The 56231-nt window shown below is 73.6% G+C and carries 50 protein-coding genes and 4 pseudogenes; 47 read left to right on the plus strand and 7 right to left on the minus strand.

The features are described 5' to 3' along the window. Window positions 1-7: 7 nt before the first annotated feature. The 4 genes from RB146_01790 to RB146_01805 all read left to right on the plus strand — a co-directional run bounded on the left by RB146_01790 (window position 8) and on the right by RB146_01805 (window position 1873). The gene (locus RB146_01790; GenBank protein ID MDQ7827713.1) at window positions 8-115 is read left to right on the plus strand and encodes a LuxR C-terminal-related transcriptional regulator; all 108 of its coding nucleotides are present in this window, start codon (window positions 8-10) and stop codon (window positions 113-115) included. Between the two features lie 173 nt (window positions 116-288). After that, on the plus strand, window positions 289-564 hold the full coding sequence (locus RB146_01795; GenBank protein ID MDQ7827714.1) for a hypothetical protein: 276 nt from the start codon (window positions 289-291) through the stop codon (window positions 562-564). Window positions 565-639: 75 nt separating this feature from the next. Further along, window positions 640-1536, plus strand: a complete 897-nt coding sequence (locus tag RB146_01800; GenBank protein ID MDQ7827715.1) for a nucleotidyltransferase domain-containing protein — start codon at window positions 640-642, stop codon at window positions 1534-1536. Between the two features lie 67 nt (window positions 1537-1603). Continuing rightward, on the plus strand, window positions 1604-1873 hold the full coding sequence (locus tag RB146_01805; GenBank protein ID MDQ7827716.1) for a NifU N-terminal domain-containing protein: 270 nt from the start codon (window positions 1604-1606) through the stop codon (window positions 1871-1873). Between the two features lie 44 nt (window positions 1874-1917). Here RB146_01805 and RB146_01810 read toward each other — a convergent pair whose 3' ends face one another. The 3 genes from RB146_01810 to RB146_01820 form a co-directional block, all read right to left on the minus strand. Continuing rightward, window positions 1918-3375 carry a hypothetical protein gene (locus RB146_01810; GenBank protein MDQ7827717.1) on the minus strand — a complete coding sequence of 486 codons (1458 nt, stop codon included), beginning with the start codon at window positions 3373-3375 and terminating at the stop codon, window positions 1918-1920. Window positions 3376-4044: 669 nt separating this feature from the next. Continuing rightward, window positions 4045-4917: a cupin domain-containing protein gene (locus RB146_01815; protein ID MDQ7827718.1), complete on the minus strand. Its 873-nt coding sequence runs from the start codon at window positions 4915-4917 to the stop codon at window positions 4045-4047. After that, window positions 4917-5711, minus strand: a complete 795-nt coding sequence (locus RB146_01820) for a cyclase family protein (protein ID MDQ7827719.1) — start codon at window positions 5709-5711, stop codon at window positions 4917-4919. The genes RB146_01815 and RB146_01820 overlap by 1 nt, the downstream gene beginning before the upstream one ends. A gap of 93 nt (window positions 5712-5804) precedes the next feature. Here RB146_01820 and RB146_01825 point away from each other — a divergent pair, with 93 nt between their 5' ends. From RB146_01825 to RB146_01915, 19 genes are all read left to right on the plus strand, one after another. Continuing rightward, complete coding sequence (locus RB146_01825; GenBank protein MDQ7827720.1) at window positions 5805-6167, plus strand: cupin domain-containing protein; 363 nt, start codon at window positions 5805-5807, stop codon at window positions 6165-6167. A 159-nt stretch (window positions 6168-6326) separates the two neighbouring features. After that, the gene (locus RB146_01830) at window positions 6327-6947 is read left to right on the plus strand and encodes a cupin domain-containing protein (protein MDQ7827721.1); all 621 of its coding nucleotides are present in this window, start codon (window positions 6327-6329) and stop codon (window positions 6945-6947) included. Next, the gene (locus RB146_01835; protein ID MDQ7827722.1) at window positions 6928-9396 is read left to right on the plus strand and encodes a xanthine dehydrogenase family protein molybdopterin-binding subunit; all 2469 of its coding nucleotides are present in this window, start codon (window positions 6928-6930) and stop codon (window positions 9394-9396) included. The genes RB146_01830 and RB146_01835 overlap by 20 nt, the downstream gene beginning before the upstream one ends. Beyond that, window positions 9396-10721: a M20/M25/M40 family metallo-hydrolase gene (locus RB146_01840; protein MDQ7827723.1), complete on the plus strand. Its 1326-nt coding sequence runs from the start codon at window positions 9396-9398 to the stop codon at window positions 10719-10721. The genes RB146_01835 and RB146_01840 overlap by 1 nt, the downstream gene beginning before the upstream one ends. 12 nt (window positions 10722-10733) lie before the next feature. Beyond that, window positions 10734-11990: an amidohydrolase family protein gene (locus tag RB146_01845; GenBank protein ID MDQ7827724.1), complete on the plus strand. Its 1257-nt coding sequence runs from the start codon at window positions 10734-10736 to the stop codon at window positions 11988-11990. After that, complete coding sequence (locus tag RB146_01850; GenBank protein MDQ7827725.1) at window positions 11987-12991, plus strand: ABC transporter substrate-binding protein; 1005 nt, start codon at window positions 11987-11989, stop codon at window positions 12989-12991. Before RB146_01845 ends, RB146_01850 begins: the two co-directional genes overlap by 4 nt. Before the next feature lie 11 nt (window positions 12992-13002). Further along, a complete protein-coding gene (locus RB146_01855) occupies window positions 13003-13800 on the plus strand; it encodes an ABC transporter permease subunit (GenBank protein MDQ7827726.1) in 798 nt (265 codons plus the stop codon). A gap of 8 nt (window positions 13801-13808) precedes the next feature. After that, window positions 13809-14594: an ATP-binding cassette domain-containing protein gene (locus RB146_01860; GenBank protein ID MDQ7827727.1), complete on the plus strand. Its 786-nt coding sequence runs from the start codon at window positions 13809-13811 to the stop codon at window positions 14592-14594. Then, window positions 14591-15637: an ABC transporter substrate-binding protein gene (locus RB146_01865; GenBank protein ID MDQ7827728.1), complete on the plus strand. Its 1047-nt coding sequence runs from the start codon at window positions 14591-14593 to the stop codon at window positions 15635-15637. Before RB146_01860 ends, RB146_01865 begins: the two co-directional genes overlap by 4 nt. A 13-nt stretch (window positions 15638-15650) precedes the next feature. Next, the gene (locus RB146_01870; GenBank protein ID MDQ7827729.1) at window positions 15651-16235 is read left to right on the plus strand and encodes a (2Fe-2S)-binding protein; all 585 of its coding nucleotides are present in this window, start codon (window positions 15651-15653) and stop codon (window positions 16233-16235) included. Continuing rightward, window positions 16232-17230 (plus strand): ABC transporter substrate-binding protein, encoded by a 999-nt coding sequence (locus RB146_01875; GenBank protein ID MDQ7827730.1) that lies wholly within the window; start codon window positions 16232-16234, stop codon window positions 17228-17230. The genes RB146_01870 and RB146_01875 overlap by 4 nt, the downstream gene beginning before the upstream one ends. Window positions 17231-17265: 35 nt before the next feature. After that, on the plus strand, window positions 17266-18018 hold the full coding sequence (locus RB146_01880) for an ABC transporter permease (protein MDQ7827731.1): 753 nt from the start codon (window positions 17266-17268) through the stop codon (window positions 18016-18018). Beyond that, window positions 18015-18794: an ABC transporter ATP-binding protein gene (locus RB146_01885; GenBank protein MDQ7827732.1), complete on the plus strand. Its 780-nt coding sequence runs from the start codon at window positions 18015-18017 to the stop codon at window positions 18792-18794. The genes RB146_01880 and RB146_01885 overlap by 4 nt, the downstream gene beginning before the upstream one ends. Beyond that, complete coding sequence (locus RB146_01890; GenBank protein ID MDQ7827733.1) at window positions 18791-19573, plus strand: ABC transporter permease subunit; 783 nt, start codon at window positions 18791-18793, stop codon at window positions 19571-19573. The genes RB146_01885 and RB146_01890 overlap by 4 nt, the downstream gene beginning before the upstream one ends. A gap of 25 nt (window positions 19574-19598) precedes the next feature. Beyond that, the gene (locus RB146_01895; GenBank protein ID MDQ7827734.1) at window positions 19599-20636 is read left to right on the plus strand and encodes an amidohydrolase family protein; all 1038 of its coding nucleotides are present in this window, start codon (window positions 19599-19601) and stop codon (window positions 20634-20636) included. Window positions 20637-20639: 3 nt separating this feature from the next. Then, window positions 20640-21731, plus strand: a complete 1092-nt coding sequence (locus RB146_01900; protein ID MDQ7827735.1) for a BMP family ABC transporter substrate-binding protein — start codon at window positions 20640-20642, stop codon at window positions 21729-21731. A 99-nt stretch (window positions 21732-21830) separates the two neighbouring features. Beyond that, a complete protein-coding gene (locus RB146_01905) occupies window positions 21831-22856 on the plus strand; it encodes an ABC transporter permease (GenBank protein ID MDQ7827736.1) in 1026 nt (341 codons plus the stop codon). A gap of 10 nt (window positions 22857-22866) precedes the next feature. After that, window positions 22867-23790, plus strand: coding sequence for an ABC transporter permease (locus tag RB146_01910; protein ID MDQ7827737.1), 924 nt, complete (start codon window positions 22867-22869; stop codon window positions 23788-23790). Between the two features lie 20 nt (window positions 23791-23810). Further along, window positions 23811-24518 (plus strand): isochorismatase family cysteine hydrolase, encoded by a 708-nt coding sequence (locus RB146_01915; GenBank protein ID MDQ7827738.1) that lies wholly within the window; start codon window positions 23811-23813, stop codon window positions 24516-24518. A gap of 50 nt (window positions 24519-24568) precedes the next feature. Here the strand turns inward: RB146_01915 and RB146_01920 are convergent, their stop codons facing one another. The 3 genes from RB146_01920 to pdhA are packed head-to-tail and all read right to left on the minus strand — an operon-like array spanning window position 24569 to window position 27820. Continuing rightward, the gene (locus tag RB146_01920; protein MDQ7827739.1) at window positions 24569-25789 is read right to left on the minus strand and encodes a dihydrolipoamide acetyltransferase family protein; all 1221 of its coding nucleotides are present in this window, start codon (window positions 25787-25789) and stop codon (window positions 24569-24571) included. Window positions 25790-25792: 3 nt separating this feature from the next. Next, window positions 25793-26773, minus strand: a complete 981-nt coding sequence (locus tag RB146_01925; GenBank protein ID MDQ7827740.1) for a pyruvate dehydrogenase complex E1 component subunit beta — start codon at window positions 26771-26773, stop codon at window positions 25793-25795. A gap of 12 nt (window positions 26774-26785) precedes the next feature. After that, window positions 26786-27820, minus strand: coding sequence for a pyruvate dehydrogenase (acetyl-transferring) E1 component subunit alpha (gene pdhA / locus RB146_01930; protein ID MDQ7827741.1), 1035 nt, complete (start codon window positions 27818-27820; stop codon window positions 26786-26788). A gap of 37 nt (window positions 27821-27857) precedes the next feature. On the opposite strand from pdhA, the gene add reads away from it, so the two are divergent. From add to lipA, 21 genes and pseudogenes are all read left to right on the plus strand, one after another. After that, entirely contained in the window at window positions 27858-28922 is a 1065-nt protein-coding gene (gene add / locus RB146_01935; protein ID MDQ7827742.1) for an adenosine deaminase, read from the plus strand. A 72-nt stretch (window positions 28923-28994) separates the two neighbouring features. Next, on the plus strand, window positions 28995-29819 hold the full coding sequence (gene sufC, locus RB146_01940) for a Fe-S cluster assembly ATPase SufC (GenBank protein MDQ7827743.1): 825 nt from the start codon (window positions 28995-28997) through the stop codon (window positions 29817-29819). 4 nt (window positions 29820-29823) lie between these two features. Next, window positions 29824-30708 (plus strand): annotated as a pseudogene (gene sufB / locus RB146_01945) (Fe-S cluster assembly protein SufB). Beyond that, window positions 30682-31722: pseudogene (locus tag RB146_01950) on the plus strand (LAGLIDADG family homing endonuclease). The pseudogenes sufB and RB146_01950 overlap by 27 nt, the downstream one beginning before the upstream one ends. After that, a pseudogene (locus RB146_01955) lies at window positions 31723-32244 on the plus strand (SufD family Fe-S cluster assembly protein). A gap of 93 nt (window positions 32245-32337) precedes the next feature. Next, entirely contained in the window at window positions 32338-33750 is a 1413-nt protein-coding gene (gene sufD / locus RB146_01960) for a Fe-S cluster assembly protein SufD (protein ID MDQ7827744.1), read from the plus strand. Window positions 33751-33769: 19 nt separating this feature from the next. After that, window positions 33770-34135 carry a non-heme iron oxygenase ferredoxin subunit gene (locus RB146_01965; protein ID MDQ7827745.1) on the plus strand — a complete coding sequence of 122 codons (366 nt, stop codon included), beginning with the start codon at window positions 33770-33772 and terminating at the stop codon, window positions 34133-34135. A gap of 13 nt (window positions 34136-34148) precedes the next feature. After that, window positions 34149-35393 (plus strand): cysteine desulfurase, encoded by a 1245-nt coding sequence (locus RB146_01970; GenBank protein ID MDQ7827746.1) that lies wholly within the window; start codon window positions 34149-34151, stop codon window positions 35391-35393. Next, window positions 35393-35857, plus strand: a complete 465-nt coding sequence (locus tag RB146_01975; GenBank protein MDQ7827747.1) for an SUF system NifU family Fe-S cluster assembly protein — start codon at window positions 35393-35395, stop codon at window positions 35855-35857. The genes RB146_01970 and RB146_01975 overlap by 1 nt, the downstream gene beginning before the upstream one ends. A gap of 4 nt (window positions 35858-35861) precedes the next feature. Further along, entirely contained in the window at window positions 35862-37772 is a 1911-nt protein-coding gene (locus RB146_01980) for a transketolase (GenBank protein ID MDQ7827748.1), read from the plus strand. An 87-nt stretch (window positions 37773-37859) separates the two neighbouring features. Next, window positions 37860-38447 (plus strand): NADH-quinone oxidoreductase subunit B family protein, encoded by a 588-nt coding sequence (locus RB146_01985; protein ID MDQ7827749.1) that lies wholly within the window; start codon window positions 37860-37862, stop codon window positions 38445-38447. Window positions 38448-38475: 28 nt separating this feature from the next. Then, on the plus strand, window positions 38476-39579 hold the full coding sequence (locus RB146_01990; GenBank protein MDQ7827750.1) for an NADH-quinone oxidoreductase subunit D: 1104 nt from the start codon (window positions 38476-38478) through the stop codon (window positions 39577-39579). Further along, window positions 39579-40067, plus strand: a complete 489-nt coding sequence (locus tag RB146_01995; GenBank protein MDQ7827751.1) for an NADH-quinone oxidoreductase subunit I — start codon at window positions 39579-39581, stop codon at window positions 40065-40067. Before RB146_01990 ends, RB146_01995 begins: the two co-directional genes overlap by 1 nt. A gap of 46 nt (window positions 40068-40113) precedes the next feature. After that, window positions 40114-40755: an NADH-quinone oxidoreductase subunit C gene (locus RB146_02000; GenBank protein MDQ7827752.1), complete on the plus strand. Its 642-nt coding sequence runs from the start codon at window positions 40114-40116 to the stop codon at window positions 40753-40755. Between the two features lie 191 nt (window positions 40756-40946). Further along, window positions 40947-42506 carry a molybdopterin-dependent oxidoreductase gene (locus tag RB146_02005; GenBank protein MDQ7827753.1) on the plus strand — a complete coding sequence of 520 codons (1560 nt, stop codon included), beginning with the start codon at window positions 40947-40949 and terminating at the stop codon, window positions 42504-42506. Window positions 42507-42531: 25 nt separating this feature from the next. Beyond that, window positions 42532-42948, plus strand: coding sequence for a DUF2203 domain-containing protein (locus RB146_02010; protein ID MDQ7827754.1), 417 nt, complete (start codon window positions 42532-42534; stop codon window positions 42946-42948). 75 nt (window positions 42949-43023) lie between these two features. Continuing rightward, entirely contained in the window at window positions 43024-44499 is a 1476-nt protein-coding gene (locus RB146_02015; protein ID MDQ7827755.1) for a dihydrolipoyl dehydrogenase, read from the plus strand. Between the two features lie 78 nt (window positions 44500-44577). Then, a pseudogene (locus RB146_02020) lies at window positions 44578-45594 on the plus strand (thiamine pyrophosphate-dependent dehydrogenase E1 component subunit alpha). A 207-nt stretch (window positions 45595-45801) separates the two neighbouring features. Beyond that, window positions 45802-46785 carry an alpha-ketoacid dehydrogenase subunit beta gene (locus tag RB146_02025; protein MDQ7827756.1) on the plus strand — a complete coding sequence of 328 codons (984 nt, stop codon included), beginning with the start codon at window positions 45802-45804 and terminating at the stop codon, window positions 46783-46785. A gap of 35 nt (window positions 46786-46820) precedes the next feature. Then, window positions 46821-48290 carry a dihydrolipoamide acetyltransferase family protein gene (locus RB146_02030; GenBank protein ID MDQ7827757.1) on the plus strand — a complete coding sequence of 490 codons (1470 nt, stop codon included), beginning with the start codon at window positions 46821-46823 and terminating at the stop codon, window positions 48288-48290. Beyond that, window positions 48291-49268, plus strand: a complete 978-nt coding sequence (gene lipA, locus RB146_02035; protein ID MDQ7827758.1) for a lipoyl synthase — start codon at window positions 48291-48293, stop codon at window positions 49266-49268. It abuts the gene before it with no gap. Between the two features lie 2112 nt (window positions 49269-51380). Here the strand turns inward: lipA and RB146_02040 are convergent. Continuing rightward, entirely contained in the window at window positions 51381-52406 is a 1026-nt protein-coding gene (locus tag RB146_02040) for an NAD(P)/FAD-dependent oxidoreductase (GenBank protein ID MDQ7827759.1), read from the minus strand. Window positions 52407-52819: 413 nt separating this feature from the next. On the opposite strand from RB146_02040, the gene moeB reads away from it, so the two are divergent. From moeB to RB146_02055, 3 genes are read left to right on the plus strand one after another with little or no spacing between them, the layout of a single operon-like run. Next, the gene (gene moeB / locus RB146_02045) at window positions 52820-53992 is read left to right on the plus strand and encodes a molybdopterin-synthase adenylyltransferase MoeB (GenBank protein ID MDQ7827760.1); all 1173 of its coding nucleotides are present in this window, start codon (window positions 52820-52822) and stop codon (window positions 53990-53992) included. Window positions 53993-54009: 17 nt separating this feature from the next. Further along, a complete protein-coding gene (locus RB146_02050; GenBank protein ID MDQ7827761.1) occupies window positions 54010-55191 on the plus strand; it encodes an alcohol dehydrogenase catalytic domain-containing protein in 1182 nt (393 codons plus the stop codon). Beyond that, a complete protein-coding gene (locus RB146_02055) occupies window positions 55182-56180 on the plus strand; it encodes an alcohol dehydrogenase catalytic domain-containing protein (protein MDQ7827762.1) in 999 nt (332 codons plus the stop codon). Before RB146_02050 ends, RB146_02055 begins: the two co-directional genes overlap by 10 nt. The last annotated feature ends 51 nt before the right edge of the window (window positions 56181-56231 follow it).

Below are 56231 nucleotides of genomic sequence, written 5' to 3' on the forward strand. Positions count from 1 at the left end.
CCTGAGCGTGCGCACGGTGGAGAGCCACCGCGCCAGCATCATGGCCAAGCTGGACGCCGACAGCCTGGCCGACCTGATCTTCGCCGCCATCCGCATGGGCCTGATCACGCCCTGAGGTTCCTCCGTAGAACTACGGACGCTCCCCCTCGGGTCTCCGCCCGATGAAAATCGGCGCCGGTCCCGATGCGGCGCGACGATGCGGCCCCCTACCGTACCCCTGGACCCGCAGGGTTCGCACGGCGCTGGCCCACCCGACCTGCGTGCACCCGGCGGGCAGGAGGGACGGAGATGCTGGAGAGCCGGGAGCACCGCCGCGTCCTGCAGCGCCACCGCCGCACCACCGGCGCGCACCTGGAGGCGCACCGGGAGGCGCTGGCGGAGGTCCGGCGCGCCCTGCGCCACTCCCGCACCGTGCGGGCGCCGCGCGGTCACCGCGAGGCCCTGGAGGAGGCGCGCGAGCGCATGGCCCGGGCACGCAGCGAGCACAAGGCCGCCCTGGAGCAGAACCGCTGGCTGCTGGCGCTGCTCGAGCGGCTGGCCCCCGAGCCGGGCGACCGCTCCTGAGGGCTCTCCCCCCGACGGCCCCGCGGGTGGTGCGGTCGCGCCGGCCGCCCGCGGGCGCCGCGGTATCATGAAGGTGTGCAGGCCATCGAGGCGCTGCGCGCCTTCTTCGCTCAGGAGCCCGACGTCGCCGCCGTCTACCTGTACGGGAGCTACGCGGGCGACCGCTCCTACCCCGACACCGACATCGAGATCGCGCTGCTCTTCCCCGAGGAGACGGACGAGGAGGCCATCCGCGACTACATGGACCGGCTGGCCGGCGCCGCCCCGCTCGGTGGGGAGCCCGGGATCCTGCTCCCCTTTGCCCTCAACACCCACATCCCGCCGGTGATCTACGAGATCCTGCACGGCGGCACGCTCCTGGTGGAGAACCAGCCGGAAGCCCGGGCCGCGGCCGTGCGCGCGCTGGAGGCCCGGGTCGAAGGGGAGCGGGCCAGCCTGCTGGAGGACGCCAAGGAAGCGATCCTGCAGGCCCGCTCGCTCGGGCTGGCCGTGGCGGCGCTGGACGGGTTCGTCCTGCCCCAGCCGCCGCGCTACCTCGACCCGATCCGCGTGGGATGGCGCCTGGCCCGCGTGCTCGGCTCGGCGGCCGTGCTCGACCAGGCCCTGCGCGACGTCGACCGCCTCCTGCGGGAGCAGGAGCGGCTGGCCCAGGCCGCGGGCTGGTACAGCAACGCGGTGGGCGCGGCGACCGGCATCGCCAAGGCCATGCTCAACATGTTCGCCATGCCGCGACCGCCCCGGCGGTGGCAGGTCTTCCTGCCGCTGGCCGACGGCGGTCTCATCTCCACCGAGCTCGCCCTGCAGCTGGGGGCCGCCGTGGAGCTGCGCTGGTCCCTGATGACCGGCGGGGCCGTGGCCGCCGAGCGCGTCGTGGGGGGGATCCGCAGCGCGCTGCCGCCCGTCGTCGCCTTCGCCCGGCTGGCCGCCTGGTACGCCGAGGTGCCCGGCGGGCGGGCGCAACCCGTCCATTGAGCTGCGGGCGCCACAGCCCGCGCACTGACCTGCATGGTGCCGCAGGAGCCGTGACCGGAGGGACGCCATGGACCCGGTGACCGTGGACGTGCAGCCGACGCCCAACGTGAACGCGCTGAAGTTCGTGGTGAACCGCCGCCTCACCGAGGGGCGCAGCCGTACCTTCCGCGCGGCCGCGGAGGCGGCGGACGTGCCGGTGGCCCAGCGCCTCCTCGCCATCCCCGGCGTGGTGCAGGTCTTCCTGCTGAACGACTTCATCACGGTGACGCGGGACCCGTCCGCCGACTGGAACGCCATCATCCCGCAGGTGGAGGCGGTGCTGCGCGAGATGCTGTAGGTGCCGCGCGCTCAGCGCACCGCACAGGGAGGCCGCCCCCACGATCACCTGAGCACCGGATGACCGACACCGGGCGGAGGGTGGCCGGTCGTCGCCACGGCGTCGGCTGCCGGGTGCCTCCGGTGGAGCGACCAGCTCGGTCCGGGCCGAGTTCCGTTCGGCTCCTCCGCGCTGCCCTCCGTGCCATCCCGGCGCACGGTCGACCACCTCTGCGCCAGGCCCGCCACTTGGGCCTCGTACCCGTTGTGCGCCCGGCAGCGCAGCTCGAGGTTCGCGACGGTCGACCGCCCCCCTCGAGCCACGGGCTGGAGGTGGTGGAACTCCAGGAAGGCGGTCTCGCTGCACCGACGCCCATCCGGCGCGACGAAGGCGCACCGCCCGCCGTCCCGCACCCAGACCGTTCGCCTCACCGACGCCGGGATGGACCGGACCGGTGCGGCCGGCCGCTTGGCCGGTGCGGTCGGTCGCTTGGCCGGTGCGGTCGGTCGCTTGGCCGGTGCGGTCGGCCGCGCGCCCACAGACCGCGCTCCCGCCTCGCGCGCCGGGCCCGGCTCTCGTGGCCGGGCGGCGGCCCCGGTCCGGCGGCGGGCGACCTGCTGGAGGAGGGCGGTGAGGGCCCGGTCGATGACCTGCGCGAGGTCGCCGTCGGGGATCTGGTGGCGCAGCAGGTCCTGGGCCTGCCGCAGCTTGGCCACCGTGGCGGCGCTGGCGGTGAACTGGACTTTGTAGCGCCCGGGGGCGAGCGGCTGGACGAGCGGCCGGTGGGACGGACGGGGGGAGGTGGTGGATTGCGGGTGCTCACGCTGCGGCTTGAGGATGCCAGTCGTGGCTGCGCCGGAGGCATCCGCGCTGTCAGCGCCGGAGGGTTGGCCCCTCTGTGTGGTCGCCTCGGCGGGCCCCGGCGTCTGAAGGGGCGGCGCCGCTCCCAGGGACGTCCCCGAGGCTATTGACCGTGGCGCCGGCAGTCGCCGCAGGACCGTGGGCACCGGTGGCTGGGGGTGGAGTGTCGCCACCAGCGCTTCCACCTCCCGCTTCGACCGGCCGGCGGCCGCGCGTAGGACCGCCTGGTGGTTGGCCGGGGTGAGGTGAGGAGCGAGGAGGGTGACCGTGGTAAGGGTGAGGGCGCCGCTGGCCAGGAGGTCGAGGAGGAGGGGGAAGCGGTGGGCGGCGCGGGCGGCCTGGATGCGGTGGTAGGCGGCGTGCTCGGAGAGGCGGAGGACCTCGGTGCAGTAGGTGAAGAGGGAGGCGCACCCGCGGGCCAGGTAGAGGCGGCGGGCGTCGAGCTCGGCGAGGTGGGCAACGAGGGCGGTGGTGGCCTCGCGCTCGCGGGCCGCGAGGGCCGAGACCTGCTCCAGCAGATCCGTGTCGGAGAGCCGCGCCACCGCGTCGAGCATGGCCGCAGCAGAGAACCGTACGCCCGTGGAGCGCTGCCCGGCGGCATCGAGCGGCGCGGCGTGTCTGGCGTGTGTGGCGTGCGTGGAAGCGTTCAGGCTCGTGCTCATGGCTCAGAGATAACACGGGTGTGGGGAGCCCTCCGGAAGGCCGCGAGGAGGGCGCAACTCGGTCGGCCCGCTGCCGAAGGCCCGCCGCGTCGCGCAGCCGCCCCTGCGCCGAATGGACGCGCTCCAGGGGCATCCTGGCGGTGCGCGTCGTGCGTCGCTGGATGTGCACAAATTTCCCTGTCAAGTCGACAAATCGAGCGACAGAAAAGTTTCCCCGGCTGCCGACGAAAATAATTTAGCCCCGGCCGCCGATATCTCGCTGCTAGATCTCACTGGACTCGCCGGGCCATCACGCGCCACACATCCCAGGGCCTGTCGCACGCCACACATCCCGGGGCCCGTCGCACGTCACACATCCCAAGGACCATCGCGCGCTGCACGTCCCAAGGCCGTTGCGCGCCGCGCAGGTGACTCGACGCGCACCAGGAGCAACTCGGCCCGGGCCGAGCTCAACCTGAGCGCGAGGAGGCACAACTCGACCCGACCCGAGTTCATCCCGATCCCTCGCCGACGAGATTCGCCGTCTGATGGCGCGGCGGGCTCATGGCACCGGACCGCCTCGCGGCAGATCAGGGCACCCGGCACCCAGAGCCGTCCTGCATTCCGGTAAAAGACCACGAGGACCACGGGGAAGAGCCCGATCGTCTGCGGGTTTGGCTGCCGTCCGGGCTACACCGCGATCCCCATGGCGCGCAGCATGGCCCGGTCGGGCGGCACCGGGCCGCCCACGCTCCGCAGCCCCTGCGCGCCGGCTTCGACGATGTGCCGCACCCCCGGCGGCACCACCAGGGCACAGCCGGGGGCGAGCGGCAGCCGGGTGCCGTCGTCGAGGTCGTACGCCCACCCGGTGCCCTCCAGGACGAAGAGGCTGTCCTCGGAGGCGTCGTGGACGTGCGGGACGTTGCGCTCGCCCGCCGCCAGCTCCACCAGGTTCATCACCGCGCGCTCGGCCCCCATGTGAGGGCTGACGACGAGCCAGGAGCGGCGGGCGATCATTGGCATCGGCACGCCGTCATGCTGCGGGTCCAGCACGCGGACGCCGGGGGCCGCCGGGGAGCGGGCGGGCCGTGCGCCGGTCGGGGAGGCCGCAGCCTCGCCGCGGGACGGGGAGGCCGCAGCCCCGCCGCGGGTGGTGGGGTGGGTGGGGCGCCCCCGCAGGGGCGCATGCTCCCCGGCCGGCAGAGGCAAGTCGCCGAGCAGCGCGGGGTCGGGCGGGCAGGGCCCGCCGACGAAGACGGCCGGGCCCCACAGCCGGTAGCCCTGGCCCGCGGCCAGGTAGATCATGCGGCCGCCACCGAGCGGCGTGCGCACGCCGTGGTCCAGGTCCTCGACCGCACCCTGGCCCGAGGCGACGTAGTAGACCGCCTCCATCGGGTGGCGCAGCGGGGCGGCGGCCGTCCCGGGGGGCAGCTCCAGGTAGATGAGCCCGCGCTCCCGCGCCCCCATGGCGGGGTGGAGGACGGCGCGGGCCCGCCCGCCGTCCGGGGTGATGGGCAGGTCGATGGCGTCCGTCTCCAGGCGGCTGACCCGCACGCCAGCCATCAGCCGGCCTCCCCGCCTCGCCGGGCCGGTGCCGGCTCCCCCGCCTCCTCGTCCAGGAAGGCCACGATGCGGCACACCGAGGCTTCCCCGCCCACGAACTTCCAGGGGAAGGCGCCGACGGTGCAGCGCCGGTTGAGCAGCGTGGCCAGCTCCCCGCCCAGGTTCTCGGCGTGGATGACGCCGTGCCGGAAGGGCTCGTGGTGCATGCAGAAGAGGTCCGCCTCGGGGAAGCGCTCCTCCACCGACACCCCGAAGCGCCGCTCGTACTCCCGCACGAGGGCGGGGAAGCGGTAGCGGATGGAGGTGTTCATCGGGTGGTCGGCCGAGCCGCAGTCCACGCCGATCCACCGGAAGCGCATCTGGACCGCCCACGCTGCGAAGGCCCGGTCGGGACCGGGGTGGCGCGTGAAGTAGCGGGGGAGGTCTTCTTCCGGCATCCCGGCGTAGTAGCGGTGCCACCCGGTGTGCAGGATGAGGATGTCGCCCGGGCGGACCTCCACCTGGCGCATCACCAGCTCGGGCGTGTAGACGCCCCACTCCCCCACCTCGGAGACATCGGCGATGGCCGCCGGCCCGACGAGTTGCTCCAGCGGGATGGAGGCCATGTCGCCGCCGCCGGAGATCCCGTGCATCGGCGCGTCCATGTGCGTGCTGAGGTGGAGGGGCATCTCCACCATCTGGCTGACGATGCCGTGGGTGTGGTGGGTCTGGAGGTACCACAGGCGCAGCCCCGGGTACCCCACCCACCCCGGAGAGTGGATGGAGACGGGATGGCTCAGGTCCACCACGCGCACGAGCTCTCACCTCCCGGGGGCGTCCGGCCTGGGCAGGAGTGTCGCCGCCGGCGCGGAACCTGCCAGGGACGCCGACCGACCGGAGGAAGCGCGATGGCCGTCCTGCGCTGGAGCGACCTGCCCCTGGAGGAGCCCTACCCGGGGATCCGCCGGCGCCGGTTCGACGGCCACGGCTTCTCGGCCGTGCTCTACCACTTCGCGCCCGGCGCGGCGTTCCCGCTCCACAGCCATCCGGAGGAGCAGCTGGTCGTCCTGCTGGAGGGCCGGGTGCGCCTGCACCAGGGCGACGACCGCCTGCTGCTCGCCCCCGGGGACGCGGCCTGGACGCCCCCCGGCGTCCCCCACGCCATCGAGGCGCTGGAGGGCCCCGCCACCCTCCTCAACCTGGTCGTCCCACGGCGCACCCGGCCGATCACCCTGCACGGCGAGGCACCGTCGACGACCCCGGGTGCCTGAAGGCGTCCGGCCCCTCCGGGCGCCCCGCGGCGAGCGGAGGGTCCGTGCCCCTGCCCTTCCATGGGGAAAGAGGATTTCCCTTCATCCTGGTTTAAGTTGAATTCAATGACTCTGAAGAGGCAGCCGCGCCCCCCCGCCGGGGCGGGCGTCCGGCGCCGGGTGCCGGCGCGCCCGGCCCGCCCGCGCGCGCCCGCCCGGGCCGTGCGCGCCCTGGGCGTGGCCCGGACCCTGCGGGACGTCGGGCAGCGTATCCGGGCGGTGCGCCTGGCGCGGCGGATCACCCTGGCGCACGTGGCGCGGGAGACGGGGCTGAGCGCCGGGATGCTGAGCATGGTGGAGCGCGGAGTGGTCAACCCGTCCATCGGCACGCTGGTGGCCATCGCCGACGCGCTGCAGATCCCCATGGCCGCGCTCTTCGACGCCCTGGGCGAGCCCTCGTCGAGCCCGGTGGTGCGCCGCGAGGAGCAGCCGCTCGTGCGCACCCGCCCCGGGGTGGAGCGCCGGGTGCTGGCGCGCGACGACCCCTGGGACGTGGAGCTGGCGGAGAACTGCTACGAGCCCGGCACGGCCAGCGCCGACCACCCCATCAAGCACCGGGGCCGGGAGCTGGGGGTGGTCCTGGAGGGACGCCTCCGGGTCGAGGTGGCTGGCCGCACCTACGAGCTGCGCCCCATGGACGCCATCGCCTTCGACTCCTCGCTGCCGCACCGCTTCGTCAACCCGGGGCCGCGGCGCGCCCGCACCATCTGGGTGAACGTCCATGGCACGCGCACTCGCTAACGCCGAGCGGACCGTGGTCGTCGGGGCCTCGGTGCGCCGGCGGGAGGACCCGCGCCTCCTCACCGGCGCGGGCCGCTACGTGGCCGACCTGACGCTGCCCGGCTGCCTCCACGCCGTGGTCGTGCGCAGCCCCCACGCCCACGCCCGCCTCCGCGCCATCGACACCGCGGCGGCGCGCCGCCACCCCGGCGTCCACCTGGTAGCCACCGCCGCCGACCTGGGCCCGGTCCCGCGCATCCCCATCCGCCTGGGCGACCGCCCGGAGCTGCGCCGCTTCCTCCAGCCGCCGCTGGCGCAGGACCGCGTGCGCTACGTCGGCGAGCCGGTGGCCCTCGTGGTGGCCGACGACCGCTACGCGGCGGAGGACGCCGCGGAACTGGTCGCGGTGGACTACGAGCCCCTGCCGCCCGTCCCCGACGTCGAGGCGGCCCTGCGGCCTGAGGCCCCTCTCCTCCACCCCGAGGCCGGCACGAACCTGGCGGAGCGGCTCCTCTTTCGCCGCGGCGACCCCGAGGGCGTGGCGGCGACGGCCCCGGTGCGGCTGCGCCGCCGCCTGAGCGTGCAGCGCCACACCGGGGTGCCGCTGGAGACGCGGGGCCTGCTCGCCGCCCCCGACCCCGCCGGCCGCCTCACCGTCTGGGGCCCGACCAAGGTGCCGCACTTCAACCGATCCGTGCTGGCCACGCTGCTGGGGGTGCCGGAGTCGCGCATCCACTTCGTGGAGCCCGACGTGGGCGGCGGCTTCGGGGTGCGCGGCGAGTTCTACCCGGAGGACCTGCTCGTCCCCTGGGCGGCGCTGCGCCTGCGCCGGCCGGTGAAGTGGGTGGAGGACCGCCGCGAGCACCTGGTGGCCACGAACCACTCCCGCCAGCAGGTGCACGAGATCGAGCTGGCCAGCGACCGGGAGGGGCGCATCCTGGCCCTGCTCGACCGCGCCGTGGTGGACATGGGCGCCTACCTGCGCACCCACGGCGTCACCGTCCCGGAGCTGACGCAGGCGCTGCTGCCGGGTCCCTACGCCCTCCCCCACTACCGCTCCGAGGTCCTGTGCGTCCTCACCACCAAAACGCCCACCGGCACCTACCGGGCCCCCGGCCGGTTCGAGGCCAACGTCGTGCGCGAGCGCCTGGTCGACCTGCTGGCCGAGGCGGTGGGGCTCGACCCCGCCGAGGTGCGCCGCCGCAACTTCGTCCCCCCCACCGCGATGCCCTACGACCTGGGGACGCGCACGCTGGGCACGCCCACGATCTACGACACGGGGGACTACGCCTCCGCGCTCGACCAGGCGCTGGAGGCGGGGGCGTACGCGGCGTGGCGGCGCCGCCAGGCGGAGGCCCGGCGGGAGGGGCGCGCCGTGGGCATCGGGCTGGCCTCCATCGTGGAGAAGACCGGGCTGGGCCCGTGGGAGATGGCCCGTGTGGAGGTGGACGTCTCGGGCCAGGTGGTCGTCTACACCGGCATCACCGCGCTCGGCCAGGGGATCGAGACCGCCTACGCGCAGATCGCCGCGGAGGCGCTGGGCTGCCCCCCGGAGGCCGTCACCGTGGTGCACGGCGACACGGACCGCGTCCCCTACGGGCGCGGCGCCTTCGCCAGCCGCGGCACGGCGGTGGGCGGGGTGGCGGTGCACCTGGCCGCGCGGCGCGTGCGTGACCGCCTGGTGGCGCTGGCGGCCGACCGCCTGGAGGCCGCTCCGGCGGACCTGGTGGTGGCGGACGGCGCGGTCTGGGTGCGCGGGGTGCCGGGGCGGCGGGTCACCTTCGGCGAGCTGGTGGCGGCGGCCCACCCCGAGGCGACGGTGCCGCGCGGCGAGGCCCCGGGGGTGGAGGCCACCGCCTTCTTCCAGGCGCCGATGATGACCTATCCCTACGGCACGCACCTGGCGGTCGTAGAGGTGGACCGCGAAACCGGCGTGGTCCGCCTGCTCGACTACGCGCTCACCTATGACGTGGGCCGGGCGGTGAACCCGCGCCTGGTCGAAGGGCAGCTGGTCGGGGGGCTGGCGCAGGGCATCGGCGGGGCGCTGCTGGAGGAGCTCGCCTACGACACCCAGGCCCAGCCCCTCGCCGTCACCTTCATGGACTACCTCCTGCCGGCGGCCACGGAGATGCCGGCCCGCCTGAGCGTGCGCATCCTCGAGGAGACGCCCACGCCGCTCAACCCGCTCGGGGTGAAGGGGGCGGGGGAGGGCGGGACGGCCGGAGCCGGGGCGGCCATCGCCAACGCCGTGGCCGACGCCCTGCGCCCCTTCGGGGCCGAGGTCTGCGACCTGCCGCTCACCCCCGCCCGCATCCTGGCCGCGCTGCGGGCCGCCGGGGATGCGGCCGCCGGGGATGCGGCCACCCGGGATGCGGCCGCCGGGGATGCGGCCACCCGGGATGCGGCCGCCGGGGATGCGGCCGTCGGGGATGCGGCGGCCGTGGGGCACGGGGAGGGGAGGCCGCGGTGATGCCGACGCGTCCGGACCCCGAGGAGGTCCTGCGCCGCATCGACCGCGAGGAGCTCGTCGCCCTGGCCCTCGACCTGGCCAACATCGACAGTCCCACCGGCCAGGAAGGGCCGGTGGGCGAGTACCTCGTGGAGACGCTGAGCCGCTGGGGCTTCGCGCCGCGGCGCCTGGGGCTGCTGCCCGACCGCTTCAACGTCGTGGCCCGCCTCCCCGGGACCGGCGGCGGCCGCAGCCTGATCCTGAACAGCCACATGGACACGACCATCGCCCGCGAGGAAGTCTGGACGACGCCCCGCGCCGCCGATCCGATCTTCCACACCGGCCGGCGCGAGGGGGAGTACCTGGTGGGCAACGGCATCGTGAACAACAAGGGGCCGATGGCCTGCTGGCTCATCGCCGCCAAGGCGTTGCTGCACAGCGGGGTGCGCCTGCCCGGCGACCTGGTCTTGACGATGGTGGCGGGGGAGATCGGCCAGGAGCCGGTGGACGAGTTCGAGGCGCCGCGCTACCTGGCCAAGGAGACCGGCGCCCGCTTCGTCGTCGAGCACGGCACGGTGGCCGACTACGCGCTGGTGGCCGAGGGGACCGACTTCGCCCTGGGGTGGGTGGAGGCGGGCAAGGCCTTCTTCAAGGTGACGGTCCTGGGCGGGGACTTCCCCCTCTACACGCCCTACATCCCGCGCCCCACCCCGCTGGAGGAGAGCCCCAGCGCCATCGTCCGCGCCGCCCGGGTGATCGAGGCCCTGGAGGCGTGGGCGGAGCGGTACGAGCAGGTGCACCGCTACGAGTGCCCGGGCGGCACCGTCATCCCCAAGGTGAACATCGGGGCGATCCGCGGCGGGGTTCCCTGGAAGATCACCAAGACGGTGGGGGTGTGCGCCCTGTACGTCGACGTGCGCATCACCCCGGTGCAGCACCCCCTGGACGTCCAGGCGGAATTGCAGGCCGTGCTGGCGGCCACGGGGATCCCCGCCACAGTGGAGCTGTATGTCTACCGCCCGGGGTACGAGGGGCGGGGGGTGGAGCCGCTGGTCGAGGCTATCAGCCGGGCGCACGCGCGCGTGCGCGGCGGGTCCCCCAGCCGGGCGGCCGCGCCCTACACGAGCATGTGGCGCGACATCAACGTCTTCAACGCGCTGGGCATCCCGGCGGTGATCTACGGGCCGGGCCCCAGCGTGGGCGGCGGCCAGCTGGCCATGGCCATCGACGACATGGTGGACGCCGCCCGCGCCTACGCGCTCGTCGCGCTCGACATCTGCAGCCAGGTGCGCCCGCCGGCGGCGCGCTCCGCGGCGGGCGTACCGGCGGGCGCGCCCGGGGGGTGAGGGAGGGGCGCGATGACACTGACGATTCGGCAAGCGCGCCTGCGCGGCCGCGAGGGGCTGTGGGACCTCCTCCTGGAGGACGGGCGCATCGCCGCGGTGGAGCCCGCCCTGCCGCCGCGCGGCGAGACCATCGATGCGGCGGGCGGGCTCGTGACGCCCACCTTCGTGAACCCGCACGTCCACCTGGACAAGACGATGCTCGGGGACGTGATGCGCCCCAACGTCTCCCAGACGCTGCAGGAGGCCATCCGCATCACCTGGGACCACAAGCGCGCCTACACCCCCGAGGAGATCGTCGCCCGGGCCGGCCCGGTGCTGGAGGCGGGGGTGACCTACGGCACCACCGTCTTCCGGGCCTTCGCCGACGTGGACAGCATAGGCGGCCTCGTCCCCGTCCAGGGGCTGCTGGCGCTGCGCGACCGCTACGCGGCGGTGGCCCGCGTCCAGGTGGTGGCCTTCCCCCAGGAGGGGATCGTGCGCGACCCCGGCACCGCGGGGCTGCTGCGGCAGGCCATGGCGCTGGGGGCGGACGTGGTCGGCGGGCTGCCCTGGTACGAGCGGACCGACGCGCACATGCGCGAGCACATCGACATCGTCTTCGACATCGCCCGGGAGTACGACGCCGACATCCACATGCTGGTGGACGACACCGACGACCCCAACAGCCGCTCGCTGGAGTACCTGGCGGTGAAGACGCTGGAGACCGGCTACCGGGGGCGGGTGACGGCCAGCCACTGCGGAGCGCTGGCGGCCTACAACGACGTCTACGCCGCCAAGGTCATCGCCATGGTGGCCGAGGCGGAGATCACCATCTGCAGCAACCCGCACATCAGCCTGGTCCTGGCCGGCCGCCACGACCGCGAGCCGGTGCGCCGCGGCATCACCCGCGTCCGGGAGCTCCTGCGCGCCGGGGTGAACGTGGTCTCCGGGCAGGACGACGTGAACGACCCCTACTACCCCTTCGGGCGCAACAGCCAGGCGGAGGTGGCGCTCTTCATGGCGCACACCGCACACCTCACCTACCCGACGGAGCTGGAGGCCGTCTTCGACATGGTGACGACCAATGCGGCGCGGGCCCTGCGCCTCGCCGGCTATGGGGTGGCGCCGGGGGATGCCGCCGACCTGAACGTCTGGCGCGCCCCCACCGTGCGCGAGGTGCTGCGCCGGCAGGAACCGCCGGCCTGGGTCCTGCGGGGGGGCCGGGTGGTGGCGGCCTGGAGCTGGAGCTGTGAGCGGCGCTGGGCGATGGGAGGAGGGGAGCGACGGTGACGCGACGGCGGTGCATCACGCTGGCACTCGGGGTGGCGCTGGCGCTGGGCGCCGCGCCGGTGGCGGGACTGGTGCCGGGCGCCGCGCCGGCGGCGGGGGCGCCGGCGGAGGTGGTCCGCCTGCGCATCGCCCGCCTGGCCTTCCCCTCGCTCGTCTCGGTGATGGTGGACGTCGTCAAGGCGGCGGGGCTGGACCGGCGCAACGGGCTCGAGCTGGAACCGGTCTCCTTCAGCGCCGTCTCGGGCTTCTACGCCGCCCAGGCCACGGGCGAGGTGGAGGCCGGGGTGGGCGGGCCGCACGTCTACCAGCGGCTGCGCCTGGAGGGGGCGCCGATCCGCATCGTCGCCTCCTATGTGGGGCTCTCGGCGATGGTGGTCATCTCCCGCAACCCCCAGGTGCGCACCATCACCGACCTGCGCGGCCGCACCCTGGCCGCCGACATGGGCTCCTCCGAGTTCGCCATCCTCTCCATCTACGCCCGGGCGAAGGGGCTGGACCTGCGCCGCGAGGTGACCATCGTCCAGGCCGGGCCGCCGCTGGCCCGGGCGCAGCTGGCCGCCGGGCGGGTGGACGCGGCCATGACCTGGGAGCCGACGGCCACGCTCACCATGCGCGACAGCACCGACTACCGCATCATCTTCAACGGCCGCACCGGGTGGCGCGAGATCACGGGGAAGGACGGGTGGGAGCTGGTGGTGGAGATGCGCGAGGACGCGCTGCGCCGCACCCCCGAGGCGCTCCCCCGGCTGCTCAAGACCTTCCAGGACGGCCAGGCCTACCTGCGCACGAACCTGGACGACGCCGACCGGGCGGTGGCGGCCTCCCTGGGCCTGCCGCCGGGCGTGCTCAAGGAGGCGGTGCTCTTCCGGCGCATCGTCTACGACGTCCGTCCCGCCTGGCACCCGCAGGTGAGCGCCGCCCTGTGGGAGATGTTCCGGGCGGGCGTGGAGGTGGGCTTCCTCCCCCGCCTGCCCGACCCGGGGATCATCCACCGGCCGTAGCGGAGGGGCGCATGGCCCGGCAGGTGACGGCGACCGAAGCGGTGGAGGTTCCCGAAGCGGTGGGGCTGGAGGCGGCCCCGCGCCTGCTGCGCTTTCCGCGGGAGACGCTGGTGGCCCTCCTCCTCTTCGCCCTGGCCTGGCAGGTGGCCTCGATGGTCCTGCCCCCCTACGTCGCCCCCTCCTGGGGACGCATCGGGCGGGCCCTGCTGGGGTTGCGCTACGACTTCGTCCTGGTCACCGCCGGCCGGGTGCTGCTGGCCCTCGTCCTCTCCTTCGCCGGCGGCGTGCTCGTGGCCGTGGTGATGTACCGGTGGCAGGCCCTGGACCGCTACCTGCTGCCGCTGGTGCGCCTGGTCATGGCCGTGCCGGTGGTGTGCTGGATCCTCTTCTCGGTGCTGTGGTTCCGCGGGGTGGAGCTGCGCATCGCCTTCGTGCTGGTCGTCGTCTGCGGCCCCATCTTCCTCATCGACGCCCTGGACGCCATGCACGGGGTGGCGCGGGAGCTGCGGGACATGCTGCGCGCCTTCCGGCCCACCACCCTGCAGTACTTCACCAAGCTCATCCTGCCGGCGACGGTCCCGGCCATCCTCACCTCCTGGAAGATCAACCTCAGCCTGGCCATCCGGGTGGTGACGATGGCCGAGCTGGTGGGCGCCACCACCGGCATCGGGTACGGGCTGGTCATCGCCCAGGAGCTCTTCTCCGTGGCCGACGTCTTCGCCTGGACCGTGGTCCTGGTGCTCATGCTCATGGCCACCCAGGTGGTGGTGGGCGCCGTGGAGCGGCGGGCGCTGGTGTGGCGCGACTGAGGCGGGCCATGGAGATCGCGGTGCGCCAGCTCGGCAAGGTCTACCGGCAGAAGGGCACGGGGGAGCGCGTCGTGGCCATCGAGGACCTCACCTTCACCGTGCGGGGCGGCGAGCTCGTCGCCATCGTCGGACAGACCGGCTGCGGCAAGTCCACCTTCCTGCACATCCTCATCGGCCTGGAGGCCCCCACGCGCGGTGCGCTCGTCATCGACGGCCGGGAGCCCTACCGCGACTTTGCCGCCTTCCGCGGCCGCATCGCCGCCGTTTTCCAGCAGGACCGCCTCCTGCCCTGGCGCACCGTGCTGGCCAACGTCGAGCTGGGGCTGGAGATCCTGGGGGTGCCGCCGCGCCAGCGCCGGGCCACCGCCGAGCGCTGGCTGGAGCAGCTCGGCCTGGGCCGCTTCCTGCGCGCCTTCCCCAACGAGCTCTCCGGCGGGATGCGCCAGCGGGTGGCGCTGGCCCGGGCCTTTGCCCTCGACCCGGAGATCCTGGTGGCCGACGAGGCCTTCGGCCACCTGGACGAGGTCACCGCCGCGCAGATCCGGCAGGACTTCCTGGCGCTCGCCCGCGCCGGACGCAAGACCGTCTTTCTGGTGACGCACCAGATCGAGGAGGCGCTCACCGTGGGGGAGCGCGTGCTGGTCTTCGGCCGGCCGGCCCGCCTGCTAGCGGACATCCGGCCGGAACACGACACCAACGGCGCCCGCGCCCGCGCCCGCGAGGCGATCCAGGCGCTGCTGAGCGCCGGGCGCCCGCCGGCCCCCTGGGAACCCGCCGGGGAGGGGTCGCGATGAGCGCCGCGCCCGCTGCCACCCCGGCCCGCGCGCCCCGGGAGGCCGCTCGCCCCGCGCGCACCGCGCACCGCCCCGCCCGGAGCCGCTCCGGACTGGCGGCCCTGCTGGTGGCCGCCGCGCTGCTGCTCGTGCCGGCGCTCCCCGCCGGCGCGCAACGGACGCGCCTGCGCATGGCGGTGCTCTCCTTCCCCGCCATCAGCACCTTCGTGGCCCAGATCATCCGCGAGGCCGGGCTGGATCGGCCGCACGGCCTGGAGGTGGAGGCGGTCCCCTTCGCCACCATCTCCGCTTACTACGCCGCCATCGCCACGGGTGAGGTGGACACGCTCGCGGGCGGGCCCAACGTGCTCCAGCGGATGCGCCTGGAGCGGGTGCCGGTGCAGGCCGTGGCCACGCTGGTGCGGCCGAGTGACCTCGTCCTCATCACCCGCCACCCGGAGGTGCGCTCGGTGCTGGACCTGCGGGGCAAGACCCTCGCCGCCGACATGGGGTCCCAGCAGTTCCAGCTCCTGGCCATCTACACGCGCTGGAAGGGGATGGACCTGCGCCGCGAGGTCACCATCGTCCAGGCGCCCTTCCCGCTGGCCCGGGCGCAGCTGGCGGCGGGGCGGGTGGACGCGGCCATGCTCATCGAGCCGGTGGCCACCCTGGCCATGCGCGACAGTCCGGCCTACCGGATCATCTTCAACGGGCGCCGGGCCTGGCGGGAGATGACCGGCACCGACGGGTGGGAGCTGATCGTGTGGATGCGCGAGGACGTCATCCGCCGCTCGCCGGCGCTGGTGCCGGCGGCGCTGCGCATGTTCACCGACTTCCAGCGCTACGTGCGCACGAACCTGGACGAGGCCGACCGCATCGTCGCCCGCACGACGGGGCTGCCCCCCGGCGCCTTCAAGGAGTCGGTGCTCTACCGGCGGCTGCACTTCGAGGTCTCCCCGGCCTGGGGGCGCGAGCGGGCGGCTCTGGAGCAGATGTTCCGCCTGGCCGTGGAGGCCGGGGTCATCGAGCGCCTCCCCGACGCGGGGTGGCTCTACCAGCCATGAGGGGCACCTGCCCATGAGCGCTGCCACGCCCGCCCCCCGTTCCCCCGTGCCCGCGCGCACGACCCGTCGCCGCCGGCCGCAGCCGGTGGCGGAGCAGCGCATCACCCTCACCGTGAACGGGGTGGCGCGCACGCTGACGGTGCCGGTCCGCCGCACCCTGGCCGACGCCCTGCGCGACGACCTGGGGCTCACCGGCACCCACCTGGGGTGCGAGCACGGGGTGTGCGGCGCCTGCACCGTCCTGCTGGACGGGCGGGCGGTGCGCTCCTGCCTGCTGCTGGCGGTGCAGGCGGACGGCCGGGAGGTGCTCACGGTGGAGGGGCTGGCCCAGGGCGACCGCCTCCACCCCATCCAGGAGGCCTTCTGGGAGACGCACGCCCTGCAGTGCGGGTTCTGCACCCCCGGGTTCCTGATGACGGTCTACGCCTTCCTGCGGGAGACGCCCCACCCCACCGACGAGGAGATCCGGGAGGCGCTGGCGGGCAACCTCTGCCGCTGCACGGGCTACGTGAACATCCTCAAAGCCGTGCGCCTGGCTGCCGAGCGGCTGGCCGCGGGCGAGGCGGCCACCGTGGCAAGAGAGGAGGGAGGACCATGAGGCTCGGGCGCAGTGCGGCGGCGGCGCTGGGGGCGATCACGCTCCTGGCCGCGCTGGTCGGCGCTGCCGGGGAGAGCGTGGCGGCGCCGACGCGGCTCACGGTGCTCTCCACGGTCACGCGCGTGGTCAACCTGCCCATGCTGGTGGGGTTCAAGCTGCTGCGGCAGGACGGGGTGGCCTTTGAGGTCAAGGACCTGCGGACGCCGGAGGCGGTCGTCCTGGCCACCGCCGAGCGGCAGGGTCAGTTCGGGACGGGGTTTGCCGCGTTCTACCCCGCGGTGGAGAAGGGCGCGCCGGTGCGGGCGCTCTTCGAGCTGTCGAAACCCGAGTTCGTCGTCGTGGCCAAACGGGAGATCACCGCGGTGGCGGGCCTCTCCGGCGTGCGGCTGGCCTCCCACTCCCCCGGGTCGACGGTGCAGGCGCTCCTGGAGTTCTTCCTCCTGGACCACCCGGGGGTCTCCCCCAACATCGTCTTCATGCCCGAGGGCTCCCCGGCCCGCGCCGAAGCCATCCTGCGCGGGGCCGTCGACGCCGCGGCCATCGACCTGACGGCGGCGCAGGTGGTGCTCGACCGCGCCCCCGGCCGTTTCCACGTCCTGGTCGACCTGACGCGCATCCCAGTGAGCAGCAGCTTCCTCATCGCCCGCCAGGACTTCATCGAGGGGAACCGGCCGCTGGTGCGGCGGGTGCTCCGCCGGCTCCTGGAGTCGTACCGCCGCGGCGTGGCCAGCCCCGCCTTCTGGGCGGCGGAAGGCGCCGAGTTCTTCCCGGCGGTGCCGCGCGACCAGCTGGAGCGGCAGCTGGCCGCCCTGGCCCGTGTCTTCGACCCCAACGGCGGCATCGACCGGATGACCGGGCAGGGGGCCATCAGCAACATCCAGTTCCAGGTGGCCACCAAGAACCTGAGCGGCCCGGCCTTGAAGTGGAAGCGCGCCCAGTTCTTCGACACGGAGATCCTCGAAGAGCTCCTCGCGGAGCTGGGGCGGGTCCGGTAGGCCCGCCGGGCCCGCGCGCGAAGGGCGGAGGCGGGATGACGGGACACGTGGCGGCCCACCTCCTGCGCATCCTCTCCCTGGTGACGTTCCTGGGGGTGTGGGAGTGGGCGGGGCGGGTGCGGGTTACCTTCGCCTTCCCCACCGTCGGGGCCACCCTGCGGGCGGGGGCGGAGCTCCTGCGGTCCGGCGAGCTGCCCGCCGCCCTGCTGGTGAGCGCCCAGGCCCTCGCCATGGGACTCGGCACGGCGGTGGCCGTGGCGATCCCGCTCGGGCTGGTCATGGGCATGGTCCGCCCGGTGGCGCGGGTGGCGGGGCTGTACCTGGAGCTGCTCATCGCGCTCCCCTCGGCGGCCCTCATCCCCCTGGTCATCCTGACGCTGGGGATCAGCGTGCGCTCCTCGGCGGCGGTCGTCTTCGTCTTCAGCATGCCCTTCATCGCCATGAACGCCTACGGCGGCGTGCGCGAGGTGCCGCCCCGGCTCGTGGAGATGGCCCGCGCCTTCCAGGCCACCCCGGCCCAGCTCTTCGTCAAGGTGATCCTGCCGGGCAGCCTGCCGTTGCTCCTGGCCGGACTGCGCTACGGGCTGTCGCGGGCCTTCGTCGGGCTGGTGATCGCCGAGCTGCTGCTCTCGCCCTTCGGCGTGGGGAAGGTGATGACCACCGCCGCGGCGGTCTTCGCCTACGACCGGCTCTTCGCCACCGTGGCCGTGATCATCCTCCTCGCGGTGGGGGCGCTCACCCTGCTCCAGCGGCTCGAGCGCGTCCTTCTGCGCTGGCGGACCGCATGAGCGTGGACGCCCTGGTCGCCCGGCAGGCCCCCACCCTCATCGAGGTGGTCCGGGCCGCCAAGCGCTTCGGGGCCGTCGCCGCCCTGGCCGACGTCTCGCTGGTGGTCCGTGCCGGGGAGTTCGTCACGCTGATCGGCCCCAGCGGGTGCGGCAAGACGACCCTGCTGAAGATGCTGGCCGGGCTGATCGCCCCGGATGCGGGAGAGATCCGCATCGGCGGACGGACCGTCACCGGGCCGGGACGCGACCGCAGCCTGGTCTTCCAGGACTTCGCCCTCCTCCCCTGGGCGACGGTCCTGCGCAACGTGGCCTTCGGCCTGGAGCTGCAGGGGGTGCCGCGGGCCGAACGGGAGGCCCGGGCCCGCGAGTACATCCGCAAGGTCAAGCTTACCGGGTTCGAGCACCACTACCCGCACCAGCTCTCCGGGGGGATGCAGCAGCGGGTGGGGCTGGCCCGCGCCCTGGTCACCCGCCCGCAGATCCTGCTCATGGACGAGCCCTTTGCCGCTGTGGACGAGCAGACCCGGCGGCTCTTCCAGGACGACCTGTTGCGGCTGGTGGCGGAGGAGGGGACGACGGTGATCTTCGTCACCCACAGCATGGAGGAGGCCGTCTTCCTCTCCGATCGGGTCTACGTCCTGTCGGCCCGTCCCGGCCGGATCATCGAGACGCTCCCCATCCCCCTCCCCCGGCCGAGGACGGACGCCGTGCGCCGGCACCCGGAGTTCACCGAGCTGGTGGAGCGCCTGTGGGCCGTCCTGAAGGAGCTCCAGTGAGGCGGGCGGTCGGAGGGCCCGATGCGCCGGCAGGGCGGGCGCGCCTCGCCGCCTGGGCACAGACCGCGGCCGCGCTGCTGCCGCTCCTCCTCCTGTGGGAGGCCCTGGGGCGGGCGCAGGTCTCCCTCTTCGTGCCTCCCCTTGAGGCCATCGCCCGCGCCTGGGTCGAGGAGGTCGTCACCGGGCGCCTGTGGCGCGCTCTGGCCACCAGCCTGGACGCCCTGGTCACCGGCTACGGCCTCGCGGTGCTGGTGGGCATCCCGCTCGGGCTGCTCATGGGACGGTCGTGGGCGGTGCAGGTCGCAGCCGACCCCTTCGTGAACACCCTGATGTCCGCCCCCCTCTCCGCGCTGGTGCCGGTGCTCATCGTCATCTTCGGCGTCCGGGAGACCGTGGTCACCGCCACCGTCTTCCTCTTCAGCGTCTTCATCGTCGTCGTAAACGCCCGCGCCGGGACGCAGGTGCTGGACCGGTCCCTCGTCGAGATGGCCCGGGCGTTCGGGGCCTCCCCGTGGCAGGTGTTCCAGAAGGTCGCCCTGTGGGCGGCGCTGCCGGCCATTATGGTCGGGCTGCGCCTGGGCGCGCTGCAGGCGGTCAAGGGGATGGTGGTGGGGGAGATCCTGATCGCGGTCACCGGGCTGGGGGAGCGCCTCATCTACTACGGCAACACCTTCCTGATACCGCACCTCTATGCGGCCATCCTGACCGTGCTGCTGCTGGCCCTGGGGGCCTCGCAGCTCGTCCTGGCCGCCGACCGGCTGCTGGTGCGCTGGAAGTGAGCCGAGAGGGGTAGCGGTGGCCGGGATGCGCGTCGACGCCCACGTCCACTACGTCTCGCCGCGGGTCTTCGCCGTGCTGCGTCGTGACGCGGCCCGGTACGGCGTGACGTACCTGGAGACCCCCGCCCCGCAGGTCCACCTCCCCGACGTCCCGCTGGCGCGGCCGATCCTCCCGGCGCTCTCCGACCTGGACGGCCTGCGCGCCCACCGCCACCGCCAGGGCCTCGACCGGCTGGTCCTCGGCCCGCTCATGGACCTGGCGGGCTACGGCCTGCCCGTCGAGCAGGGCGCCCTCCTGAGCCGCCTGGTGAACGAGAGCCTGGCCGCCGACCTGGCTGCGGCGGAGGCCTGCTGGGGGCTGGCCACCGTGCCGCTCCAGGACGGCGACGCGGCCGCCGCGGAGCTGCGCTACGCCGTGCGGCACCTCGGCCTGCGGGGCGCCATGATCGACACCAACGTGCGCGGCCGCAGCCTCGCCCAGGCGCCCCTCGAGCCGTTCTGGGCGGAGGCGCAGGCGCTGGGGGTCCCGGTGGTCCTCCACCCCTTCGCCGTCCCGGCGCTGGAGCGGCTCCGCCCCTACTACCTGCACAATGTCGTGGGCTACCCGTTGGAGACCACGCTGGCCGCGGCGGAGCTGGTCTTCGGCGGCGTGCTGCGGCGGTTTCCAGGTCTCCGCGTCGTCCTGGTCCACGGGGGCGGGTTCCTGCCGTACCAGATCGGCCGGCTGGAGCGGGCGTACCGGGCCCGGGAGGAGGCGCGGGTGCACCTCGACGTCTCCCCGGCGCAGTTCCTGCAGGCCTTCTACTACGACGCCCTCACCCACCACCCCGCCGCCCTGCGGTTCCTGGTGGAGCAGGTCGGGGCGGCGCGGGTGCTGCTGGGCAGCGACTACCCCTTCAGCATGGCCGATCCGGCGCCGGGGGCGACGCTGGACGCGGCGGGGCTTGCGCCCGAGGCGCGGCAGATGGTCGCGGGGGGGACGGCACTGGCGCTGTTCGCACCCCGTACCGGGGCACCGGCGGGCCCCCGCCCGGCGGGCCCTCACCATGGAGAGGAGGAGTGACCCATGCAGGTCGGCAGACGGTTCTGTGCGCTGGTCCTGGCCGTCCTCGTGCTGGCGACGGCGGCCGCATCCACGGCAGGGGCGGGCCAGGCGGCCACCCGGGTGGCCTTCATCTACGTGGGCCCCATCGGCGACGCCGGCTGGACCTACCAGCACGACCAGGCGCGCCGCCACCTGGAGCGCACGCTGGGCGTGCAGACGCGCTACGTGGAGTCGGTCCCGGAGACGGCCGAGGTGGCCCGGGTGATGGAGCAGTTCATCCGCCAGGGCTACCGCATCATCTTCGCCACCGCCTTCGGCTACCAGACCTTCGGCCTGCAGGTGGCCCGCCGCCACCCCGACGTGCGCATCATCGGCATCGGGCCGGCCATCGGGCTGGCGCCCAACGTGAAGACCATCTACGGGCGCATCTGGGAGGGGCGCTACCTGACCGGCCTCGTGGCCGGGAAGATGACCCGCACCAACACCATCGGCTTCGTCGCCGCCCACCCCATCAGCACCGTCGTGGCCGGTGTGAACGCCTTCGCCCTCGGCGTGTGGTCCGTGAACCCCAACGCGCGCATCCGGGTGGTGTGGACGCGCACCTGGTACGACCCGCCCAAGGAGAAGTCCGCCGCCAAGGCGCTGCTCGATGCCGGCGCGGACGTCATCGCCCAGCACCAGGACACCCCGAGCGCCCTCCAGGCCGCGGCCGAGGAGGGGAAGTGGGGGATCGGCTCCGAGTCCAACATGCAGCGCTTCGCCCCCCGCGCCTACCTCACCGGCACCATCTGGGACTGGCGGGCGGTGGACGAGGCGATCGTGCGGGGCATCCAGCGGGGGCAGTTCCGCTCCGAGGACTACTACGGCGGGCTCGCCGACCGCATGGTCTCGCTCGGCCCCTTCCACCCCGACGTGCCCGCGGACGTGCGGCGCCTGGTGGACGAGCGGCGGCGCGGCATCATCGCCGGGACCTTCCAGATCTTCAAGGGGCCGCTGGCCGACCAGAACGGCCGTGAGCGCGTCCCCAAGGGCAGGGTGATGACCCTGAAGGAGATCCTCGCCTTCAACTGGCTGCTGCGCGGCATCGAGGGGCAGCCCCCGACGGCGCGGTAGCCTGTGGGAGCGGCCGAGCGCCCGCTGCGGGTGCGCGCGCCGGCGGCCGGCGCGGCCCGGTCCGCGGGTCCCGCTTCCCCCGCCTGGGCGGAGGGGGCGGTGCTCCGCGCCGGTGGTGTGGCGGCGGCGCTGCTGGTGGGCGCGGCGCTGCTCGCCGCCACTGGGCACGACCCCTGGACCGCCTACCGGGAGATGGCCGTCGGCGCCTTCGGGTCGGCCTACGCCTGGGAGCAGACCCTGGTGAAGGCCATCCCGCTGGCGCTCACCGGGCTGGGGGTAGCGCTGGCCTTCACGATGGGGCTGTGGAACATCGGCGCGGAAGGCCAGCTCCTCGTGGGGGCGCTCGCCGCCTCCTGGCTGGCGCTGGCCGGTCCGGCGCTGCCACCCGCGGCGGCGGTGCCCGCTCTGATGCTCCTCGGCGCCGCCGGCGGGGCGCTGTGGGCGCTCGGCCCCGCACTGCTGCGGGCCTACGCCGGGGTGAGCGAGATCATCTCCACCCTCATGCTCAACTACGTCGCCGCGCTGTGGGTGGACTACCTGGTCTTCGGCGCCTGGGCCGACCCGGCGGCGTTCAGCTTCCCGTACTCCCGCCCCTTCCCGGAAGGGATGCGCTTCCCCCTGCTCGTCGGCGAGGTCCACCTGGGAGCTCTCCTGGCGCTGGTGCTGGCCGCCCTGCTGGCCTGGGCGGTGCGCCGCACGCGCTGGGGGTTCGAGGTGCGGGCCATCGGGGCCGGAGCGGAGGCGGCGCACGCCGCGGGAGTGGCCGTGCGGCGCTATGTCCTGGGGGTGATGGCCGTGAGCGGCGCCCTGGCGGGGCTGGCGGGCGTGGGGGAGGTGGCCGGCGTGGTCCACCGCCTCCAGCAGGGGCTCTCACCGGGCTACGGGTTCAGCGCCATCATCGTCGCCTGGCTGGCCGGGCTCCACCCCTGGGCCGTGGTGGCCGTGGCGGTGCTCTTCGCCGGGCTGCTCAACGGCGGGTTCGTCATCCAGACCGCCGGGGTGCCCGCGGCCATCGCCGCGATGCTGCAGGCGCTCATCCTGTTCTTCGTGCTGGCCGGCGAGGTGGCCGTGCGCCGCCGCCGCCGTCACCGCCTGCTGGCCGCATCCGCCGCCAGCGGGGCCTGACCCGACGCCCGTGGACCCGCTGACCGCGCTGGCCGCCGCCGCCGTCACGCTGGGCACCCCGCTGCTGCTGGCCGGGCTGGGCGAACTGGTGGCGGAGCGCAGCGGCGTGCTCAACCTGGGGGTGGAGGGCGTGATGCTGGTCGGGGCGGTGACGGGCTTCGCCGTGGCCGTGGCCACGCGCGAGCCGTGGCTGGCCGTGGCCGCCGCGCTGGCGGTGGGGGCGGTGCTCGGGGGGGTGCACGCCGCCCTCACGGTGGGCCTGGGGGTCGAGCAGGTGACCGCCGGCCTGGCGCTGGCGCTCTTCGGGACGGGGCTCAGCGCCTTCCTGGGGAAGCCGCTGATCGGCATCCCCAACCCCGTCCCCTTCCGGGCCCTGGCCGTCCCGGGGCTGGCGGCCCTGCCGGTGGCGGGTCCTGTCCTCTTCCGGCAGGACGCGCTGGTCTACCTGGCCTACGCGCTGGCGGTGGCGGCGTGGTGGTGGCTCGACCACACGCGGTCGGGGCTGCGCCTGCGCGCCTGCGGGGAGCACCCCGAGGCGGCGGACGCCATGGGCGTGAACGTGGCGGCGGTGCGCGCGGGGGCGGTGGTGGCGGGCGGGGCCCTGGCGGGCCTGGCCGGGGCGTACCTCTCCCTGGCCTACACGCCGGCCTGGACCGAGCACATGACCGGAGGGCTCGGGTGGATCGCCATCGCGCTGGTGATCTTCGGGACGTGGCGCCCGCTGCGCCTGGCCGCCGGCGCCGTCCTCTTCGGCGCGGTGGACGCCCTGGGGTTCCGGGCGCAGGTGCTGGGGGTGGAGACCTCGGCCATCCTGCTGCGCATGCTGCCGTACCTGTTCACGCTGGGGGTGCTCTTCGTGATCACCGTGTTGCGGCGCCGGGGCGGGGCCGGCGTGCCCGAAGCCCTGGCCCGTCCCTACCGCCGCGAGGCGTGAGCCGACGAGGAGGGATCGCCATGGAGGCCTACTTCTACGGGGCGCGCAAGCCCGTGCCGCCGGCGTTCGCCGAGTGGCTCGACCCTCAGGTGACGGCCGCGGTCTCCATCGACATGCACCGCGGCCACCTGGACGCGGACGACCCGGAGTGTCCCTGCCCGGCGCCGCGGGCGCGGGAGATCGTCGAGCCCATCAACGCCTTCCACCGGGCCTGCCGCCGGCTGGGCGTCCCGGTCATCCACGTGAAGACCGGCCTGCGCCCCAGCGGCGTCGACGACGTGCGCGGCATCCCGTCCGCCTGGCGCCTGACCTTCCCCATGACCGTCGGGCCCATCCCAGGGCACGAGCGCCACGGGCTGCAGGGGACGCGGTGGACCGAGCTGGTCACCGAGGTGGCCCCCGAGGACCACATCGTCGACACGAAGAAGCGGCTGAGCATCTTCTACCCGACCGACCTGGACTTTCTCCTGCGCCAGCTGCGGCGGCGCACGGTGGTGCTCACCGGCGGGTTCACCGACTGCTGCGTGCTCAACGCCGCCTTCGACGCGGCCAACCGGGACTACCGGGTGGTGGTGCCGCGCGATCTGGTGCGCGGTTTCTCGCCGGAGATGGAGGAGGCGGCGCTGCACATCGTCTCCCTCCACCTGGGGCTGGTGGTGGACGCCGCTGACCTGCTGGCGGCGTGGGAGGCCCGCCTGGGACAGCGCGTAGAGGGGCTGGCGGGCTAGGCCGTCCGCGTCGACCGGAACTACTCCAGCCTGCCGCAGTCCACCCGGAACTACTCCAGCCTGCCGGGGTCGACGACGAGCAGCAGCGGCGTCTCCAGCAGGCGCCGCAGCTCGGCCAGGTACCGGGCGGCCTCGGCGCCGTCCGTCACCCGGTGGTCGGCCGAGAGGGTGGCCTTCATGACGTGCGCCGCGCGCACCTGTCCCCCGTCCACCACCGCGCGCGGCAGCGCCGTCCCCACGGCCAGGATCGCCGCCTGGGGCGGGTTGATGATGGCGGCGAAGGACTCCACCTCGAACATCCCCAGGTTGCTCACGGTGAAGGTCCCGCCCTCCAGCTCCTCGGGGCGCAGCCGGCCGCTGCGGGCGCGCTCGGCCAGGTCGCGCGCCTCCCGGGCGATGGCCACCAGGCCCTTGCGGTCGGCGTGGCGGATCACCGGGACGATGAGTCCCTCGGGCCGGTCCACGGCCACCCCGACGTGGACCTCGCCGTAGCGTAGCACCGTCTCCCCGCGGTAGGAGGCGTTCAGGTTGGGGAAGGCGCGCAGCGCCAGCGCCGCCGCCTTCACCACCAGGTCGTTCACGGAGACGACCTTCTCCCCCAGCGCCGCGTTGAGCTGGCGGCGCAGGTCGAGGGCCGCGTCCATGCGGATCTCCACGGTGACGTAGAAGTGCGGGACGGGGCCCTTGGCCTCCACCATGCGCTGCGCCACCGTGCGGCGCGGGCGGCCGAGCGGCACCTCCTCGGTGCGGAGGGGAGGGGTGGGTGGGGCGGCGGGCGCCGCGCCGGCCGTCCGGGCCAGGTAGGCCTCGACGTCCTCTTTGGTGATGCGGCCCTCGGGGCCGGTGCCGGTGAGGGCGGCCAGGTCGACTCCATGCTCCCGGGCCAGGCGCCGGGCCAGCGGTGAGGCCTTGATCCGCTCCTCGGCGGGGATGCGCGCGGGGGCGGGGGCCTCCGCCGGTGTCGCGGGACGGGGCGCCGCAGGCTCGGCACCGGGAGTGGACCGGGCCGGCGCCGTCGCTGTGCCGGGCTGCTCCCCCGGCCGGCCGATCACCGCGATGGGCTGCCCCACCGGCACCGACTGCCCCTCCGGAGCCAGCACCTCCAGCAGCGTGCCGGCCTCCTCCGCGGGCAGCTCGACGTTCACTTTGTCCGTCTCGATCTCGGCGATGGGCTCCCCCGGGGCCACCGCGTCCCCCGGCCGCTTCATCCAGCGGAGGATCTTCCCCTCCGTCATGGCGTCGCCCATCTTCGGCATGATGACCTCGGCCATGGCCTATCCCCGGTAGAGCGTGCGGCGCACCGCCTGGACGATGTCGGGTTCGTGCGGCAGGGCCAGCACTTCCAGGTTGCGGGCGTAGGGCATGGGGACATCGGCGCCAGTGACACGCTCCACCGGCGCGTCCAGGTCGTCGAAGGCGTGCTCGTAGATCAGGGCGGCGATCTCGGCGGCGGCCCCGAAGGGGCGCCACTGCTCCTGCACCACCACCGCCCGGTGCGTGCGCCGCACCGAGCGCAGCACCGTCTCCAGGTCGAGGGGGCGCAGGGAGCGCAGGTTGATCACCTCGGCCTCGATCCCCTCCTGCGCCAGCTGCTCCGCCGCCGCCAGCGCCAGCGCCACCATGCGGCTGTAGGCCACGACGGTGACGTCCCGCCCGCGCCGGGCCACCTCGGCCTGCCCGAAGGGGATGGTGACGTCCCCGTCGGGGACCTCCCCCTTGGTCCCGTACAGGGCGGCGTTCTCCAGGAAGATCACCGGGTCGTGGCTGCGGATGGCCTGCCGCAGCAGCCCGCGGGCGTCCGCCGGGGTGGCCGGCGCCACCACCCGCAGCCCCGGGAAGTGGGCGTAGAGGACCTCCAGGCTCTGGGAGTGCTGGGCCGAGAGCTGCACCCCCGCGCCGTTGGGGCCGCGGATGACCATGGGCACGCTCACCTGGCCCCCGGAGAAGTAGCGCACCTTGGCGGCGTTGTTGAGGATCTGGTCGGCGGCCAGGATGGAGAAGTTCCAGGTCATCACCTCCACCACCGGACGCAGGCCCAGCATGGCCATGCCGATGGCCGCCCCGACGAAGCCCAGCTCGGAGATGGGCGTGTCGATGACGCGCCGCGGGCCGTAGCGCTGCAGCAGGTCGGCGGTGATGCGGAAGGTGCCCTGGTAGACGCCGATGTCCTCGCCGAGGAGGACGACCGTGGGGTCGCGGTCCATCTCCTCGATCAGGGTGGTGCGCAGGGCGTCCCGGTAGGTCAGCTCGGGCATCGGGACGCGCCCTCAGGGGACGAAGCCCGACGGCGGGTCGGTGTAGACGTCGCGGGTGAGCTCCTCGGGGTCCGGGGCGGGGCTCTCCTCGGCGAAGCGGACCGCCTCGGCCACCTGGGCCTCCGCCTCCTGGCCGATCGCGGCCACCTGCGCGTCGTCGAGCAACCCGGCCTCGCGCAGCCGCCGCTCCAGCAGCAGGATGGGGTCGCGCTGTTTCCAGCGCTCCACCTCCTCGCGGGTGCGGTAGGGCTGGAAGAGGTCGGCCGCCCCGTGGCCGGCAAACCGGTAGGTCAGGCATTCCACCGCGTAGGGGGCGCCGCGCTCCCGCACCTGGCGGACGACGCGCTGGGCGGTCTCGTGCACCGTGAGGAGGTCCTGTCCGTCGATGCGCTCGCTGGGGATGCCGTAGGCATCGAACTTGCGGGCGAGCTCCGTGACGACGGTGGAGCGCTCCACCGAGGTGCCCATGGCGTACTGGTTGTTCTCGACGACGTAGACGATCGGGCAGAGCCCCTCGCGGCCCCACAGGGCGGCCATGTTCACCGGCTCGTGGAAGGACCCGGAGTGCATCGCCCCGTCGCCGAGGAAGCACAGGCAGATCCGGTCGGTGCCCAGGTAGCGCAGGGCGTAGGCCGCCCCCGTGGCCAGCGGGATGTGCCCGCCGACGATCCCGTACCCGCCGTAGAACCCGCGGGCCACGTCGAAGATGTGCATCGATCCGCCCTTGCCCTTGGCCACGCCCGTGACCTTGCCGAAGAGCTCGGCCATGATGCGGCGCGGCTCCGTGCCGCGGAAGATGGCGTGGGCGTGGTCGCGGTAGGCGGTGAAGAAGATGTCGTCGGCCCGCAGCGCCGCCAGCCACCCCGCCGCCACCGCCTCCTGGCCGTTGTAGAGGTGCAGGTAGCCGCCGACCTTCCCCCGCCGGAAGGCCCGTTCCGCCTCCTCCTCGAAGCGCCGGGCCAGGACCATCAGCCGGTACCAGGGCAGGTAGGTGGCGAGCTCCTCGCCGGGGCGCGCAGGGGCGGCTTCCCGCTTCACCGTCGCCATGACTTAACAATTATATCGGCCGCTATAATGGCGGCAAATGTCCGGCACACCTCCCCGCGAGGCTGCGGACGGTCCCGGGGCCGCCGGGGTGCCCGCCGCCCTGCGCGCCCTGCCCAAGGTGGAGCTCCACCTCCACCTGGAGACCTCGCTGCGCTTGCGCCGGCTGGCTGAGCGCTCGCCCGACGCCGGCGACCGCCTCGGGGCCCCGCACCTCGTGGCCGACCCGGCCGCCTTCACCGGCTACGACCGGCTGCGCCGCCTGCGCTATGCCGGCCGCGCCGGCCGCATCCCCGACGCCCTCTACACCCCGGCCAACCTGCGGCAGATCACCGCCGAGCTGCTGGCGGAGTGCGCGGCCCAGGGGGTGCGCCACGTGGAGGTGCGGGTGGGCGGCCGGCGGGCCTTCGCCGCGCTGGGGGTGCGCGGGGTGCTGGAGGCCATGGCCGAGGCGGCGCAGGCCGCGCGGCCGGCGCTGGGGATCAGCGCGGGGCTGATCGTGACCCTCGTGCGCGAGCGCGGACCGGCAGAGGCCGAGCGGGTCGTGCGGGAGGCGGTGGCCTGCCGCGACTGCGGGGTGGTGGGGGTCGACCTGGCCGGGGACGAGGCCAACTTCCCGCCGGCGATGTTCCGGGCGGCTATCGACCGGGCGCGCGAGGCCGGGCTCGGCGTCACCGTGCACGCCGGGGAGTTCACCGGCCCGGCCAGCATCTGGACCGCCCTCTACCACCTGGGGGCGCAGCGCATCGGCCACGGCCTGCGGGCGGTCGAGGACCCCGAGCTCCTGGCCTACCTGCGGGAGCACCGCATCACCCTGGAGGTGTGCCCGACGAGCAACGTCCGGCTGGGGCTCGTCCCCTCGCTGGAGCGCCACCCCCTGCGCACCTTCCTGGAGGCCGGGGTCCCGGTGACGGTGAGCAGCGACGACCCGCTGCTGCTGCACACCGACCTGACCCGGGAGCTGTGGGCGGTGCAGCGGACCTGCGGGCTCACCCTCGACGACCTGGGCGGCCTGATGGCCACAGCCGCCCGGGCGGCCTTCCTGCCGCCGGCTGCCCGGGCGGCGCTCCTGCGTGCGTGGCCGCGGGGGGTCGAGGTCGTTTGACGCCCCACGCAGCTCGCCGTAGAATGATTGTTGAGTGATTTCATTAAGAATTGTTGGGCAGCCGGAGGCTCCATGCCCGACCTGGAGATTCGCGACCTGCACGTCCAGGTGGAGGACCGGGTGATCCTCAAGGGAGTCACCCTCACCGTCAACCGGGGCGAGATCCACGCGCTCATGGGCCCCAACGGCTCGGGGAAGTCCACCCTGGCCAACGTCCTCATGGGCAACCCCTTCTACCAGGTGGTGCGCGGGGACGTCTTCTACAAGGGGGAGGACCTCCTGGCCATGGCCCCGGACGAGCGGGCCCGGAAGGGCCTCTTCATCGCCTTCCAGTACCCCGTGGCCATCCCCGGCGTGACCATGGCCTCCTTCCTGCGCACGGCCGTGAGCGCCCGCCGAGGCTACGAGCAGGAGCTCATGCCGGTGGGGGAGTTCCAAAAGCTCCTCCGCCAGAAGATCGCCGAGCTGCGCATCGACCCCAGCATCGCCGGCCGCTACATCAACGAGGGCTTCAGCGGCGGGGAGAAGAAGCGGGCGGAGATCCTGCAGATGGCCCTGCTCGAGCCGGAGATCGCCATCATGGACGAGACCGACTCCGGCCTGGACATCGACTCGGTGAAGGTGGTGGCGGACGGCGTCAACCGCATGTACGAGCAGCTGGGGCTGGGGCTGGTCGTCATCACCCACTACTCCCGCATCCTCCACTACATCCGTCCCCACCACGTCCACGTGATGTTCGACGGGCGGCTGGTGGTCTCGGGCGGCCCGGAGCTGGCGGAGGAGCTGGAGCAGAAGGGCTACGAGGGCATCAAGTCCCAGGTGGAGGTGGTGGCGGCGGAGGTCCAGGAGTCGGGCGCCGTCCGCCGCGCGGGCAAAGTCTTCTGGGTGGTACACTGAGGCCATGGCGACGACGAACCCGCTGGGCATCGACCTCGACCACTACAAGTGGGGGTTCCGGGAGCCGGAGCGCTACGTCTTCAAGGCCCGCCCCGGGCTGACCCGCGAGGTGGTGGAGGAGATCTCCGCCATGAAGGGCGAGCCCGCGTGGATGCGGGCCTACCGCCTGCACGCCTACGAGCACTTCGTACGGCGGCCCATGCCGCGCTGGGGGGCCGACCTCTCCGGCATCGACTTCGACCGCATCTACTACTACATCAAGCCCACGGAGCGGCAGGGGCGGTCGTGGGAGGAGCTGCCCGAGGAGATCCGGCGCACCTACGACCGGCTGGGCATCCCCGAGGCGGAGAAGAAGTTCCTGGCCGGGGTGGGGGCGCAGTACGAGAGCGAGGTGGTGTACCACAACCTCAAGGAGGAGTGGGAGAAGCTCGGGGTCATCTTCCTCGACACCGACACCGCGCTCCGCCAGCACCCCGACCTGGTGCGGGAGTACTTCGGCACCGTGGTCCCGCCCGAGGACAACAAGTTCGCCGCCCTGAACTCGGCGGTCTGGTCGGGCGGGTCCTTCATCTACGTGCCCGAGGGTGTGCGGGTGGACATCCCGCTGCAGGCCTACTTCCGCATCAACGCCGAGCGGATGGGGCAGTTCGAGCGGACGCTGATCATCTGCGAACCGGGCTCCTACGTCCACTACGTGGAGGGGTGCACGGCGCCCCTCTACTCCAGCGACTCGCTGCACAGCGCCGTGGTGGAGATCATCGTCAAGGAAGGGGCGCGCTGCCGCTACACGACCATCCAGAACTGGTCGCCCAACGTCTACAACCTCGTGACCAAGCGCGCCGTGGCCTACCGCGACGCCACCATGGAGTGGGTGGACGGGAACATCGGCTGCCTCACCGACGACGCGCGGATCCTGCTGAACAACGACGTCAAGCCCATCGCCGAGGTGGAGGCCGGGGACACCGTCTACACGGTGGACGCCGAGCTCCACCTGGTCCGGCGCAAGGTCCTGGGCAAGCGCTACAGCGGCCGCCAGCCCGTCTTCCGCCTGCGCGCGGCCAACCACCGGGAGATCCGCGCCACGGCCAACCACCCCTTCCTGACGCTGCGCCGGCAGGGGACGCACCTCGCCCTCACCTGGGCCCGGCTCGACGAGCTGCGGCCCGGGGACTTCGTGGCCATCGCGGGCGCCGTGCCGGACAGCGGGGTGCCGGCCACCTTCCCGCCGCTGCCGCGGCGGGGCAGCAAGCCGGTGACGCTGCCGCAGGTGAGCACCGAGGAGCTGATGTGGCTGCTCGGGCTCTACCTGGCGGACGGCTACCTGGAGCGCGCCCGCGTCTACTTCGCCGTCCCGCCGGGCGACCGCGCCCACGACCGGATGATGGCCCTCCTGCGGACGCGCTTTGGAGTGGAGGCGCAGGTGAAGGGTAACGCGGTGCGGGTGAACTCCGTCGACCTGGCGGAGTGGTTCCGCCGGCAGGGCTTGGCCGGCCGGGCCACCGAGAAGCGCGTCCCGCCGTGGGTCTACCGCCTGCCCAGGGCTCAGCGGCTCGCCTTCCTTGAGGGCTACATCGACGGCGACGGGCACCGACGTCCCGGGCACAAGAACCTCTCCGTCACCAGCGCCAGCCGGGCGCTCCTGGAGGACGTCAAGGCGCTGGCCATCTCCTGCGGCCTCGACCCGCGGAAGATCTCCCGCTGGACGCGGGGGGCGCGGAAGCCGCTGGGGGTCGAGCCCAAGGCCTACACCCACTACTTCCTCTACTTCGGGGAGCGGCCCTACGAGCGCCCGGTGCACTTCTCGCGGGTGGCCGCCATCGAGCCGGAGGGCGTGGAGGACACCTGGGACATCGAGATCGAGGGCACGCACAACTTCGTGGCCAACGGGTTCATCGTGCACAACAGCAAGGTGACGATGAAGTACCCCTCCGTCTACATGCTCGAGCCCGGCGCCAAGGCGGAGATCCTCTCCGTGGCCTACGCCGGCCGCGGGCAGCACCAGGACCCGGGCGGCAAGGTCATCCACGCCGCGCCCTACACCCAGTCCAGCGTGGTGAGCAAGTCCATCGCCAAGGACGGCGGCCGGGCCGGGTACCGCGGCCTGGTGAAGGTCTACCCCGGGGCCAAGGGGAGCAAGTGCGCGGTGCGCTGCGACGCCCTGATCCTGGACGAGCGGTCGCGCTCCGACACCTACCCCTACATGGAGATCGACGAGGAGGACGTGCAGATCACCCACGAGGCCACCGTCTCCAAGGTGTCGGACGAGCAGCTCTTCTACCTCATGGCCCGGGGCATCAAGGCCGACGAGGCGATGGGGATGATCGTGCGCGGCTTCATCGAGCCCATCACCAAGGAGCTGCCGCTGGAGTACGCGGTGGAGCTCAACCGGCTGATCGCCCTGGAGATGGAAGGATCGGTGGGCTAGGCGCGCATCGGGCGGCGCGGCGTCGCGGACGCGGACAGGAGGCAGGGCGCGACCCGTGTCCTGCCTCCTGCGCTGCGAGACGGTTGCGGGACGATGGAGGAGCGGACGACGGTGACGGAGGCGGGGAGGGCCTGCGGGGCCACGGAGGACCGGCCGGTGACGCTCGCCGGCCTGGGGCCGACGGCCGCCGCGGCGCTGGGGGAGCGCCTGGGCGAGCCGGGGTGGCTGCGCGACCTGCGCGCGGAGGCCTGGCGCCTGGCCGAGGCGCTGCCGCTCCCGGACCCCGCCCAGGAGGAGTGGCGGCGCACCGACCTGAGCGGGCTCGACCTGGCGGCCCTGGTGCCGGCGCCGCTCCCCCGCCATGGCGCCGGCATCCCGCGCGTGCTCGAGGACATCCTCGGCCTGAGCGGCGACGGGGCTGGCGCCCTGGCCGAGGCACACGGCGGGCTGCTGGTCCACCGCGACGCCGGCCCCGTGCGGGCGGCCCTCGACGCGGCCCTGGCCGCCCGCGGGGTGCGCTTCACCGACCTGGCCACCGCCACGCGCGACCACCCGGATCTCCTGCGCGAGCACCTGCACCGCCTGATCCGGCCGGAGGAGCTGAAGTTCCGGGCGCTGGGGGCGGCGCTGCGGGGGGCCGGCACCTTCCTCTACGTCCCCCCGGGCGTCGAGGTGACCGTGCCGCTCCTGGCCGCGGCCTGGCTAGACACGCCCGGGGCGCTCCACAGCCCCCACACGCTGGTGGTGGCCGACCGCGGCAGCGTGGTGACGCTCATCGAGGTGAGCGGCTCGCTGGGGGTGGAGCGCCAGACCCTGGTCACCCGCACGACGGAACTGGTGGTGGGGGAGGGGGCGCAGGTGCGCCACGTCCTCTTCCAGGAGTGGGGCGCGGGGGTCTGGGAGGTGGGGGCGGTCCGGGCGCGCTTGGCCCGGGACGCCACCCTGCGCAGCCTGGTCGTGGCCTTCGGGGGCAGCCTGGTGAAGACCGACGTGGAGTGCCTGCTGGCCGGCCCCGGCGCCCAGTCGGAGATGCTGGGGGTCTACTTCGGCGCCGACCGGCAGCACGTCGACTTCCACACCCTCCAGGAGCACCAGGCCCCGCACACCCTCTCCGACCTGCTCTACAAGGGGGCGGTGCAGGACCGCGCCCGCACCGTCTTCGCCGGGCTGATCCGCGTCCACTACGGCGCCCAGAAGACCAACGCCTTCCAGTCCAACCGCAACCTCATCCTGAACGCCGGGGCGAAGGCGGACAGCATCCCCAAGCTGGAGATCATGGCCAACGACCTGCGCTGCACCCACGGCTCGGCGACGAGCCGGCTGCACGAGGAGCACCTCTTCTACCTGATGAGCCGGGGGCTCACCCGCCCCCGGGCGGTGCGCATGGTGGTGGACGGCTTCTTCGCCGAGGTGCTGGACCGCATCCCGCTGGAGCGCCTGCGCGCCCGCGTCCACGAGGGCATCGCCGCCCGGCTGGCCCGGCGGCAGGAGGACGCCGCGGCATGACCGAGGGGGCCGGGCCGGCATGACCGAGGGGGCCGTGTCGGAGGAGCGGTTCGTCCGGGTGGCCTCCCTGGCGGAGCTGCCCCCGGGGACGGCGAAGCGGGTGTTCCTGGACGGCTACCGCATCGCGCTCTTCAACGTCGGCGGCACGGTCTACGCCATCGACGACACCTGTACCCACGAGGACGCCTCCCTGGCCGAGGGTGCGCTGTCCGGCGAGATCGTGGCCTGTCCCAAGCACGGCTCGCGCTTCCACATCCCCACGGGGCGGGTGCTGTCGCTGCCGGCCGTCCGGCCGGTGCGCACCTACCCCGTGCGGGTCGAGGGGACGGAGGTGCTGGTGGCGCCGGCGCCGCGGCAGGGCGTCGGGTTGCCCCACCGGCGGTGAGGAGCGACGACCCATGATCCCGCCCCGCGTGCGCGAGGACTTCCCCCTCCTGCGGCAGCGCATGCACGGCAAACCGCTCATCTACCTGGACAGCGCCGCCACCTCGCAGAAGCCGCAGGTCGTGCTGGACGCCCTGCGCACGTACTACGAGACCATCAACGCCAATGTCCACCGGGGCATCTACGCCATCGCCGAGGCGGCCACGGAGCGCTACGAGGCCGCGCGCGCCCGCGTCGCCGCCTTCATCGGTGCCGCCCGGCCCGAGGAGGTCGTCTTCACCCGCGGCACCACCGAGGCCATCAACCTGGTGGCCTACGCCTGGGGTCGCGCCAACGTGGGCCCGGGGGACGAGATCCTCCTCACGGAGATGGAGCACCACAGCAACCTGGTGCCCTGGCAGTTGCTCGCAGCCGAACGGCACGTTCGGCTGCGCTTTGTCCCCTTCGACGAGCAGGGACGCCTGGTGCTGGACGCCTTCGACCGCCTGCTCAGCGAACGGACCCGGCTCGTGGCCGTGACCCACCAGTCCAACGTGCTCGGCACCATCAACCCCGTGGCGGAGATCGCCCGGCGCGCCCACCGGGTCGGGGCGCTGGTGCTGGTGGACGGGGCCCAGAGCGTCCCGCACATGCCGGTGGACGTCCGCCAGCTCGGGTGCGACTTCCTGGCCTTCTCCGCCCACAAGATGTGCGGGCCGACCGGGGCGGGGGCCCTGTGGGCGCGCTACGAGCTGCTGGAGGCCATGCCCCCCTTCCACGGGGGCGGCGAGATGATCATGCTGGTGCAGCTAGAGCGCTCCACCTACAAGGACCCGCCGCACAAGTTCGAGGCGGGGACGCCCAACATCGCCGACTGCATCGCCTGGGCCACCGCCATCGACTACCTGGAGGGGGTGGGCATGGCGGCCATCCGCGCCCACGAGCGCGAGCTCACCGCCTACGCCCTGGGGCAGCTGCGCGAGGTGGAGGGGCTGCGCCTCTTCGGCCCGGAGCGCGTGGAGGAGCGCGGCGGGGCCATCGCCTTCGACCTGGCCGGCGTCCACCCCCACGACGTGGCCCAGGTGCTCGACCAGGAGGGCATCGCCGTGCGCGCCGGGCACCACTGCGCCCAGCCGCTCCACCGCCGGCTCAACCTGCCGGCCACGGTGCGGGCCAGCCTCTACCTGTACAATACGCCGGAGGACATCGACGCCCTGGTGCGCGGGCTGGAGACGGTGCGCCGCCTCTTCCCGGCGCCCCGGGCCCCGGTGAGCGGCTGATGGGCCTGGAGGACCTCTACCGCGAGATCATCCTCGACCACTACAGCCGCCCGCGCAACCGCGGCCGGCTCGAGCCGGCCGACATCGTGGTCGAGGGGGCCAACCCCCTGTGCGGCGACGAGCTGGCCCTCACGGTGCGCGTGGCGGACGGGCGCATCAGCGAGGTGCGCTTCGAGGGGCGCGGCTGCTCCATCAGCCAGGCGTCCGCCTCGATGATGACCGAGGAGCTGCGGGGGAAAACCCTGGAGGAGGCGCGGGCGCTGGTGGCGGCCTTCCGGGCGATGATGCAGGGGCAGCCCTCCGCGCTGGACGCCACCGACCTGGCCGCGCTGCAGGGGGTGCGCAAGTTTCCCGTGCGGGTGAAGTGCGCCACGCTGGCCTGGGTGGCCATCGACCAGGGGATCCACGAGTACCAGCAGGGGCGGCAGACCGCCCGCGCCACCACCGAGGGGCCGGAGGGGTGAGGCGGTGAGCGGCTCCCGCGGCTGGGCCGAGGAGGCCCGCGCCCTGGCCCGGCAGCTGCGCGTCGACGCCATCCGCATGACCGCCCGCGCCGGCTCGGGGCACCCCACCTCGGCGCTCTCCGCGGCGGAGCTGGCGGCGGTGCTCCTGCTGCGCCACTTCCGCTACGACGTGCGCCACCCCGAGCGGGCCACCAACGACCGGCTGATCTTCTCCAAGGGCCACGCCACGCCGCTGCTCTACAGCCTGCTCAAGGCCGCCGGCGCCATCAGCGACGAGGAGCTCCTGACCTACCGCCAGCCCGGCAGCCGCCTCCAGGGACACCCGGTCCCGGTGCTGCCCTGGGTGGACGTGGCCACCGGCTCGCTGGGGCAGGGGCTGCCCGTCGCGGTGGGGATCGCGCTGGCCGGCCGCTACCTGGACCGCCTCCCCTACCGGGTCTGGGTGCTGCACGGGGACAGCGAGACCTCGGAGGGGTCGGTCTGGGAGGCGGTGGAGCACGCCGCCCACTACCGCCTGGACAACCTGATCGTCATCCTCGACGTCAACCGGCTCGGACAGCGCGGGGAGACGATGCTGGGGTGGAACCTGGAGGCCTACGCCGAGCGCGTCCGCGCCTTCGGCTGGCGGGCGATCCTCACCGACGGCCACGACGTCGAGGCCATCGACCGGGCCTACCAGGACGCCGTCGACGGCATCGGCAGCGGGCGCCCCGCCATGGTCATCGCCCGGACGGTCAAAGGGCGCGGGGTCTCCTTCATGGAGGACCGCGACGGATGGCACGGCAAGGCGCCGAAACCCGACGAGGCGGAGCGCGCCATCGCCGAGCTGGGCGGTCCCGCCGACCCCCCCATCGTGGTCGCGGTGGCCCCGCCCCCCGACGGCGCGCCGGCCCCGCCGCCGCCCGCCGCCCCACTGGCCCTGCCGGCCTACGAGGTGGGCCAGCCGGTGGCCACGCGCAAGGCCTACGGCGACGCGCTGCGGGCGGTGGGGGCGGCCGACCCGCGGGTGGTGGCCCTCGACGGCGAGGTGAACAACTCTACCTACGCCGAGGAGTTCGCCCGCGCCCACCCGGAGCGCTACTTCGAGATGTACATCGCCGAGCAGCAGATGATCGCCGCGGCGGTGGGGCTGCAGGTGCGCGGCTACAAGCCCTTCGCCTCGACCTTCGCCGCCTTCCTGACGCGCGCCTACGACTTCATCCGCATGGCCGCCATCTCCCGCGCCCACCTGCGCCTGTGCGGGTCCCACGCCGGGGTCTCCATCGGGGAGGACGGGCCCTCCCAGATGGGGCTGGAGGACCTGGCCATGATGCGCGCCGTCTTCGGCGCCACGGTGCTCTACCCGTGCGATGCCAACCAGACCGCCGCCCTGGTGGCGGAGATGGCCGGGCGGCCGGGCATCGTCTACCTGCGCACGACGCGCCTGGCCACGCCGGTGATCTACCGGCCGGGGGAGCGCTTCCCGGTGGGCGGCTCCCGGGTGCTGCGGCGCACCGACCGCGACCGGGTGACGGTGGTGGCCGCGGGCGTCACGGTGCACGAGGCCCTGCGCGCGGCCGACCGGCTGGCCCAGGAGGGGATCGCGGTGCGGGTGATCGACGCCTACTCGGTGCAGCCGCTGGACGCGGGGACGGTGCGCGAGGCGGTGCGGGCCACCGGCGGCCGGCTGGTGGTGGCCGAGGACCACTACCCGCAGGGCGGCCTGGGCGAGGCGGTGCTCAGCGCGCTCACCGAGCCGGAGGCGGATATTGGCCTCCCCCTCCAGGTGCGCCATCTGGCCGTGCGCAGGATGCCCGGCTCGGCTCCGCCGGCGGTCCAGCTGGCCGAGGCGGGCATCGACGCCGCGCACATCGCCGAGGCGGTGCGGGCCCTGGCCGCCGTCCCCGTGGAGTCCCCGCGCGCCGGCCGCAGCTGAAGCCCTCGGGCGTTTGACCCCTCAGGGGCCCGATGCTAGGATTTGGCTGGCTTTCAGCCAGCACACCGTGTGACTGAGGTCATCTCGATGGCCGACGCACCGCCGGAGATGGAGCGCACGCCCCCCGCCGTCCGCCCCAGCGGCCTGGCGCCCCTCGACCGCCTGATCGAGGTCGTGGACGTCCTGCCCGGGGGAAGCGTCCTGCTGACCAGCGTGGAGGCGGTGCTCAACTGGGGGCGGGCGGCCAGCCTCTGGCCGCTGACCTTCGGCCTGGCCTGCTGCGCCATCGAGATGATGGCGGCCTTCGCCGGCCGCTTCGACTTCGACCGCATCGGGGTGATCCCGCGGGCCACCCCGCGTCAGGCCGACCTCATCCTGGTCTCCGGGCGGGCCACCATCAAGATGGCCCCGATCATCCGCCGCCTGTGGGAGCAGATGCCCGAGCCCAAGTACGTCATCTCCATGGGCTCCTGCGCCACCTGCGGCGGCCCCTTCTACTACGACAACTACTCCATCCTCAAGGGCGTCGACACGGTCATCCCCGTGGACGTCTACGTCCCCGGCTGCCCGCCCCGGCCGGAGGCGCTCTACGAGGGGGTGCTGAAGCTCCAGGAGAAGATCCGCCGCGAGCCCTTCCTGCGGCGCCGCGCCGGGCTGGCCGCCCCGGCCGGCTGAGCGCCATGGCGCTGCGCACCTGATCGCCATGGCGCTGCGCACCGAAGAGCTCCTCCTCAACATGGGCCCGCAGCACCCGGCCACCCACGGCGTGCTGCGCATGATCGTCACCCTGGAAGGCGAGAACGTCGTCGAGGTCAACCCGGACATCGGCTACCTCCACTCCTCCGTGGAGAAGATGATGGAGTACCGCACCTACATCCAGAACGTCTCCCTGGCCGACCGGGGCATGGACTACCTCTCCGCCCTGGCCAACGAGGAGGCGTTGCTGCGGGCGGTGGAGACCCTGGGCGGGATCACCGTCCCCGAGCGGGCGCGCTGGATCCGCACCCTCATGCTGGAGCTGCAGCGGCTGGCCAGCCACCTGGTCTGGCTGGGGACGTGGGGCATCGACCTGGGGGCGACGACGGTCTTCCTCTGGTGCTTCCGCGAGCGCGAGCTCATCCTCGACCTCTTCGAGCACGCCACCGGGGGCCGGCTGCACCACAACTACTTCCGGCCGGGCGGGGTCTACGAGGACGTCACCGACGCGTGGCTCGGGCGCGTGCTGGACTTCTGCGACGTGATGGAGCGCCGCCTGGTCGAGTACCACGAGCTGCTGACCGGCAACCCCATCTTCGAGGTGCGCACCCAGGGGATCGGCGTCCTCTCCCGGGAGGACGCCATCCGCTTCGGGGCCTCGGGCCCGGTGGCGCGGGCGTCCGGGGTGGCCTTCGACGTCCGCAAGGCCTTCCCGTACGAGCAGTACGGCGAGGTCGAGTTCGACATCCCCGTGCGCACCGAGGGGGACAACTGGGCGCGCTACCTGGTGCGCATGGAGGAGATGCGCCAGGCGGTGCGCATCATCCGCCAGTGCGTGGCCCGGATGCCGGCGGGGGAGATCCGCGCCAAGGTGCCGGTGACGGTGCGCCTGCCCCGCGGGGAGGTCTACACGCGCATCGAGTCGCCCCGCGGGGACGAGGGGATCTACCTGGTCAGCGAGGGGGAGGAGCGCCCCTACCGGGTGAAGATCCGGGGCCCCTCCTTCAGCAACCTCTACGCCCTCACCCAGGTCATGCGCGGGGCGAAGGTGGCGGACCTCATCGCTATCCTGGGGAGCTGCGACATCGTGCTGGCGGACGTGGACCGGTGATGGCGACCGACGGGCGGCGCGGACTGGGCGTCCTGACCGAGCGGGTCGGGCAGGGGCTCCTGGGCCTGGCGGTGGGGCTGCGGGCCACCTGGCGGACACTGCTCGGTCCGAAGAACACCGTCCTCTACCCGATCAAGAAGGTGAACGTCAGCGAGCGCTGGCACGGGCTGCTGGCGCTGCCGGTCGACCCCGAAACCGGCAACGACCTCTGCATCATCTGCTTCCAGTGCGAGCGCGTCTGCCCCAGCCGCTGCATCCACATCGAGGCCACGGGGCGCGCCAAGGACCGCGTCCTCACCCGCTTCGACATCGAGATGGACAAGTGCCAGTACTGCGGGCTGTGCGTGGAGGTCTGTCCCACCGAGGCCATCGTCTTTACGCCGCACTACGAGGGGAGCACCTACAACCGCGACCGCCTCCGCTACGACCTGGAGGACCTGCGCCGGGCCGCCCCCAAGGAGCCCATCGCCCGCGGGGTGATCCGGTGACGGTGGCCATCCGGGACGCGACTCCCGCCGGGAGGGGCCAGCGGCGATGAGCTGGGAGCTGGTGCGCAGGCTGCGCGAACGCTTTCCCCAGGTGGAGCCCTTCCCGCACGAGGAGGCGGATGCGCCGCCACCTGCCGGTGAGGGCGCGCCGCCACCTCCGGCCGCACCCGCCCCCGGCCGCCCCGCACCCACCCGCCTGCCGCCCAAACCCCGGGCGGAGGAGAAGGGACCGGTCTTCCTCACGCCGGGTGCCTGGGTGCCCGCCCAGGACCTCTTGGCAGTGTGCCGCTTCCTGCGCGACGACCCCGCCTTCCGCATGGACTACCTCTCCTGGGTGACCGGCGTGGACTGGCCGCAGCGCGGCGAGCTGGAGGTCGTCTACCACCTCTTCTCGTTCACCCACGGCCACGAACTGCTCCTGAAGGTGCGGGTCCCCCGCGACGCCGCCCGGGTGCCGAGCGTCACCCCCATCTGGGACGGGGCCAACTGGCACGAGCGGGAGGCCTACGACCTGCTGGGCATCGTCTTCGAGGGGCACCCCGACCTCCGGCGGATCATGATGACGGAGGACTGGGTCGGCCACCCCCTGCGCAAGGACTACGTGTACGAAGACCCGCCCTGGCTGGTGGAGGTGGCCCGCCTCCGCCAGCAGGAGATCGAGGGGTTCGGCCTGGGCGAGCGGGCCTGAGCGCGCTGACGAACTGACGCCCCGCATCGGCGCACCCGCCGGCGCCACCGGACCGGATCGCCTCCAACCCGCACCGGCCCCGGTCCAGGCGGCTCAGCGCGTCCGGGCCCGTGCGCCCCCATGCAATCCGCACCCGGAGTTGCTATCGTGAGGGTGGTGGCCCACTGCCGGAGCGTCGCATGAGGTCAACCGTGGCCGGCCTGGTCGCAGGACTCCTCGCCGGGGTGCTGGCGGCTGTGGCGATGATGCAGGGGCTCTTCCTCGGCGGTGTGCCCGCCGTCCCCCTGGCCCTGTGGGAGCGCACCCTGCGGCTGCTGCCCATGGAGCTCTTCAGCGTCCTGATCGTCCGCCTGAAGTTCGCCGCCAAGCCGCTGGCCTTCTGGGGGATGCTCGGGGCCCTGGTCCTCCTGGCCGGCCTGCTCGGCCTGGCGGTGGCCCGGCCGGCCTGGCGCGGCCGCCCGCTGCTGCGGGCGGCCGTGGCGTTCCTGGCTGCCGCCGCCGTCCTGCTGGCGGTGGCGCTGGGGCCGGCGGCGGACGCGCTGGCAGCCCGGCTGGGCGCCCAGGGGTTGAGCCCGGCGCCCGGGGAGGCGGCCCGACGCGTCGCCCTGGCCGTGGCCGGCTACGCGGGGCTCTACGCGCTGGGCCTGCTGCTCCTGCTGCGGCTCTTCGAGGGGCGCCCGGAGCCGCGCGCGGCCCGCTCCGCTCCGCCACGCCCGGAGGTCACGCGCCGGGAGGTCCTGCACCGGTCCCTGGTCCTCGGGGCCACCGCGCTGGCCGGGACGGCGCTCGTGCGCCTCCTGACGGCCCTGGGGGAGGGGGCGCGCGTCGCCGCCCAGACCCTCTTCGACCGCATCCGCGGGCTGCCGCCCGAGGTCACGCCCAACGACCAGTTCTACGTGGTGAGCAAGAACCCGCCGGGCTTCGACCCGGACGTGGACGCCAGCCGCTGGCGGCTGGAGGTCACCGGCCTCGTGGGCAAGCCGCTGCGGCTCACGCTCGAGGAGCTCAAGGCCCTCCCGGCGGTGCGGCAGGTGCAGACGCTGGAGTGCATCAGCAACGAGGTGGGGGGCGACCTGATCAGCAACGCCTGGTGGCGGGGGGTGCGGCTGCGCGACGTGCTGGCGCTGGCGGGCGGGGTGAGCCCGAAGGCGGTGAAGCTGGCCTTCACCTGCGCCGACGGCTACACCGAGTCGCTGCCGGTGGTGGACGCCCTGCACCCCGACACGCTGCTGGTCTACGAGATGAACGGCGAGGCCCTCCCCCGGGCCCACGGCTTCCCCCTGCGGCTGCTGGTGCCCGGCCTCTTCGGGATGAAGAACCCGAAGTGGATCACGAAGATCGAGGCGGTGGACTACGACTTCCAGGGGTACTGGGAGCGCTCCGGGTGGAGCGACGAGGCCGTGGTGAAGACGATGTCCAAGTTCACGACGCCCACGGGACGGGCCAGCGCCAGGGTGGGGGAGGAGGTGGCCCTGGGCGGGGTGGCCTACGCGGGGGACCGGGGCATCCGCGCCGTGGAGGTCTCGGTGGACGACGGGAAGACCTGGCTGCCGGCCCAGGTGAAGCCGCCGCTGGGCAAGTATACGTGGGTGCTGTGGGCGGCGCTGTGGAAGCCGACCGCCCCCGGGCAGTACACGTTGAAGGTGCGGGCCCGCGACGGGGTGGGCGTCCTGCAGACCGCCCGGGTCAGCCCGACGCTCCCCGACGGGGCGACGGGCTACCACACCATCCGCCTGACCGTGCGGAGGTGATCGCGTGGCGCGCCGGGAGGAGCCCATGCCGCGGTTCGTGACCTACGAGGAGGCGAGCCGGGCGCTGCCCGACGTGGAGCGCATCATCCGCCGGCTGCGGCGCGTGCGGGAGGAGGCCCTGGGCCTGCGCACCCGCCTGGAGGGGCTGTGGGCGGCGCTGGAGCGGGAGGAGGCCTCCCTGGAGACGATCGCCGCCGAGCAACGCCGGCTCGACGCCCTCCAGGAGGAGTTCGCCGCGCTGGTCGACGAGCTGGAGCGCCATGGCGCCATCCTGCGCGACCTCGACCTGGGCCTGGTCGACTTCCTCTCACTGGCCGGCCAGGTGCAGATCTACCTGTGCTGGCGGGTGGGCGAGGACGCGATCCGCTACTGGCACGGGCTGGCCGAGGGGTACGCGGGGCGGAAGCCCCTCTCCGCCCTCCCCGGTCGGCGCCGTCATTGACGTGGGGCCTGACCATGGCGGGGACGGCGGCAGCGCGGCACTGGCGCCGGAGCCTGCGCCCGGAGGAGCGTGCCGATGCCCGACCCGTATGACCTCGTGATCGTCGGCGGCGGGCCCGGCGGCTACGTCGGGGCGATCCGCGCGGCGCAGCTGGGCCTGCGCACCGCGCTGGTGGAGCGGGACAAGGTGGGCGGCACCTGCCTGCACTACGGGTGCATCCCCACCAAGGCGCTGCTGCGCACCGCCGAGCTCCTCGACGCCCTGCGCCACCCCGCCGAGATGGGCGTGCGCGCAGACGGCGTGGCCGTGGACCTCCCGGCCGCGCACGCCCGCAAGGCGCGGGTCGTGGACAAGCTGCACAAGGGCACCCAGTTCCTCATGCGCAAGCACGGGATCGACGTCTTCCACGGCGAGGCCCGCTTCCTCACCGCGCACGACCTGGCCGTGGCCCTGGCCGACGGCTCGGAGACGTCCCTGCGGGCGCATCACGTGCTGATCGCCACCGGCTCGGCACCCAAGAGCCTGCCGCACCTGCCGATCGACCAGGAGCGCATCCTGGACAGCACGGGCGTGTTGGCCCTCCAGGAGGTCCCGCGGCGCCTGCTCATCGTCGGCGCGGGGGCGGTGGGGGTGGAGTTCGCCAGCCTCTTCCGGGCCTTCGGGAGCGAGGTGACGCTGGTGGAGGTCCTCCCCACGCTCGTCCCGCTCGAGGACGAGGAGATCGGGCGGGCGCTGGCCCGCGCCTTCCAGCGCCGCGGGATCGCCGTGCACACCGAGACCACGGTGGAGCGCGTGGAGCGCCGGGGGGCAGAGCTCGTCGCCACGCTGCGCCGCGTCCGGACCGCGGGGGCGGTCCCGGCCGCCGGTCCGGGCCCGAGCGTCGGCGGGGACCAGGGCGCCGGGAGCGAACAGGGGACGGAGACGGTGCGCGCGGACTACATCCTGGTGGCGGTGGGCCGGGCCCCGGTGGTGCGCGAGCTGGCCCCGGAGGAAGCCGGCGTGGCCGTCGACGCGGCGGGCGTCGTGGTCGACGAGGACCTGCGCACCACCGTCCCGCACATCTACGCCATCGGGGACGTGGTGGGCACGCGCCGGCCCTACCGCCTGGCCCACGTCGCCTCCGACGAGGCCATCACCGTGGTCGAGCGCATCGCCGGCCACGACCCCGCGCCCATCGACTACCAGACCATCCCGCGCCCCACCTTCTCCATCCCCCAGGTGGCCACCATGGGCCTGAGCGAGCGGGAGGCCCGGGCGGCCGGCCGCGAGGTGCGGGTGGGCCGCTTCGCCTTCCAGGCCAACTCCAAGGCCGCCATCGAGGGGGAGACGGAGGGGCTGGTCAAGGTGGTGGTGGACGCGAAGGTGGGGGAGCTCCTGGGGGTCCACATGGTCGGGCCCGGCGTCACGGAACTGGTGGCCGAGGCGGTGGCGGTGCGGGCGCTGGAGGGGACCGTGCTGGAGCTGGGAACCGCCGTGCACGCCCACCCGACGCTGGCCGAGGCGGTGAAGGAGGCGGCCCTCGACGCGATGGGACGGGTGATCCACGCGTGAGGGCCGGGCCGGGCGGAGCGACACGGACAGGGAGCGGCGACGCGGCCCGCACCACGGGCCGTCCAGAGGGGGAGGCCTATGGCGCTGCGTGAGACCACGACCGAAGCGCGCGCAGTCCCGCGCCACCGGCTGCTGGGGCTGAGCGACCAGGACGTCCTGGACATGTACTACTACATCGCGCTGGCCCGGGCGCTCGACGAGCGCATGTGGGTGCTGCAGCGCTCGGGCAAGGCCATGTTCGTCATCTCCGGCCCGGGGCACGAGGGGTGTCAGGTGGGGGCGATGTGGCCGATGGACAAGGCCCGCGACTGGTTCGTTCCCTTCTACCGGTCCATCGCCGCCTGTCTCGTCAAGGGGATGACGCCCGCCGACATGCTCCTCGACCTGCTGGCCCGCGGCACGAGTCCGAGCAGCGGGGGACGGCAGATGCCCGGCCACTACGGCCACCCCCGCTACCGCATCCTCTCCACCAGCAGCCCCGTCGGCACTCAGTACCCCCACGCCGTGGGGATCGCCTACGCGGCGAAGCTGCGCCGCACTGGCGAGGTGACCATGGTGGCCATCGGCGACGGCGGCACCAGCCAGGGCGACTGGCACGAGTCGCTGAACTGGGCGGGAATCTACAAGCTCCCCATCCTCTTCGTGGTGGAGAACAACGGCTACGCCATCTCGGTGCCGCTGCGCAAGCAGGTGGCCGGCGGAGACATCGCCGCGCGTGCGGCCGGGTACGGCATGCCCGGGGTGGTGGCCGACGGCAGCGACGTGCTGGAGTGCTACCGGGTGGCCCGGGAGGCCTATGAGCGGGCCAAGCGGGGAGAGGGGCCGACCCTCATCGAGTACCGGGTGCAGCGGCTGGGCTCGCACAGCAGCGACGACCAGCAGGAGCGCTACCGGCCGCGGGAGGAGATCGAGGCGGCCCGGCTGGCCGACCCGCTGCGCACCTTCCGCGCCTACCTGGAGGAGGCCGGGGTGCTGGACGAGCGCACCGACCAGGAGATGATGGCGCGCATCAAGCGGGAGATCGACGAGGCCACCGACGCGGCCGAGCGCGCCCCGCTCCCCGACCCGGAGAGCGCCCGACACTACGTGTACGCGCCGCCGCAGGAGGACCCCGTCTACTGGAACCCGGCCACCCCGCCGCCGGGGGCGTGGCGCGACTCCCCGGACTTCTCCTGGCTGGCGCAGGCGCCAGCCGCGGCCCGTCCGGGCCCCCGCCCCGGCGCGACCGCCGCGGGGTCGTCCCCCGCGGGCGGAGAACCATCCGGCCGGCCGCCGTCGGGCCAGGCCTAGGGGGGAGCGACCGTGCCCGAGCTGCGTTACGTCGATGCCCTGAACCAGGCCCACCACGAGGAGATGGCCCGGGACGAGCGGGTCGTCGTCCTGGGCGAGGACGTCGGGCGCAAGGGCGGCGTCTTCGGCGTCACCATGGGGCTGTACGAGCGGTTCGGCGAGGACCGCGTGATCGACTCGCCGCTGGCGGAGTCCTCCATCGCCGGGGTGGCCATCGGCATGGCCGCCAACGGGTTGCTCCCCATCGCCGAGTTCCAGTTCGCCGACTTCATCCACCCGGCGTTCAACCAGATCGTCAGCGAGGCGGCGCGCATGCGCTACCGCTCCAACAACGGCTACGGCTGCCCGGTGGTCTTCCGCGCGCCCTACGGCGGCTCCCACGGCACCGCGCTCTACCACTCCCAGTCGGTGGAGGCCTTCTACGCGCACGTGCCGGGGCTGAAGGTGGTGGCTCCCTACACCCCGGCCGACGCCAAGGGGATGCTGAAGGCGGCCGTGCGCGACCCCGACCCGGTCCTCTTCCTGGAACACAAGCGGATGTACCGGATCGTCCGCGGCGAGGTGCCGGAGGGGGACTACGTCGTGCCCCTCGGCCCCGCGGCGGTCCGGCGGCAGGGTCGCGACCTGTCCGTCTTCGCCTTCGGCTGGATGCTGCACGAGGCGCTGGCCGCCGCCGAGGAGGTGGCCGCCGAGGGGATCGAGGCCGAGGTGGTCGACCTGCGGTGTCTGCGCCCGCTCGATCGGGAGACAATCCTCGCCTCCGTGGCCAAGACCAGCCGCGCCCTGATCGTCTACGAGGACAACCGCTTCATGGGCATCGGCGCGGAGATCGCCGCCCTCATCGCCGAGGAGGCGTTCGAGTCGCTGGACGCCCCGGTGATGCGGCTGGGCGGTCCCGACGTGCCCGGCATCCCCTTCTCCAAGCCGCTGGAGGAGTGGTTCACCATCGACCGGGCCAAGATCGCCGCCGCCATGCGCCGCCTGGCCGCGTACTAGGATGCGCCGCCTGGCCGCAGACAGAGGAGGGCCGCATGCCGGTTGAGGTGAGGATGCCCCAGCTGGGGGAGTCCACCTACGAGGGGACGATCGGCCGGTGGCTGAAGCGCCCCGGTGACCGGGTGGAGCGCTTCGAGCCGCTGGTGGAGATCATCACCGACAAGGTCAACGTGGAGATGCCCTCGCCCATCGAGGGGGTGCTGCGGGAGATCCTGGCGCAGGAGGGGCAGACGCTCCCCGTGGGGACCCCCATCGCCCTGATGGACGTTCCGGCCGGCCAGGAAGCCGCCGCCGCTGCCGCGGCCGCTCAGGCGGCCGGCCCGGCACCCGGCCCGGCCCCCGGCCCGGCACCCGCTGCAACCCCGACGGCTGCCACCCCTGGCGTGGCTCCGGCCCCCGCAGCCCCCGGCGGACCCGCCCCGGCCGCCCCAAGCGCTCCTGCGGCTCCACCTGGCGCACCTGCCGCGGCGGAGGCACGCGAGGCCGTCGGCGAGCGTCCCCGGCTCTCCCCCCTGGTGCGCCGCCTGGCCGAGGAACACGGCGTCCCGCTGACCGAGGTGACGCGGCTCCAGGGCAGCGGCGCGGGCGGCCGGGTGACCAAGGAGGATCTGCTCCGCTACATCGAAGCCCGCCGTGCCGCGCCCGCTACCGCCCCAGCCGCGGCGGCGCCCGCTGCCGCCGCCCCCGCCGGGGCTGCGCCCGCTCCGATCCCGCCCACCCCTGCGCCGGCTGCGCCCGCAGCGGTCCCTGGCGCGCCGCCGCCGGGCGTCCCCGCGCCGGTCCGGCCACCGGTCGCCGGTCCCCAGGACCGCCTGATCCGGCTCTCGCCGCTGCGCCGGACCATCGCCCAGCGCATGGCCCAGTCCAAGCGGGAGATCCCCCACGCCTACGGCGTCATCGAGGTGGACGTCACCGAACTGGTGCGCTGGCGCGAGGCGCACAAGGCCGCCTGGCGCGAGCGCCACGGTACGAACCTCACCTACACCGCCTTTTTCGTCCGGGCCGCCGCCGACGCCCTGCGCGCGTTCCCCGTCGTGAACAGCGTGTGGACCGACGAGGGGATCCTCCAGCGCGGCCACGTCCACATCGGGCTCGGCATCGCCGTGGAGGACGGCCTGGTCGTGGCCGTGATCCACGACGCCGACCAGAAGAGCCTGGCCGGCCTCGCCCGCGAGATCGAGGCCGTCGGGCGGCGGGCGCGCGAGGGGACGTTGACGCTCGAGGACGTCCAGGGGGCCACCTTCACCATCACCAATCCGGGCGTCTTCGGGTCGATCTGGTCGATGCCGGTGATCGTGCCCGGCCAGGCCGCCATCCTGGCCACGGACGCGATCGTCAAGCGCCCCGTGGTGCGGCAGGAGGCCATCGCCATCCGGGACATCATGCACCTGGGGTTGTCCTTCGACCACCGTGTCTTCGATGGGGCGGTGGCCATGCAGTTCCTGAACCACATCAAGGCCCGGCTGGAGGGCTTCCGGGCAGAAGGGCTGGTCACCGACTTCTAGATGGCGATCGCTCGCGACGGCTCCGCCGTGCCCGACGCGCAGACGTCGGAGCGCCCCCTCTACACCCTCGACCCGCAGGGGCGCGCCGTGCCGCTGCGGCGTCCTCCCTGGCTCAAGGTGCGCCTCCCCAGCGGGCCCAACTACCAGGCGCTCGTGGGGATCATGCGCACCCAGGCCCTCCACACGGTCTGCGAGGAGGCCCGCTGTCCCAACATCGGCGACTGCTGGGAGCGCCGCACCGCCACCTTCCTCATCCTGGGGAACATCTGCACGCGCAACTGCGCCTACTGCGCCATCGCCCACGGCCTGCCCAGCGAGCTGGACCTGGAGGAGCCCGAGCGGGTGGCGCGCGCCGTCCAGCAAATGGGCCTCCGCCACGCGGTGATCACCTCCGTGAACCGCGACGACCTGCGCGACGGAGGCGCGGCGATCTACGCGGAGACGATCCGGCGCATCCACGCCTACGTGCCCGGGTGCACCGTGGAGGTGCTCATCCCCGACTTCAAGGGCGATCCCGCCGCGCTCCACACTGTGCTGGAGGCCGGCCCCGAGATCCTCAACCACAACATCGAGAGCGTGCGGCGCGTCTTCGCCATTGTCCGCCACGGCGGCAACTACGACCGCTCGCTCCGGCTGCTGCGGTGGGTCAAGGAGTGGGGCTACACCTGCTTCACCAAGAGCGGGATCATCCTGGGCATGGGCGAGACCTGGGAGGAGGTCCTGCAGACGATGGACGACCTGCGTGCCGTCGACTGCGACGTCCTCACCCTCGGCCAGTACCTGCGCCCTGGCCCGGGCTACCACCCCATCGACCGGTACTACACCCCGGAGGAGTTCGCCGCCCTCAAGGCGGAGGGACTGCGGCGGGGCTTCCGGTACGTGGAGGCCGGTCCGCTCGTCCGCTCCTCATACCATGCCGACGAGCAGGCCCAGGCCGTCCTGGCGTACCGGAGCAGGCGCCCCGCCACCTCGGCGTAGCCTCCGCGCCTCGGCGTCGGCGCGGTCGGGTCATGGTCCCCAAGTCGGGTCACGGTTTTCAGGTCGGGTCAGGGTCCTCAGGGTGGATGGCTGTGCTCGCCAGGCCGGCCGGTCTGCGCAGCGGTCCTGCCGGGCTGATCAGGGCTCCGGGCAGGGGTGGTCGCCGGGGCCGAGCCTGCCTGCGCTGCTGAGGCCAACTGGGTCCGGGGCGGGGCCTGTTCGGCAGGTCCCGGTGTTAGGCGGCTCCGCCCTGGCCTCATGGCCCGATCCGCAGTCGCCCGATCCGCAGTCGCCCGTTCCGCAGTCGTCCGTTCCGCAGCCGTCCGCTGATCCGCAGCCGCGCGCTGATCCGCAGCCGCCCGCTGATCGCTCTGTTGGGACGGCCCTGAGCGCCGCGCGGGGGGCGGTCCGAAGATCTGGTCCGCCTCGTAGCCGTTGTGGGCGCGACAGCGGAGCTGGATGTTCTCCACGGTGGCCGGTCCGCCCAGGGCGTAGGGGCGGACGTGGTGGAATTCCAGGTATCCCCGTTCCGGGCACCGACGCCCGTCTGCACTGACGAACGCGCACTGGCCGCCGTCCCGTTCCCACACGACCCGACGGACAGCGGCCGGAATGTGACGCGAAGGCCCCGGTGGGAGTGTCGGTGCGCCGGGATTCGAAGCCGATGCGTCTCCGGGCGTGGGAGCGGTGGCGGCATGCGGCCGCACGATCCTTGCCGGGGGAGCCGCCGCCGGGGTGGTCCGGGCCGGCCCCGGCCGGAGCGGGGTGCCCACCCTCCGGCACATCAGCTCTCGCAGCAATGCGGTCAGGGCTCGGTCAAAGAGCTGGGCCAGGTCACCGCCGGGGATCTGGTGGCGCAGGAGGTCCTGGCACTGCTTCAGCTTGGCATAGGTCTCCGGGCCGGCCGTGAACTGGACACGGTAGCGCGTCGGCGCCAGGGGAGTGACAGCGCCCGATGGCCCGCCGCCGCAGCTGCCCGGCCTCAGAAACCGCGCGGGGCCGCCGGGTGGCGTCCCGGGTGGGACACGGTCTGTCTCATCTCCCGCGGGCGCGTGGGCGACCGGGGTGTCTCCAGCCACCCCTGCTGGAATCCCGTCGACGCCGAGCGTTGGACTCGGTGTCGGCGTCGGTGGCTGGCCTTGCTGAGGTGCTGGACCTCCGGGGACAGGGGACGCCAGACTTCCCGGGACGGAGCACTCTGGACCTCCCTGGACAGGCTGCACCGAATCTCCCAGGGCTGGGTGTGCCGAACCTCCCGGGGCTGGGTGCGCCGGCCCTCCCGGGGCTGGGAGACGGCGTACGGAGGCCGGGACGGGAGGGCGAGGCTGCAGGCGCGCCACCAGCGCTTCCACGGCCCGCTTGCTGGCCCCGCGCGCCTCGGCCAGCAGCGCCTGGAGGTTGGCAGCGGTGAGGTGCGGAGCCAGCAGGCTCAGCGTGGTGAGCGTCAGGTGCCCCCGGGCCAGTTCGCCGAGGAGGACGGGAAACCGACGCACCGTCCGGGCCGCCTGGATGCGGTGGTAGGCGGCGTACTCAGAGAGGTGCAAGGCCTGAGTGCAGTAGGCGAAGAGCGAGGGATACCCGTCCGCCAGGTGCAAGCGGCGAGCGTCCAGCTCGGCCAGGTAGGCGACGAGCAGGGTCGTGGCCCGGCGCTCGCGGCCCGCCAGCCGCTCGACCCGGCTGCGAAGGGCGCCATCAGGCAGGCGGGCGATGACCCGCAGCAGCCGCCCGGAATCCCTGGCTGGCGCGGAACCTCCTCGTGGCGCCGCGTCCTGATCGAGCGCGTGTGGGCGTGGTTGGGCTGACGGAGCTGGCGTGATCCCCAGGCCGCTCCCCTCCTCGGCACACTCTGCCTGGTTTTCCGTTATGAGTTATCGGCATGGGCTGGGCGTTTTCAGGGGGGGCAAGGCGGGCGAAAAATTTTCTTGGCCGGATTGGAGGCCGGACCGAACTTCGAGTTTACAGGGCAGGCGGGAACGCAGCGCCGCCCAGCCAGTCAGGCAGATTGGCGAGTCTACCGAACACACTACCGAACACAACTGGGTCCGGGGCAGGTAGTGTTCGGTCGTATCACGTGTGGCCGGGGCCACGGGGATGACATGGGCCCTTCCCTCATCACCCCGCCGATGCCCCGGCCGGGGTGGCCTTCTTCTCCTTCTGCTCCATGATCGTGCTGCTGTGTCCGGGGAAGACCTTCGCCCGCGGGTTGATGTAGGCGGCGGCGTTGTTCACCGCCGTGGCCGCCTCCCCAAAGCCCGTGGCGATGAGCTTGAGCTTGCCCGGGAAGGTGACGATGTCTCCGGCCGCGTAGATCCCCGGCCGGTTCGTCTCCATCTTCGTGTTCACCACGATGGAGTCGTCCTCAATCTGCAGCCCCCAGTGCTTGATCGGCCCCAGGTTGCTGATCAACCCGAGGAAGGCCAGCACCGCGTCGACCTCCAGGACCTCCTCCTGCTTCGTCCGGTTGTCGAAGATGACGGCCTCCCGCACCTGGTCGTCCCCGCGCAGCTCCTTCAACTCGTAGAAGAGCCGCACGGTGATGGGGGAGTCGAACAGCTTGCGCACGCTGTCCTCGTGGGCGCGGAACTGGTCCCGCCGGTGGATCAGGGTGATCTGCCGGGCGTAGGGGATCAGGCCCAGGGCCCAGTCGAGGGCCGAATCGCCGCCCCCGATGACCAGCAGCCGCTTGTCCCGGAAGTCCTCCTTGTTCTTGACGGCGTAGTAGAGCCCCTTGCCCATGTACCGGTCCAGTTCCGGGCGCTTGAAGGTCTTGGGGGTGAAAGCCCCGATCCCCGCCGTGATGATGGCCACCTTGGTGTAGTGGACCCGGCCGTCCGACCGCAGCGCCAGCGCCCGGTCCCCGACGTCCTCCACCGTCTGGATCTGCTCGTTCAGGAGGACCTCGGGGTTGTACTGCATCGCCTGCTCCACCAGGTTGCGCACCAGGTCCTTGCCGAGGATCTTAGGGAACCCGGCCACGTCGTAGATGTACTTGTCCGGGTAGAGGGCGGTGATCTGCCCGCCCAGGTCGGGCTGACTGTCCACGATCTTCGTGCGGAGCGAGCGAAAGCCGGCGTAGTAGGCGGCGAACAGGCCCGTGGGCCCCGCGCCGATGATCGTGACGTCGAAGAGATCGTCCATGACGCTCTGTGCCTCCCACTCAGGCTCCCACGGCCCCTCGAACCCGCAGGCCATGGGCCAGGCGAACACTGTATTCTACAGCATCTCTGCAGGGCGTCGGCCTCAGGCGTCCCGCCGGGCCGAGTTCTGCTGCCCGGCATCCCGCCGGGCCGAGCTCCGCTGCCCGGCCTCCCGCCGGCCCCCCAGCCCCTTATGCCCCGGGATTACCCCTCGGGAGCCACAGGGGGAGGACGGGAAGAGCCGGGGCCCGTCCTGCGTTGAATGACGATGCGTTGACAGCGCAGGACCCCTCGGTATCGTAAATCGTGGCGAGTCGCGCAGTGCGTGGTGAGCGGGCGACGCGCCCGCCCCGTCGACCGGTGAGGAGCGCGTGAGCAGCCCGGAGAGCAACCTGGTGGCATGAGGAGCGCAGCATGGCCGTAGAGACCCGGCGTCCTATCCTCTCCCGCGAGCAGATCGACCGCTACTCGCGCCAGCTCATCCTGGACGAGATCGGGGTGGCGGGGCAGCGCCGGCTGCTCGACAGCAAGGTCCTCGTCGTCGGCGCCGGGGGCCTGGGGAGTCCCTCCGCCCTCTACCTGGCCGCGGCCGGGGTCGGGACCATCGGGATCATCGACGGCGACCGGGTGGAGCTCAACAACCTCCACCGCCAGGTGATCCACCGCACCGCCGACGTGGGCGTCCCCAAGACCGAGTCGGCGAAGCGCACGCTCGAGGCGCTGAACCCCGACGTCACCGTGGTGCCGTACCAGACCACGCTCACCGCGGAGAACGCGCTCGAGATCATCGGGTCCTACGACCTGGTGGTGAATGGCAGCGACAACTTTCCCACCCGCTACCTGGTGAATGACGCCTGCGTCTTCCTGCGCAAGCCGCTGGTGGACGCGTCCATCCTGCGCTGGGAGGGGCAGGCCACCACCTTCCTGCCCGGCCGCGGGTGCTACCGCTGCCTCTTCCCCACGCCGCCGCCGCCGGGGACCGTGCCCTCGTGCGCGGAGGGCGGCATCCTGGGGGCGCTGGCCGGCTTCATGGGGACGCTGCAGGCCGCGGAGGCGGTGAAGGTCCTGCTGGGTGTGGGGGAGACGCTGGGCAACCGCCTCTTCATCTTCGACGCCCTGGCGATGGACTTCCGGCTGCTGCGCTGGGCCCGCAACCCCGACTGCCCCGTCTGCGGCGACCGGCCCACGATCACCGCGCTCATCGACTACGAGGCCTTCTGCGGCCTGCCCGGCCGCCACGCCGTCGCCGAGACCGACGGCGAGGTCCCCGAGGTGGAGCCGGCCGAGGCGGTGCGGCTGCTCGAGGCCGGGGCCCAGCTTATCGACGTCCGGGAGCCCTGGGAGTGGGCGCAGGCGCGCATCCCCGGCGCCGTGCTGATCCCCAAGGGGGAGGTCCGGCAGCGCCTCACCGAGATCGACCCCAACCGCCCGGTGGTGGTCCACTGCGCGTCCGGTGCCCGCAGCGCCGACGTGGTGAAGGTGCTGCGCGCGGCCGGCTACGGCAACGCCCGCAACCTGCGGGGCGGCATCATCGCCTGGTTCAACGAGCGCCTGCCCGTCGAGACGGCAGCTGAGAGGGAAAGCTGAGACGGGCAGCTGATCGGGTGGCAGCCGCCGGGGTGATGCGCCGGGCCGTCCTGCGCGCCCCCCGGCGGCTCGCCCTGGAAGACGGTCCCCTCCCGGCGCCCGGGCCCGGCGAGGTGCTGGTGCGCGTCCGCGCCGCGCTCACCTGCGGCACGGACCTGAAGACCTACCGGCGAGGGCACGCCCGCCTGGGGCCCGGGCCGTTCGGCCATGAGGCCGCTGGCGACGTCGTCGCCGTGGGCCCGGGCGTGGCGCAGGTGAGGCCCGGTGACGCGGTGATGTACGTGCCCACCGCGGGGTGCGGCCAGTGCGCGGCGTGCCGGCGCGGCGCCGAGAACCACTGTCCCCGCCTCTTTCAGGACATCGTGCTGGGCGCCTACGCCGAGCACGTGCTGGTGACGCCTCCGGTGGCGGCGCGGCACCTCTTCCCCAAGCCCCCGGAGCTGCGGTACACGGAGGCGGCCTTCCTGGAGCCGCTGGCGTGCGTGCTGCACGGCTGGCGGCGCCTGGGCCTGCTGGGGCGAGCTGACGGGTGGGCAGGCAATGGCGGGCCGTCCGTCGCCGTGGTGGGGTCGGGGGCCATCGCCTTCCTCTTCCTGCTCACGGGCCTGCGGTTGGGGCTGCGCCCGGCGGTGGTGGCGCGGCGGCGCGACCGGCTGGAGCTCGTGGCGGCGCTGGGGGGGCTGCCCGTCGACGTCTCGGGCGGCGAGGGCGGCGCGCATGGCCGGGGCGAGGCTGCAGGGCTCGGGAAAGCGCACCGGCGCGGGGCCCCAGGAGCTTCTGGATCCGAGACGGTGCGGCGCCATCTGGAGGGGGCGCTGGGCGAGGCCCCGGACGTGGTGGTGGAAGCCACCGGCAGCGCAGCGGTGTGGACGGCGGCGCCCGCGTGGGTGCGCAGCGGCGGGAGCGTCCTCCTCTTCGGAGGGCTGGCGCCCGGGGCCCGTGCCACCTTCGACGCCGCCCGCCTCCACTACGGCGAGGTGGACCTGGTCAGCGCCTTCCACTACACCTCGGATGACGTGGCCGAGGCGCGGCGGTGGCTGGCGGAGCGGCGCATCAACGTGGGCCCGCTCGTCACGGCGGTACGGCCGCTCGGGGAGATCGTGGAGGTCTTCCAAGAGCTGGACCGCGGGGCCCACCTGAAGGTGGCGATCGTCCCGGACGGGGCCGCTCCGCTCGCGGGAGAGCCCCCGTGGCCCTGACGCTGCCCACGCTCACGCGGGCCGCGGTCTACCACGGCGAGGGGGACGTCCGACTGGAGACGCGGCCGCTGCGACCTCCTGGGCCGGGTGAGGTCCTGGTGCGCGTCCGCGCCTGCGGGCTGTGCAGCGGCGAGACCATGGCCTGGTACATGGCGCGCAAGGCGCCGGTCCCGCTTGGCCACGAGCCGGTGGGCGAGGTGGCGGCGACAGGGCCGGGCGTCGAGCTCCCCGAAGGGACGCGGGTCTTCGTCCACCACCACGCGCCGTGCGGCGCGTGCCGGGCCTGCCGCCGCGGGGATGCCGTGCACTGCCCCACCTGGCGCCGGACCCGGCTGGAGCCCGGAGGGCTGGCCGACTATACCCTCGTCCCGCCTGAGATCGTCGCAGCCGACCTCCTGCCGCTGCCACAGGAGGTCGACGACGAGCGGGGGGTCTTCGTCGAACCGCTGGCCTGCGCGGTGAAGAGCCTGCGGCGGGCGGGATTGCGGGAGGGGGACCGCGTGGCCGTCGTGGGCCTGGGGGTGATGGGCCTCCTGCACGTGCTGGCGGCGCGGGCGTTGGGGGCGGCGGTGGTGGCGGGGCTGGACGTGCGCCCGGACCGCCAGGAGACGGCGCGCGCGCTCGGAGGCGACATCGACAAAGCGGTCCCGGGTGGGGGAGCCGACGTGGTCGTGGTGACCCCACCCAGCGTCGACGCCATCGCCACCGGGATGGCCTGCACGGCACCGGCGGGACGCCTCGTGCTCTTTGCCCCGCTCCCGCCCGGCGCCACCTTCCCCCTGGCGGTGCACGACCTCTTCTTCCGGGAGGTGTCGGTGATCCCCAGCTACTCCGCCGGGCCGGCCGACACCCGGGAGGCGCTGCGGCTGCTGGCGGCGGGGCTGCCCGTCGAGCGGCTGGTCACCCACCGGCTGCCGCTCGAGCGTGCGGCCGAGGGATACCGGCTGGTGGCGTCGGGCGACGCGCTGAAGGTGGTGGTGAGGCCGTGAGGAGGGTCCGGCGGCGGTCAGGCGGAGGAGGGCTGCGTCCGGAGCGGCCCG

The sequence above is a fragment of the Armatimonadota bacterium genome (assembly GCA_031081585.1).
Taxonomy (GTDB): domain Bacteria; phylum Sysuimicrobiota; class Sysuimicrobiia; order Sysuimicrobiales; family Humicultoraceae; genus Geohabitans; species Geohabitans tengchongensis.

What these genes read in the sequence shown, in the direction of transcription:
- RB146_01810 (MDQ7827717.1), bottom strand. Translation starts at nt 3,375, where the DNA reads ATGAGCACGAGCCTGAACGCTTCCACGCACGCCACACACGCCAGACAC.
- RB146_01990 (MDQ7827750.1), top strand. Translation starts at nt 38,476, where the DNA reads ATGGCGCTGCGCACCGAAGAGCTCCTCCTCAACATGGGCCCGCAGCAC.
- RB146_01875 (MDQ7827730.1), top strand. Translation starts at nt 16,232, where the DNA reads ATGAGGCTCGGGCGCAGTGCGGCGGCGGCGCTGGGGGCGATCACGCTC.
- RB146_02010 (MDQ7827754.1), top strand. Translation starts at nt 42,532, where the DNA reads ATGCCGCGGTTCGTGACCTACGAGGAGGCGAGCCGGGCGCTGCCCGAC.
- moeB (MDQ7827760.1), top strand. Translation starts at nt 52,820, where the DNA reads ATGGCCGTAGAGACCCGGCGTCCTATCCTCTCCCGCGAGCAGATCGAC.
- RB146_01880 (MDQ7827731.1), top strand. Translation starts at nt 17,266, where the DNA reads ATGACGGGACACGTGGCGGCCCACCTCCTGCGCATCCTCTCCCTGGTG.
- lipA (MDQ7827758.1), top strand. Translation starts at nt 48,291, where the DNA reads ATGGCGATCGCTCGCGACGGCTCCGCCGTGCCCGACGCGCAGACGTCG.
- RB146_01845 (MDQ7827724.1), top strand. Translation starts at nt 10,734, where the DNA reads ATGACACTGACGATTCGGCAAGCGCGCCTGCGCGGCCGCGAGGGGCTG.
- RB146_02040 (MDQ7827759.1), bottom strand. Translation starts at nt 52,406, where the DNA reads ATGGACGATCTCTTCGACGTCACGATCATCGGCGCGGGGCCCACGGGC.
- RB146_01825 (MDQ7827720.1), top strand. Translation starts at nt 5,805, where the DNA reads ATGGCCGTCCTGCGCTGGAGCGACCTGCCCCTGGAGGAGCCCTACCCG.
- RB146_01900 (MDQ7827735.1), top strand. Translation starts at nt 20,640, where the DNA reads ATGCAGGTCGGCAGACGGTTCTGTGCGCTGGTCCTGGCCGTCCTCGTG.
- RB146_02000 (MDQ7827752.1), top strand. Translation starts at nt 40,114, where the DNA reads ATGAGCTGGGAGCTGGTGCGCAGGCTGCGCGAACGCTTTCCCCAGGTG.
- RB146_01865 (MDQ7827728.1), top strand. Translation starts at nt 14,591, where the DNA reads ATGAGCGCCGCGCCCGCTGCCACCCCGGCCCGCGCGCCCCGGGAGGCC.
- RB146_01815 (MDQ7827718.1), bottom strand. Translation starts at nt 4,917, where the DNA reads ATGGCTGGCGTGCGGGTCAGCCGCCTGGAGACGGACGCCATCGACCTG.
- RB146_01795 (MDQ7827714.1), top strand. Translation starts at nt 289, where the DNA reads ATGCTGGAGAGCCGGGAGCACCGCCGCGTCCTGCAGCGCCACCGCCGC.
- RB146_01920 (MDQ7827739.1), bottom strand. Translation starts at nt 25,789, where the DNA reads ATGGCCGAGGTCATCATGCCGAAGATGGGCGACGCCATGACGGAGGGG.
- RB146_01965 (MDQ7827745.1), top strand. Translation starts at nt 33,770, where the DNA reads ATGACCGAGGGGGCCGTGTCGGAGGAGCGGTTCGTCCGGGTGGCCTCC.
- RB146_01995 (MDQ7827751.1), top strand. Translation starts at nt 39,579, where the DNA reads ATGGCGACCGACGGGCGGCGCGGACTGGGCGTCCTGACCGAGCGGGTC.
- RB146_01805 (MDQ7827716.1), top strand. Translation starts at nt 1,604, where the DNA reads ATGGACCCGGTGACCGTGGACGTGCAGCCGACGCCCAACGTGAACGCG.
- sufD (MDQ7827744.1), top strand. Translation starts at nt 32,338, where the DNA reads ATGGAGGAGCGGACGACGGTGACGGAGGCGGGGAGGGCCTGCGGGGCC.
- pdhA (MDQ7827741.1), bottom strand. Translation starts at nt 27,820, where the DNA reads ATGGCGACGGTGAAGCGGGAAGCCGCCCCTGCGCGCCCCGGCGAGGAG.
- RB146_01835 (MDQ7827722.1), top strand. Translation starts at nt 6,928, where the DNA reads ATGGCACGCGCACTCGCTAACGCCGAGCGGACCGTGGTCGTCGGGGCC.
- RB146_01840 (MDQ7827723.1), top strand. Translation starts at nt 9,396, where the DNA reads ATGCCGACGCGTCCGGACCCCGAGGAGGTCCTGCGCCGCATCGACCGC.
- RB146_01985 (MDQ7827749.1), top strand. Translation starts at nt 37,860, where the DNA reads ATGGCCGACGCACCGCCGGAGATGGAGCGCACGCCCCCCGCCGTCCGC.
- RB146_01860 (MDQ7827727.1), top strand. Translation starts at nt 13,809, where the DNA reads ATGGAGATCGCGGTGCGCCAGCTCGGCAAGGTCTACCGGCAGAAGGGC.
- RB146_01915 (MDQ7827738.1), top strand. Translation starts at nt 23,811, where the DNA reads ATGGAGGCCTACTTCTACGGGGCGCGCAAGCCCGTGCCGCCGGCGTTC.
- RB146_01895 (MDQ7827734.1), top strand. Translation starts at nt 19,599, where the DNA reads ATGCGCGTCGACGCCCACGTCCACTACGTCTCGCCGCGGGTCTTCGCC.
- RB146_01855 (MDQ7827726.1), top strand. Translation starts at nt 13,003, where the DNA reads ATGGCCCGGCAGGTGACGGCGACCGAAGCGGTGGAGGTTCCCGAAGCG.
- add (MDQ7827742.1), top strand. Translation starts at nt 27,858, where the DNA reads ATGTCCGGCACACCTCCCCGCGAGGCTGCGGACGGTCCCGGGGCCGCC.
- RB146_02030 (MDQ7827757.1), top strand. Translation starts at nt 46,821, where the DNA reads ATGCCGGTTGAGGTGAGGATGCCCCAGCTGGGGGAGTCCACCTACGAG.
- RB146_01870 (MDQ7827729.1), top strand. Translation starts at nt 15,651, where the DNA reads ATGAGCGCTGCCACGCCCGCCCCCCGTTCCCCCGTGCCCGCGCGCACG.
- RB146_01925 (MDQ7827740.1), bottom strand. Translation starts at nt 26,773, where the DNA reads ATGCCCGAGCTGACCTACCGGGACGCCCTGCGCACCACCCTGATCGAG.
- RB146_01975 (MDQ7827747.1), top strand. Translation starts at nt 35,393, where the DNA reads ATGGGCCTGGAGGACCTCTACCGCGAGATCATCCTCGACCACTACAGC.
- sufC (MDQ7827743.1), top strand. Translation starts at nt 28,995, where the DNA reads ATGCCCGACCTGGAGATTCGCGACCTGCACGTCCAGGTGGAGGACCGG.
- RB146_01885 (MDQ7827732.1), top strand. Translation starts at nt 18,015, where the DNA reads ATGAGCGTGGACGCCCTGGTCGCCCGGCAGGCCCCCACCCTCATCGAG.
- RB146_02015 (MDQ7827755.1), top strand. Translation starts at nt 43,024, where the DNA reads ATGCCCGACCCGTATGACCTCGTGATCGTCGGCGGCGGGCCCGGCGGC.
- RB146_01970 (MDQ7827746.1), top strand. Translation starts at nt 34,149, where the DNA reads ATGATCCCGCCCCGCGTGCGCGAGGACTTCCCCCTCCTGCGGCAGCGC.